The sequence below is a fragment of the Streptomyces sp. NPDC052107 genome, from assembly GCF_040680215.1.
Lineage (GTDB): Bacteria > Actinomycetota > Actinomycetes > Streptomycetales > Streptomycetaceae > Streptomyces.
Genome location: NZ_JBFAWG010000003.1, coordinates 277,646 through 330,893, shown reverse-complemented (window position 1 = coordinate 330,893; position 53,248 = coordinate 277,646). Strand labels below are relative to the sequence as shown.

Annotated in this window: 63 protein-coding genes (2 of these 63 cut by a window edge); 29 read left to right on the top strand and 34 right to left on the bottom strand. The window is 71.4% G+C overall.

What is annotated here, in order from left to right:
* Window positions 1-202 carry the 3' end of a phosphate ABC transporter ATP-binding protein PstB gene (gene pstB / locus AB0M27_RS05440; protein WP_069780064.1) on the top strand. Its footprint begins 575 nt before the window's first position, so 202 of the gene's 777 nt are visible here — the last part of the coding sequence; its start codon lies off the left edge, out of view; it ends in the stop codon at window positions 200-202.
* Between the two features lie 163 nt (window positions 203-365).
* Here the strand turns inward: pstB and AB0M27_RS05435 are convergent, their stop codons facing one another.
* Genes AB0M27_RS05435 through AB0M27_RS05420 form a run of 4 tightly spaced genes read right to left on the bottom strand, consistent with a single transcriptional unit; the run spans window position 366 to window position 2,668 of the window.
* The gene (locus AB0M27_RS05435; RefSeq protein ID WP_365718152.1) at window positions 366-743 is read right to left on the bottom strand and encodes a hypothetical protein; all 378 of its coding nucleotides are present in this window, start codon (window positions 741-743) and stop codon (window positions 366-368) included.
* Window positions 740-1,012, bottom strand: coding sequence for a hypothetical protein (locus tag AB0M27_RS05430; RefSeq protein ID WP_365718211.1), 273 nt, complete (start codon window positions 1,010-1,012; stop codon window positions 740-742). Before AB0M27_RS05430 ends, AB0M27_RS05435 begins: the two co-directional genes overlap by 4 nt.
* 29 nt (window positions 1,013-1,041) lie before the next feature.
* Complete coding sequence (locus AB0M27_RS05425; protein WP_365718150.1) at window positions 1,042-2,040, bottom strand: inorganic phosphate transporter; 999 nt, start codon at window positions 2,038-2,040, stop codon at window positions 1,042-1,044.
* Window positions 2,041-2,047: 7 nt separating this feature from the next.
* Window positions 2,048-2,668 carry a DUF47 family protein gene (locus tag AB0M27_RS05420; RefSeq protein WP_365718149.1) on the bottom strand — a complete coding sequence of 207 codons (621 nt, stop codon included), beginning with the start codon at window positions 2,666-2,668 and terminating at the stop codon, window positions 2,048-2,050.
* 230 nt (window positions 2,669-2,898) lie between these two features.
* On the opposite strand from AB0M27_RS05420, the gene AB0M27_RS05415 reads away from it, so the two are divergent.
* Window positions 2,899-3,264 carry a metal-sensitive transcriptional regulator gene (locus AB0M27_RS05415; RefSeq protein WP_365718147.1) on the top strand — a complete coding sequence of 122 codons (366 nt, stop codon included), beginning with the start codon at window positions 2,899-2,901 and terminating at the stop codon, window positions 3,262-3,264.
* 10 nt (window positions 3,265-3,274) lie between these two features.
* On the opposite strand, the gene AB0M27_RS05410 is transcribed toward AB0M27_RS05415, so the two are convergent.
* Complete coding sequence (locus tag AB0M27_RS05410; protein WP_365718213.1) at window positions 3,275-3,433, bottom strand: hypothetical protein; 159 nt, start codon at window positions 3,431-3,433, stop codon at window positions 3,275-3,277.
* Between the two features lie 101 nt (window positions 3,434-3,534).
* A complete protein-coding gene (locus AB0M27_RS05405) occupies window positions 3,535-4,383 on the bottom strand; it encodes a hypothetical protein (protein WP_365718145.1) in 849 nt (282 codons plus the stop codon).
* 144 nt (window positions 4,384-4,527) lie between these two features.
* On the opposite strand from AB0M27_RS05405, the gene AB0M27_RS05400 reads away from it, so the two are divergent.
* The gene (locus tag AB0M27_RS05400) at window positions 4,528-4,707 is read left to right on the top strand and encodes a hypothetical protein (RefSeq protein ID WP_365718143.1); all 180 of its coding nucleotides are present in this window, start codon (window positions 4,528-4,530) and stop codon (window positions 4,705-4,707) included.
* Here AB0M27_RS05400 and AB0M27_RS05395 read toward each other — a convergent pair.
* From AB0M27_RS05395 to mshD, 7 genes are all read right to left on the bottom strand, one after another.
* Window positions 4,689-5,096, bottom strand: a complete 408-nt coding sequence (locus AB0M27_RS05395) for an NUDIX hydrolase (RefSeq protein WP_365718141.1) — start codon at window positions 5,094-5,096, stop codon at window positions 4,689-4,691. The genes AB0M27_RS05400 and AB0M27_RS05395 overlap by 19 nt on opposite strands.
* A gap of 19 nt (window positions 5,097-5,115) precedes the next feature.
* Window positions 5,116-6,264 (bottom strand): CHAD domain-containing protein, encoded by a 1,149-nt coding sequence (locus tag AB0M27_RS05390; RefSeq protein ID WP_365718139.1) that lies wholly within the window; start codon window positions 6,262-6,264, stop codon window positions 5,116-5,118.
* On the bottom strand, window positions 6,245-8,476 hold the full coding sequence (locus AB0M27_RS05385; protein WP_365718137.1) for an RNA degradosome polyphosphate kinase: 2,232 nt from the start codon (window positions 8,474-8,476) through the stop codon (window positions 6,245-6,247). Before AB0M27_RS05385 ends, AB0M27_RS05390 begins: the two co-directional genes overlap by 20 nt.
* Window positions 8,477-8,840: 364 nt before the next feature.
* Window positions 8,841-9,836 (bottom strand): ABC transporter permease, encoded by a 996-nt coding sequence (locus AB0M27_RS05380; RefSeq protein WP_365718135.1) that lies wholly within the window; start codon window positions 9,834-9,836, stop codon window positions 8,841-8,843.
* Window positions 9,833-10,729 carry an ABC transporter ATP-binding protein gene (locus AB0M27_RS05375; protein ID WP_365718133.1) on the bottom strand — a complete coding sequence of 299 codons (897 nt, stop codon included), beginning with the start codon at window positions 10,727-10,729 and terminating at the stop codon, window positions 9,833-9,835. Before AB0M27_RS05375 ends, AB0M27_RS05380 begins: the two co-directional genes overlap by 4 nt.
* Entirely contained in the window at window positions 10,726-11,112 is a 387-nt protein-coding gene (locus tag AB0M27_RS05370) for a GntR family transcriptional regulator (RefSeq protein WP_365718131.1), read from the bottom strand. Before AB0M27_RS05370 ends, AB0M27_RS05375 begins: the two co-directional genes overlap by 4 nt.
* A gap of 92 nt (window positions 11,113-11,204) precedes the next feature.
* Complete coding sequence (gene mshD, locus AB0M27_RS05365; RefSeq protein ID WP_365718129.1) at window positions 11,205-12,131, bottom strand: mycothiol synthase; 927 nt, start codon at window positions 12,129-12,131, stop codon at window positions 11,205-11,207.
* A gap of 192 nt (window positions 12,132-12,323) precedes the next feature.
* Between mshD and AB0M27_RS05360 the strand changes: the two genes are divergently transcribed.
* Entirely contained in the window at window positions 12,324-12,446 is a 123-nt protein-coding gene (locus AB0M27_RS05360; protein ID WP_365718127.1) for a hypothetical protein, read from the top strand.
* Window positions 12,447-12,556: 110 nt separating this feature from the next.
* Window positions 12,557-14,344, top strand: a complete 1,788-nt coding sequence (locus AB0M27_RS05355) for an ABC transporter ATP-binding protein (protein ID WP_365718125.1) — start codon at window positions 12,557-12,559, stop codon at window positions 14,342-14,344.
* Between the two features lie 4 nt (window positions 14,345-14,348).
* Here the strand turns inward: AB0M27_RS05355 and AB0M27_RS05350 are convergent, their stop codons facing one another.
* From AB0M27_RS05350 to AB0M27_RS05340, 3 genes are all read right to left on the bottom strand, one after another.
* Window positions 14,349-15,062 carry a PH domain-containing protein gene (locus AB0M27_RS05350; RefSeq protein WP_365718123.1) on the bottom strand — a complete coding sequence of 238 codons (714 nt, stop codon included), beginning with the start codon at window positions 15,060-15,062 and terminating at the stop codon, window positions 14,349-14,351.
* Between the two features lie 116 nt (window positions 15,063-15,178).
* Window positions 15,179-15,619, bottom strand: coding sequence for a MarR family winged helix-turn-helix transcriptional regulator (locus AB0M27_RS05345; RefSeq protein WP_365718121.1), 441 nt, complete (start codon window positions 15,617-15,619; stop codon window positions 15,179-15,181).
* A complete protein-coding gene (locus AB0M27_RS05340; RefSeq protein WP_365718119.1) occupies window positions 15,616-16,506 on the bottom strand; it encodes an NmrA/HSCARG family protein in 891 nt (296 codons plus the stop codon). The genes AB0M27_RS05345 and AB0M27_RS05340 overlap by 4 nt, the downstream gene beginning before the upstream one ends.
* Window positions 16,507-16,625: 119 nt before the next feature.
* Between AB0M27_RS05340 and AB0M27_RS05335 the strand changes: the two genes are divergently transcribed.
* Complete coding sequence (locus AB0M27_RS05335) at window positions 16,626-17,114, top strand: MarR family transcriptional regulator (protein ID WP_365718117.1); 489 nt, start codon at window positions 16,626-16,628, stop codon at window positions 17,112-17,114.
* A 13-nt stretch (window positions 17,115-17,127) separates the two neighbouring features.
* Here AB0M27_RS05335 and AB0M27_RS05330 read toward each other — a convergent pair whose 3' ends face one another.
* From AB0M27_RS05330 to AB0M27_RS05305, 6 genes are all read right to left on the bottom strand, one after another.
* Complete coding sequence (locus tag AB0M27_RS05330; protein WP_365718115.1) at window positions 17,128-18,606, bottom strand: HAMP domain-containing sensor histidine kinase; 1,479 nt, start codon at window positions 18,604-18,606, stop codon at window positions 17,128-17,130.
* Complete coding sequence (locus tag AB0M27_RS05325; protein ID WP_365718113.1) at window positions 18,603-19,337, bottom strand: response regulator transcription factor; 735 nt, start codon at window positions 19,335-19,337, stop codon at window positions 18,603-18,605. Before AB0M27_RS05325 ends, AB0M27_RS05330 begins: the two co-directional genes overlap by 4 nt.
* Window positions 19,338-19,569: 232 nt before the next feature.
* Window positions 19,570-19,806: a hypothetical protein gene (locus AB0M27_RS05320; RefSeq protein WP_365718110.1), complete on the bottom strand. Its 237-nt coding sequence runs from the start codon at window positions 19,804-19,806 to the stop codon at window positions 19,570-19,572.
* Between the two features lie 36 nt (window positions 19,807-19,842).
* The gene (locus AB0M27_RS05315; protein WP_365718108.1) at window positions 19,843-20,841 is read right to left on the bottom strand and encodes a trypsin-like peptidase domain-containing protein; all 999 of its coding nucleotides are present in this window, start codon (window positions 20,839-20,841) and stop codon (window positions 19,843-19,845) included.
* Between the two features lie 106 nt (window positions 20,842-20,947).
* Entirely contained in the window at window positions 20,948-21,973 is a 1,026-nt protein-coding gene (locus AB0M27_RS05310) for a LacI family DNA-binding transcriptional regulator (RefSeq protein ID WP_365718106.1), read from the bottom strand.
* Window positions 21,974-22,070: 97 nt separating this feature from the next.
* Complete coding sequence (locus AB0M27_RS05305; protein WP_365718104.1) at window positions 22,071-22,859, bottom strand: response regulator transcription factor; 789 nt, start codon at window positions 22,857-22,859, stop codon at window positions 22,071-22,073.
* 204 nt (window positions 22,860-23,063) lie between these two features.
* Here AB0M27_RS05305 and AB0M27_RS05300 point away from each other — a divergent pair, with 204 nt between their 5' ends.
* The 3 genes from AB0M27_RS05300 to AB0M27_RS05290 are packed head-to-tail and all read left to right on the top strand — an operon-like array spanning window position 23,064 to window position 25,359.
* Window positions 23,064-23,900: an alpha/beta fold hydrolase gene (locus tag AB0M27_RS05300; protein WP_365718209.1), complete on the top strand. Its 837-nt coding sequence runs from the start codon at window positions 23,064-23,066 to the stop codon at window positions 23,898-23,900.
* Window positions 23,901-23,948: 48 nt separating this feature from the next.
* Window positions 23,949-24,203, top strand: a complete 255-nt coding sequence (locus AB0M27_RS05295) for a MoaD/ThiS family protein (RefSeq protein WP_153543445.1) — start codon at window positions 23,949-23,951, stop codon at window positions 24,201-24,203.
* A 4-nt stretch (window positions 24,204-24,207) separates the two neighbouring features.
* Entirely contained in the window at window positions 24,208-25,359 is a 1,152-nt protein-coding gene (locus tag AB0M27_RS05290; RefSeq protein WP_365718102.1) for a hypothetical protein, read from the top strand.
* A gap of 162 nt (window positions 25,360-25,521) precedes the next feature.
* Here AB0M27_RS05290 and AB0M27_RS05285 read toward each other — a convergent pair whose 3' ends face one another.
* The 5 genes from AB0M27_RS05285 to AB0M27_RS05265 form a co-directional block, all read right to left on the bottom strand.
* Window positions 25,522-26,205 (bottom strand): hypothetical protein, encoded by a 684-nt coding sequence (locus AB0M27_RS05285; protein ID WP_365718100.1) that lies wholly within the window; start codon window positions 26,203-26,205, stop codon window positions 25,522-25,524.
* Window positions 26,206-26,585: 380 nt separating this feature from the next.
* Complete coding sequence (locus AB0M27_RS05280; RefSeq protein WP_004000115.1) at window positions 26,586-26,876, bottom strand: DUF1416 domain-containing protein; 291 nt, start codon at window positions 26,874-26,876, stop codon at window positions 26,586-26,588.
* A gap of 57 nt (window positions 26,877-26,933) precedes the next feature.
* Window positions 26,934-27,779 (bottom strand): sulfurtransferase, encoded by an 846-nt coding sequence (locus tag AB0M27_RS05275; protein ID WP_365718098.1) that lies wholly within the window; start codon window positions 27,777-27,779, stop codon window positions 26,934-26,936.
* A 129-nt stretch (window positions 27,780-27,908) separates the two neighbouring features.
* Entirely contained in the window at window positions 27,909-27,989 is an 81-nt protein-coding gene (locus AB0M27_RS05270) for an Ms5788A family Cys-rich leader peptide (RefSeq protein ID WP_350751515.1), read from the bottom strand.
* A gap of 208 nt (window positions 27,990-28,197) precedes the next feature.
* On the bottom strand, window positions 28,198-28,935 hold the full coding sequence (locus AB0M27_RS05265) for a DUF2993 domain-containing protein (RefSeq protein ID WP_365718096.1): 738 nt from the start codon (window positions 28,933-28,935) through the stop codon (window positions 28,198-28,200).
* A 119-nt stretch (window positions 28,936-29,054) separates the two neighbouring features.
* Between AB0M27_RS05265 and AB0M27_RS05260 the strand changes: the two genes are divergently transcribed.
* A complete protein-coding gene (locus AB0M27_RS05260; protein WP_351805219.1) occupies window positions 29,055-29,315 on the top strand; it encodes a DUF3099 domain-containing protein in 261 nt (86 codons plus the stop codon).
* Window positions 29,316-29,325: 10 nt separating this feature from the next.
* Entirely contained in the window at window positions 29,326-29,796 is a 471-nt protein-coding gene (locus AB0M27_RS05255) for a VOC family protein (protein WP_365718094.1), read from the top strand.
* On the opposite strand, the gene AB0M27_RS05250 is transcribed toward AB0M27_RS05255, so the two are convergent.
* Window positions 29,699-30,061: a DsrE family protein gene (locus AB0M27_RS05250; protein WP_351805223.1), complete on the bottom strand. Its 363-nt coding sequence runs from the start codon at window positions 30,059-30,061 to the stop codon at window positions 29,699-29,701. The two genes, AB0M27_RS05255 and AB0M27_RS05250, sit on opposite strands and share 98 nt — an antisense overlap.
* A 78-nt stretch (window positions 30,062-30,139) precedes the next feature.
* Here AB0M27_RS05250 and AB0M27_RS05245 point away from each other — a divergent pair, with 78 nt between their 5' ends.
* From AB0M27_RS05245 to AB0M27_RS05230, 4 genes are all read left to right on the top strand, one after another.
* On the top strand, window positions 30,140-30,286 hold the full coding sequence (locus AB0M27_RS05245; protein ID WP_365718092.1) for a hypothetical protein: 147 nt from the start codon (window positions 30,140-30,142) through the stop codon (window positions 30,284-30,286).
* Between the two features lie 241 nt (window positions 30,287-30,527).
* Window positions 30,528-31,103: an FABP family protein gene (locus AB0M27_RS05240; protein WP_365718090.1), complete on the top strand. Its 576-nt coding sequence runs from the start codon at window positions 30,528-30,530 to the stop codon at window positions 31,101-31,103.
* 49 nt (window positions 31,104-31,152) lie between these two features.
* A complete protein-coding gene (locus AB0M27_RS05235; protein WP_351805227.1) occupies window positions 31,153-31,590 on the top strand; it encodes a Fur family transcriptional regulator in 438 nt (145 codons plus the stop codon).
* Window positions 31,591-31,599: 9 nt separating this feature from the next.
* Window positions 31,600-32,565, top strand: a complete 966-nt coding sequence (locus AB0M27_RS05230; protein WP_365718088.1) for a folate-binding protein — start codon at window positions 31,600-31,602, stop codon at window positions 32,563-32,565.
* 85 nt (window positions 32,566-32,650) lie between these two features.
* Here the strand turns inward: AB0M27_RS05230 and AB0M27_RS05225 are convergent, their stop codons facing one another.
* Both AB0M27_RS05225 and dtd read right to left on the bottom strand, forming a co-directional pair.
* Entirely contained in the window at window positions 32,651-33,412 is a 762-nt protein-coding gene (locus tag AB0M27_RS05225) for a maleylpyruvate isomerase N-terminal domain-containing protein (protein WP_365718086.1), read from the bottom strand.
* A 55-nt stretch (window positions 33,413-33,467) separates the two neighbouring features.
* On the bottom strand, window positions 33,468-33,893 hold the full coding sequence (gene dtd / locus AB0M27_RS05220) for a D-aminoacyl-tRNA deacylase (protein ID WP_365718084.1): 426 nt from the start codon (window positions 33,891-33,893) through the stop codon (window positions 33,468-33,470).
* Between the two features lie 160 nt (window positions 33,894-34,053).
* Here dtd and AB0M27_RS05215 point away from each other — a divergent pair, with 160 nt between their 5' ends.
* The 3 genes from AB0M27_RS05215 (at window position 34,054) to AB0M27_RS05205 (ending at window position 37,195) form a co-directional block, all read left to right on the top strand.
* Window positions 34,054-34,674 (top strand): aerial mycelium formation protein, encoded by a 621-nt coding sequence (locus AB0M27_RS05215; RefSeq protein ID WP_365718082.1) that lies wholly within the window; start codon window positions 34,054-34,056, stop codon window positions 34,672-34,674.
* A 63-nt stretch (window positions 34,675-34,737) separates the two neighbouring features.
* A complete protein-coding gene (locus AB0M27_RS05210) occupies window positions 34,738-35,976 on the top strand; it encodes a GNAT family N-acetyltransferase (RefSeq protein WP_365718080.1) in 1,239 nt (412 codons plus the stop codon).
* Window positions 35,977-36,280: 304 nt separating this feature from the next.
* Entirely contained in the window at window positions 36,281-37,195 is a 915-nt protein-coding gene (locus AB0M27_RS05205) for a GntR family transcriptional regulator (RefSeq protein WP_365718078.1), read from the top strand.
* A 7-nt stretch (window positions 37,196-37,202) separates the two neighbouring features.
* Here AB0M27_RS05205 and AB0M27_RS05200 read toward each other — a convergent pair whose 3' ends face one another.
* On the bottom strand, window positions 37,203-37,370 hold the full coding sequence (locus tag AB0M27_RS05200) for a hypothetical protein (protein WP_365718076.1): 168 nt from the start codon (window positions 37,368-37,370) through the stop codon (window positions 37,203-37,205).
* Between the two features lie 133 nt (window positions 37,371-37,503).
* On the opposite strand from AB0M27_RS05200, the gene AB0M27_RS05195 reads away from it, so the two are divergent.
* The 9 genes from AB0M27_RS05195 to AB0M27_RS05155 all read left to right on the top strand — a co-directional run bounded on the left by AB0M27_RS05195 (window position 37,504) and on the right by AB0M27_RS05155 (window position 47,555).
* Window positions 37,504-38,385 carry a GntR family transcriptional regulator gene (locus AB0M27_RS05195; protein ID WP_365718074.1) on the top strand — a complete coding sequence of 294 codons (882 nt, stop codon included), beginning with the start codon at window positions 37,504-37,506 and terminating at the stop codon, window positions 38,383-38,385.
* Window positions 38,385-39,134 carry an HAD-IA family hydrolase gene (locus AB0M27_RS05190; RefSeq protein WP_365718072.1) on the top strand — a complete coding sequence of 250 codons (750 nt, stop codon included), beginning with the start codon at window positions 38,385-38,387 and terminating at the stop codon, window positions 39,132-39,134. The genes AB0M27_RS05195 and AB0M27_RS05190 overlap by 1 nt, the downstream gene beginning before the upstream one ends.
* A gap of 339 nt (window positions 39,135-39,473) precedes the next feature.
* Window positions 39,474-40,427, top strand: a complete 954-nt coding sequence (locus AB0M27_RS05185; RefSeq protein WP_365718070.1) for a GntR family transcriptional regulator — start codon at window positions 39,474-39,476, stop codon at window positions 40,425-40,427.
* A 212-nt stretch (window positions 40,428-40,639) separates the two neighbouring features.
* Window positions 40,640-42,931: an aminoglycoside phosphotransferase family protein gene (locus tag AB0M27_RS05180; protein WP_365718068.1), complete on the top strand. Its 2,292-nt coding sequence runs from the start codon at window positions 40,640-40,642 to the stop codon at window positions 42,929-42,931.
* A gap of 9 nt (window positions 42,932-42,940) precedes the next feature.
* Window positions 42,941-43,555, top strand: coding sequence for a TetR family transcriptional regulator (locus tag AB0M27_RS05175; RefSeq protein ID WP_365718066.1), 615 nt, complete (start codon window positions 42,941-42,943; stop codon window positions 43,553-43,555).
* A 51-nt stretch (window positions 43,556-43,606) separates the two neighbouring features.
* On the top strand, window positions 43,607-45,637 hold the full coding sequence (locus AB0M27_RS05170) for an AAA family ATPase (RefSeq protein ID WP_365718064.1): 2,031 nt from the start codon (window positions 43,607-43,609) through the stop codon (window positions 45,635-45,637).
* Between the two features lie 41 nt (window positions 45,638-45,678).
* Window positions 45,679-46,302 carry an RraA family protein gene (locus AB0M27_RS05165; RefSeq protein ID WP_365718062.1) on the top strand — a complete coding sequence of 208 codons (624 nt, stop codon included), beginning with the start codon at window positions 45,679-45,681 and terminating at the stop codon, window positions 46,300-46,302.
* A gap of 12 nt (window positions 46,303-46,314) precedes the next feature.
* Window positions 46,315-46,908 (top strand): HAD domain-containing protein, encoded by a 594-nt coding sequence (locus AB0M27_RS05160; RefSeq protein ID WP_365718060.1) that lies wholly within the window; start codon window positions 46,315-46,317, stop codon window positions 46,906-46,908.
* A 107-nt stretch (window positions 46,909-47,015) separates the two neighbouring features.
* A complete protein-coding gene (locus tag AB0M27_RS05155) occupies window positions 47,016-47,555 on the top strand; it encodes a DUF6817 domain-containing protein (RefSeq protein WP_365718058.1) in 540 nt (179 codons plus the stop codon).
* 70 nt (window positions 47,556-47,625) lie between these two features.
* Here the strand turns inward: AB0M27_RS05155 and AB0M27_RS05150 are convergent, their stop codons facing one another.
* Window positions 47,626-49,995 (bottom strand): excinuclease ABC subunit UvrA, encoded by a 2,370-nt coding sequence (locus tag AB0M27_RS05150; protein WP_365718056.1) that lies wholly within the window; start codon window positions 49,993-49,995, stop codon window positions 47,626-47,628.
* A gap of 184 nt (window positions 49,996-50,179) precedes the next feature.
* Here AB0M27_RS05150 and AB0M27_RS05145 point away from each other — a divergent pair, with 184 nt between their 5' ends.
* Both AB0M27_RS05145 and AB0M27_RS05140 read left to right on the top strand, forming a co-directional pair.
* Complete coding sequence (locus AB0M27_RS05145; protein ID WP_365718054.1) at window positions 50,180-50,746, top strand: carboxymuconolactone decarboxylase family protein; 567 nt, start codon at window positions 50,180-50,182, stop codon at window positions 50,744-50,746.
* The gene (locus AB0M27_RS05140) at window positions 50,743-51,609 is read left to right on the top strand and encodes an RNA polymerase sigma-70 factor (protein WP_365718052.1); all 867 of its coding nucleotides are present in this window, start codon (window positions 50,743-50,745) and stop codon (window positions 51,607-51,609) included. Before AB0M27_RS05145 ends, AB0M27_RS05140 begins: the two co-directional genes overlap by 4 nt.
* Before the next feature lie 37 nt (window positions 51,610-51,646).
* Here the strand turns inward: AB0M27_RS05140 and AB0M27_RS05135 are convergent, their stop codons facing one another.
* The gene (locus tag AB0M27_RS05135; RefSeq protein WP_365718050.1) at window positions 51,647-52,528 is read right to left on the bottom strand and encodes a GNAT family N-acetyltransferase; all 882 of its coding nucleotides are present in this window, start codon (window positions 52,526-52,528) and stop codon (window positions 51,647-51,649) included.
* 607 nt (window positions 52,529-53,135) lie between these two features.
* Window positions 53,136-53,248, bottom strand: partial view of a hypothetical protein gene (locus tag AB0M27_RS05130; protein ID WP_365718048.1) — the final stretch only. The gene runs 463 nt beyond the window's last position; only the last 113 of its 576 coding nucleotides appear in the window; its start codon lies off the right edge, out of view; the stop codon is at window positions 53,136-53,138.

Below are 53,248 nucleotides of genomic sequence, written 5' to 3'. Positions count from 1 at the left end.
CGAGCTGAAGGAGCGCTTCACGATCGTCATCGTGACGCACAACATGCAGCAGGCGGCGCGTGTCTCGGACCGTACGGCGTTCTTCAACCTGGCGGCCGTGGGCCAGCCGGGCCGGCTGATCGAGATCGACGACACCGAGCGCATCTTCTCCAACCCGTCGGTACAGGCGACCGAGGACTACATCTCGGGCCGCTTCGGCTAAGCCGGTGCCGGCGTCGTAGACCCCTCGCGGTGCTGCATGGCGGTGCCACCGCGAGGACGCAGGAGGGCCCGCCCCTGGCTCCCGGGGGCGGGCCCATTGCGTTCGGCCCGGGCCGCTGTGGCCGCTCGGCCGTGGTGTGTCCGACGGCCGTCAGGACCGGCCTTTACGGATTGAGGTCCAGCACGCGCACCGGCTCGCCGATCCACCGGTCCGGCGTGGTGGTGGCGATGATCGCTCCGTCGGGACGGTCCGGGGTGGGCTGGGCAGCGCACTGACAGTGCGCCGCGGCCCAGGTGTTCCGCTGGTCCGGCGCCAGGGCCGCGGGCAGGTCCAGGTCCAGGACGGAGATGCCCGGCAGGGCGGCGAGATGCTCTGCCGTACCGGGACGGGCCCGGTCGGCTTCGACCAGTGCGCACGCCGGGGCGTACAGGTACCAGCCGGCCTCGTGGGCGCGGAGGATCAACCGGGAGACGAGGACGTCGCCCCGGCCGGCCGCGGCCATGGCGGTGTCGTCCAGGACGATGTGCAGCGCGTCGCTCACCGGGCCGCCGCCCTGGCCAGCCGGCGGTCCCGCTCGCTGTCGAGGTCCCGTTCCTCCGCGGGACCGGGTGCGTAGCCGGTCCACTCCGTCAAGGCGGCGCGGGCCTGATCGGCCCGCTCGGCGGGAGTGAGCAGGGTTTCGGCGAGCCGCGCCAGGTAGGCGCGCAGCGACATCCCTTCGGCTGCCGCTATGGCGGCGAGCCGGTCCCGGGCTTCCTCAGGGATACGAACGTTTGGCGTCGGCCATCGTCGGACTCCTCGGCACGCAATGGGTACGGGTACGTACCCTGCTGACCGCTTTACAGCACCGTCAGCTTCTCCACGCCGAAGGCAAGCGCGGCGACCACCCCTGCCGCCGGCATCGTGATGAACCAGCCCAGGACGATGTTCTTGGCCACGCCCCAGCGGACGGCGTTGACGCGCTTGGTCGCGCCCACGCCCATGATCGCCGAGGTGATGACGTGGGTCGTGGAGATCGGGGCCTTGAAGAGGAAGGCGGTGCCGAACATGATCGAGGCGCCGGTGGCCTCCGCCGCGAAGCCCTGCGGGGGGTCCAGCTCGATGATCTTGCGCCCCAGCGTGCGCATGATGCGCCACCCGCCCGCGTAGGTACCCAGGGACAGCATCACCGCCGAGACGATCTTCACCCAGACCGGGATCGGGTCGCCGAACGTCTCGTGGCCGGAAATCACCAGTGCCATGACGACGACACCCATCGTCTTCTGGGCGTCCTGGAGGCCGTGGCCGAGGGCCATGCCGGCCGCCGAGACCGTCTGCGCGATACGGAAGCCGCGCTTGGCCTTGTGCGGGTTGGCCCGGCGGAACAGCCACATGATCGCCAGCATGACGAGGTAGCCGACGATGAGACCGACCACGGGGGACAGGAACATCGGGATGATGATCTTGTCCAGCACTCCGTTCCAGTGGACCGCCGTGCCGCCCGCCAGGGCCGCGCCGACCAGGCCGCCGAACAGGGCGTGGGAGGACGAGGACGGCAGGCCGAAGTACCAGGTGATCAGGTTCCAGGTGATCGCGCCGAGCAGGGCCGCGAAGAGGATGCCCATCCCCGACGAGCCGGCAGGCGTCTCGATCAGGCCTTCGCTGACCGTCTTGGCGACCCCTGAGCCCAGGAAGGCACCGGCGAGGTTCATCACCGCGGCCATGGCGAGGGCCGCCCGGGGCGTGAGCGCTCGAGTCGACACCGACGTCGCGATCGCGTTCGCCGAGTCGTGGAAGCCGTTGGTGTAGGTGAAGAAGAGTGCGACCAGGATGGTCACGACGAGGGCGAAGGTGTCCATCGACGCCTCAGGACTCCTTGACGGCGATGGTCTCCACCGTGTTCGCCACGTGCTCGAACGCGTCCGCCGCCTCTTCCAGGACGTCCACGATCTGCTTGAGCTTGAGCACCTCGATCGCGTCGTACTTGCCGTTGAAGAGGTGAGCCAGCAGCTTGCGGTGGATCTGGTCCGCCTGGTTCTCCAGGCGGTTGACCTCGATCCAGTACTCGGTCAGGTTGTCCAGCGTGCGCAGGTTCGGCATCGCCTCGGCCGTCAGCTCGGCGGCCCGGGCCAGGACCTCGATCTGCTGCTCGACGCCCTTCGGCAGTTCCTCGATGTTGTAGAGGACGACCAGGTCGACGGCCTCCTCCATGAAGTCCATGATGTCGTCCAGGGACCCGGCGAGGGAGTAGATGTCCTCGCGGTCGAACGGCGTGATGAACGAGGAGTTCAGCTGGTGGAAGATCGCGTGCGTGGCGTCGTCACCCGCGTGTTCCGCGGCCCGCATACGCTCTGCGATCTCGGCTCGGGCAGGTGCGTCCGCCCCGAGCAGTTCCATCAGGAGTTTCGAGCCGGTGACGATGTTGTCCGCGGATGCGGCGAACATGTCATAGAAGCTCGTCTCCCTGGGGGTCAGACGAAAGCGCACGTGGGGTCCTCGGGGTGCTTCGGTTTCGGTCAGGCTGATGCTAGGCGCATCATCCGGCCACGGCTAATGGGCCGCATCCCAGTGTCGCCCATCGGGCAGTTTGATCAGCACGGGGGCGGACCAAGGGCTCCCTACCCCGCAAAGTTGGTTACCATATACCCAGTAGGGGTATGTATCCCCGATTGTGTCCACAGCTTGTCCCGCAGCTCGTCCCGAGATGGAGGCCCGCGATGACGACGACCGAGGCCGGCGCCACGGCTCCCTCCGAGACCCCGAGTGGGATCGTGAGTGAGACCGCGCACACTTCGCACGCCACGCACGGCTACCACAAGCAGAAGGACGAGCACCTCAAGCGGCTGCGCCGGATCGAGGGGCAGATCCGCGGTCTGCAGCGGATGGTCGACGAGGACACGTACTGCATCGACATACTGACCCAGGTCTCCGCCTCCACCAAGGCGCTGCAGTCGTTCGCACTGCAGCTGCTGGAGGAGCATCTGCGGCACTGCGTGGCCGACGCGGCCCTCAAGGGCGGGGACGAGATCGAAACCAAGGTGGACGAGGCGACGAAGGCGATCGGCCGCCTCCTGCGCTCCTGAGAGCCGGGCGCTAGTCCTCACGTTCCTCGGACACCCGCAGCACCTGGTCGATGCTCTCCAGGCTGAGCCGGTCCTCGGCCGCGGAGGCCGCGATGATCAGCTCTCCGCACAGTTCGATCTCGGCGAGGGCCACGTGGTCCTGCACCGCCGTACCCCCGACCGGAGCCACCCGCCTCACCTCTTCTCCGCCGTCACCGACTTCCTAGAGTAGGGAGGGCTCTACACGCCGCGCATGGCACGGACGGGCTACTTACGGGGTGGTGCCAGGGACTAGTCGCCGTCCTCGGCGATACGGCCCGCGTAGATGTCCGCCGGGCGCGGCAGCCGTACGTCGGCGGGGGCACCGAAGTCGTAGAGCAGCGTCGTCGAGGCGACCGCCACGGGGGTCTTCTGCTTGCCGTTGACGAAGCTGAAGCGCTGCCTGAGCTTGCGGATGCGGCCCTGGTCGTCGAGATAGGCGTCGAACGGAACCTCGGCCGTGGCGAACCCTTTCGCCGCCGCGGCCAGCGGCTCTCTGTCCTCGGCGGAGGCCTTCCGGGCCGCGCTGCCCAGATCCGCCGTGCCCCGGTAGTGGCGTACGGCGGTCCCGCCGACCTCGGTCCTGCCGACGTAGGTCGCCGTCCGCGTCCCGCGCAGCACCTCGGCCGCCGCGTACGGGTCGGTCGCGCCGCCGGTGACCAGGTTGCCGTCGGACAGCGTGGCGGTGGCCACCCGGACCCACTTGTCGGCGGGCACGCCCGCGCCCCGGTTCTTCATGAACAGGGCGCCGGGGGCGAGGAGTTCGGTGATCGGCTTGTGTTCGGGGGTGCCCGCCGGGTCCTCGGGCAGGACGACGGTGAGCCGGCCGAGCCGGTGCCGGTAGTCGTAGACGCCCTGGCCGCGGATGGTGACCCGGGTGCCGCCCGTGGCCATCTCCATGGAGGTGGTGGCCTTGGAACTGCCCGCCCCGCGCAGCGTGTCCACGGCCCGGTGCAGGACGGCGACCGCGTCGCCCCCGCCCTTGACGTCCTCGGCGGCGGCCCCGCTGCCGGAACAGCCCGTGGCACCCGCCCCGAGGCCGAGCATGATGCCGACCGCGACGACCGTCCTGCCCGCGGTCCTGTGCTGCCGCCGTTCCATCGCCTGCCTACCCCCAAGCCGGTACGTTCGTCACGGGCCCCCTGTCGTCCGGTTAACGACGGGTAGGGGGGCACCGTCACGCACCGTGGGGGGCGCGGAAGGTCATACGAACCCTTTAACCGCGGTGTCGGTAACGTTGTCAGGGTGGCGCGGCAGGAGGGACCGGAGGGCATCCGGCAGGGGCAGGGCCAGGAACACCTCACCTCGACGGCGGAACAGGGCCGTTTCTGCACGGCCCGCTGTACCTGCGGCTGGCGGGGTCCGGCCCGCCGGGCCCGCAGCCAGGCCCGTACGGACGCGGCGGCTCACGCGGCGGAGCGGTGAAGGGCGTCGATGAGTTCGCGGTCGCGGAGCTGGGTGAGGCGGCTGCGGGCCGCGGCGGGGGAGAGCCACAGGATGCGGTCCACCTCGGCGTTCGGGGTGAAGTGCCCGGAGACCGCCTCGGCCGCCCAGTAACGCACCTGCTTCGGGCGGCCGTTGGCCAGATACCGCACGGTCGGGAGTTCGGCGCCGGGCACGGCCGTGTACCCGGTCTCCTCCGCGACCTCCCGAAGGGCACCCGCGAGCGCGTCCTCGCCGCGCTTGAGCTTGCCCTTCGGATGCGACCAGTCGTCGTACTTCGGCCGGTGGACCAGACAGATCTCCAGGTCACCGGAGACCGGCGAGCGGCGCCACAGTACGCAGCCGGCCGCCCGCACCAGGGTGTCGCTCACACTGCCTCCTCGTGGGGACTCAGGGTGCGCTGACGGTCTGCTTCTGCCAGGCCTGCTGGAAGGCGAACCTGGCGGCCTCCACCTCGTGCCGCTGGTCGGCGTGGAGCACGCCGAGCGCGTACGCCGTCGCCGGGGCGATCCGGGGCGTACGGGCGGCCTGGGCCGCCGCCGCTGCCGCCTCCGAGGCGTCCCGGTGCCGGTTCAGGGCCTGCCCGGCCGCCAGCAGGCGCATGTCCACGGGCAGCCCCCCAGGCTCTCGGCTTCGTTCGAGCTGGGAGGTACCCCCACCGCCGCGCAGTGCCTCCTGGGCGTACCGGTGCAGCCGCAGCAGCAGCCGGACCTGGTGCCAGGGGCCGTCCTGGGGGTGCGGTGCCGGGTCCGGGGACAGCCCGTGCACCAGGGCCTCCGCGTTGTACGGGTGGCCCGCGACGACCAGCGGGAGCCCTGCGATGGCGTCTGTCAGCCGTTCCTCCGCGGCGGCTGCCAGGGGGCGCAGGCCGGTCGTGGGGGCGGTGGGAGTGAGGGGGACCTCGCTGGCGAGTACGGCGACCTTGTCCGCGACGGCGTGGAAGCGGCTCGATCCGAGTGCCTGCAGGGCCGTGGAGTGGGCCCGGGTCCGGGCCAGGGTCAGCTGGCGTTCGAGCAGGGCGCCCGCTTTCGCCGCGCCCACCGTGAGGTTGCCGCGTTCCGCTGTGAGGCTCGCCGGGCCACCGGAGTCGAGAGATGCCGTCGCGCCCAGCTCGACGGACGTCACCTGGCCCGGGAAGGCCGTCGCCCCGGACAGCCGGTGCAACGCCAGCAACAGTCGCTCCAGCCGGGCCTCGTACGCGTGCTCAAGGCCCAGCGTGCCCGAAAGCCACGCCAGTTCGGGGCGCATCTCCTCGGACCAGTCGGGGTCGAGGAGCGGGCGGAAGGTGTGCAGGCTGCCGCTGATGCGGCGGGCCGAACGGCGCAGTGCCCGCGCCGCGTCGACGGACTCCCCCGCGCCGCTCTCCGCCGCGCTCGCCTGAGCTCGCGCGGAGCCGCCCCCGTTCGCACCGCCGGTCTCACGGTGCAGGCGCAGGGCGCGGAGGAACTCCGTGGCCTGGGCGCGCAGATACGCCGCGAGGGCGTCCCCGGTCACCACCTCGGCCGTGGGGTCCGTCGGGTCAAGGTGTTGCTGTGCCACGCCGGCGCCTCCGGGCGTCTATGAGCATCTCCTGGACGTTGCGCAGGGGTTGGCCGTCCGCGTCGGTCGCGTGTCGCGTCCACTCGCCGTCCGGACCGAGGTGCCAGGAGGAGGTCGAATCGGACATGCCGGTGTCGAGCAGCCGGTTGAGGGCTGCCCGGTGGGCGGGGTCGACGACCCGCACCAGGGCCTCTATCCGGCGGTCGAGGTTGCGGTGCATCATGTCGGCGCTGCCGATCCACACCTCGGGCTCGCCGCCGTTGCCGAAGGCGAACACGCGGGAGTGCTCCAGGAAGCGGCCGAGGACCGAGCGGACCCGGATGTTCTCCGAGAGGCCCGTGACGCCGGGGCGGACCGCGCAGATGCCGCGCACCCACACGTCCACCGGCACACCCGCCTGGGAGGCGCGGTAGAGGGCGTCGATGACCGCCTCGTCGACGATCGAGTTGACCTTGAGCCGGATGAACGCCGGACGGCCCGCGCGGTGGTGCTGGACCTCCTTCTCTATCCGCGAGATCAGGCCGTCGCGCAGGGACTTGGGGGCCACCAGCAGGCGGCGGTAGGTCTCCCGGCGGGAGTAGCCCGACAGGCGGTTGAAGAGGTCGGAGAGGTCCGCCCCGACCTGCTGGTCGGCGGTGAGCAGGCCCAGGTCCTCGTACAGGCGCGCCGTCTTCGGGTGGTAGTTGCCCGTGCCGACGTGGCTGTAGCGGCGCAGGGTCTCGCCCTCCTGGCGGACCACCAGGGACAGCTTGCAGTGCGTCTTCAGGCCGACCAGGCCGTAGACGACGTGGCAGCCGGCCTCCTCCAGCTTGCGCGCCCACTTGATGTTGGCGTGCTCGTCGAAGCGGGCCTTGATCTCGACCAGGACGAGGACCTGCTTGCCGGACTCGGCGGCGTCGATGAGCGCGTCGACTATCGGGGAGTCGCCGGAGGTGCGGTACAAGGTCTGCTTGATCGCGAGGACGTCCGGGTCGGACGCCGCCTGCTCCAGGAAGGCCTGCACGGAGGTGGAGAAGCTGTCGTACGGGTGGTGCAGCAGCACGTCCCGGGTGCGCAGGGCGGCGAAGATGTCCGGCGCGGACGCCGACTCGACCTCGGCGAGGTCGCGGTGGGTGCCGGCGACGAACTTCGGGTACTTCAGCTCGGGCCGGTCGAGGCTGTGGATGCGGAAGAGGCCGGTGAGGTCGAGCGGACCCGGCAGCGGGTACACCTCCGCCTCGCTGATCTTCAGCTCGCGGACCAGCAGGTCCAGCACCTCGCGGTCGATGGACTCCTCGACCTCCAGGCGCACCGGCGGGCCGAAGCGGCGCCGCATGAGCTCCTTCTCCAGGGCCTGGAGAAGGTTCTCGGCGTCGTCCTCCTCGACCTCCAGGTCCTCGTTGCGGGTGAGCCGGAAGGTGTGGTGCTCCAGCACCTCCATGCCCGGGAACAGCTCCTCCAGGTGCGCGGCGATGACGTCCTCGATGGGGACGTACCGGCCGGGGCTGCTCTCCAGGAAGCGGGACAGCAGCGGCGGCACCTTCACGCGCGCGAAGTGCTTGTGCCCGCTGACCGGGTTGCGTACGACCACGGCCAGGTTCAGGGAGAGGCCGGAAATGTACGGGAAGGGGTGCGCGGGGTCGACGGCCAGCGGGGTGAGGACCGGGAAGATCTGGTGCCGGAACAGCGTGAACAGCCGGGCCTGTTCCTTGTCGGTCAGCTCGCTCCAGCGGACCAGGTGGATGCCCTCCTCCGCGAGCGCGGGGGCGACGTCCTCGTGGTAACAGGCGGCGTGCCGGGCCATGAGCTCGCGCGAGCGGGCCCAGATCATCTCCAGCACCTCGCGCGGCTGCAGCCCGGAGGCGGAGCGCGTCGCGACCCCGGTGGCGATACGGCGCTTCAGACCGGCCACCCGGACCATGAAGAACTCGTCCAGGTTGCTGGCGAAGATCGCGAGGAAGTTCGCACGTTCCAGCAGCGGCGTGTTCGGGTCCTCGGCGAGCTCCAGGACGCGCTCGTTGAAGGCGAGCCAGCTGCGCTCACGGTCGAGGAAGCGGCCCTGCGGGAGGAGGGTGTCCTCGGGCTTCGACTCTTCGTACGCGTCGAGATCCGCGTCGAGGTCGGGTTCGAGGTCGGAGACCGCTCCCTGCGCGACATGCGTGCGGTGCGCGGCTATGGAGCCCACGTCGGGCTGGATGCGCTGGACCTCTGCCTGGGTGTCTTGCTGGCTCATGACCCCATTCTTCCGCGCCACGGGCATTACGGGCGCGTCGGAACGTGCGGGCGGGAGCGTCACGGCCCCGTTCCCCGCGGGCCCCTCGGGGGGCGGCGAAGGCTCTGGCACGGCGGGCTTCATTCGCCGAGCGTCGCAAGTCTGGCTGAATCGATGGTTACGGAGACATGACGTGCGGGATAGCGCGGGGCGGCTCCCGGGGGTCTTGGTTGCGAAAGCGAGGCCGCCGGCGCGCATGAGCCTACGGCAGCTGCAGCGCCCCGTGAGGGCGCTGCAGCTGTGTTTGACATGCGGCTCGGCCGCGCGGGCGCGAGCGGCCCACCACGGACCCGCAGACACCCGCGCACCCCCAGGCCAACGGCGATCAGGCGCTGACGAGGAGTCCCTTCGCCTCCGTGGCCGTCCCGGCCGCCCGCAGCCCTCCGGTCTGCCGGCGCAGCACCAGGTAGGAGGCGGTCACCAGCAGGCCGGTGACCGCCAGGAACAGCGCGCTGGTGGTGAGCTGGAGGGGCCAGTAGTGAGAGTAGGGGTGATAGGTGTTGAAGTAGCCGACCGCGTACACGGAGGCGCGGTCGCACGCCCCGGAACCGCAGGACACATGCTCGCCGGTCCTGGTCACCAGGCCCTGGGCGACGATGAGGCCGTCACCGCGGTAGCCCTGGTGGAGGTTGCCGATCCTGGTGACCGCCGGCCACAGGTGGGGCAGCAGCTGCTGGGCCACGCCGGCGACGCCCACGGTGAACAGCGTGCCGACGACCAGCGCGGGCAGGGTACGGCGCAGCACCAGGCCGGCCAGGGTGCCGGCCGCCAGTCCGGCCAGGGCCAGCGCGGCGGTGGTGGGGCCGTTGGCGTGGAAGGTCGTCAGCTCGTACCAGCGCTTGGCGGAGTCGACCCGGCCCAGACCCGCCGACCAGGCGCGGTGGTGCAGCCAGAACAGCAGACAGGTGCCGGTGGCGATGAGGGCCGCCGGGACGGCCAGCCGGACGGTGAGCCAGCGGGCCGGGGAGATGCCCTGGGTCCAGGACAGCCGGGCGGTGCCGGTCTCCAGTTCCCGGCCGGTCAGGGCGGCGCCGGCCCAGGCGGCCACCAGGAAGGGCAGCGCGTTCAGGGCGTCGGTGGCGTAGTCGTAGTAGTCCTTGTAGCGCAGGATCGAGGCCTGGTCGTACGTGCATATGCCCATGCCGCAGGCGTCGAACTGCCGCCAGCCCGCGGCGGCCGCGTCGGCGAGCGGGCCGGCCAGGGCGAGCTGCACGGCGGTCAGGACGATCACCAGGCCGGCGAAGCCGTACAGCGCGGGGCGGTGCAGCCGCAGCAGCCAGCGGGCGGTGCGGGGACGCAGGACGGTCGGGTCGGTGGTCACGCGGCACTCTCCTCGGTGACGGCCGGAGCGGTGGTGAGGGCGGGGGCCTCGGGATTGCGCAAGTGGGCGAGGACCAGCTCCTCCAGCGTCGGCGCCGCGGCGCGCCAGCCGGCGGGAAGTGGTCCGGCCGGGCGGATCAGCGCGGTCAGCTGGCGGCCGGTGACCCGGGACTCGACCACGGCCTGCGCGTCGAGGCCGGCGGAGTCGGCGGCGCCGGTGACCCGGAGGTGGGCGGCGAGCAGGTCGTCGATCTCGCCGGACAGCCGGATCCGGCCGCCGCCGACGAGCAGCAGATGGTCGCAGGAGTCCTCCAGCTCGGCGACGACGTGGGAGGACATCACGATGGTGGTGCCGTACTGGGCGGCCTCGGCCATCAGGGTGCCCATCAGTTCGTGCCGGGCCAGCGGGTCGAGGTCGGCCATCGGCTCGTCCAGGAGCAGCAGTTCGGGCCGCTTGCCGAGGGCGAGGGCGAGCGCGACCCGGGTGCGCTGTCCTCCGGAGAGGGAGCGGATGCGGGCCCGGGGGTCCAGGTCGCCGCCCGCGACGACGTGCTCGGCGGCGGCAGCGTCCCAGTGCCCGGCGTTGAGGTCGGCGCCCATGCGCAGGATCTCGGCGATCGTGAGCTGCGCGTAGAGCGGCTTGTCCTGGGCGACGTAACCGACCCGCGGGCGGGCCGTGGCCGCACTGGTGCCGAGCACCCGCACCCGGCCCTCGGTGGGCGGGAGCAGCCCCGCGGCGAGGGCGAGCAGCGTCGACTTGCCGGCGCCGTTGGGCCCGACGACGGCGCACACCCGTCCGGCGGGCAGCCGGAAGGCACAGTCGCGCAGCGCCCAGCCTCCCCGGCGCCCGAAGCGCTTGCCGAGGCCGGTCGCCTCGATCGCCGTGTCGCTCATGAACGTTCTCCCTGGAAGTGAGTGTCGAGTACGGCGGTGAAGAGTGCGGCCACGTCGTCGCGCGCCAGCCCGGCGCCGCGGGCCCGCTCGGCCCATGCCTCCAGCTCGGTACGGAGGGAGGGGTCGACCGGGGTGGTGCCGAGCGCCCGCCGCACGAAGGTCCCGAGACCCCGGCGCGCCTCCACCAGTCCCTCGCGTTCAAGTTCCCGGTACGCCTTCAGGACGGTGTTGGGGTTGATCGCGGTGGCCTCCACGACCTCACGTGCGGTGGGCAGCCGGTCTCCCGGCTCGAGCAGGCCCATGCGCAGGGCCTGTCTGGTCTGCTGGACGATCTGGACGTAGGTGGCGACCCCGCTGTGCCGGTCGATGCGGTATTCGACCATGCGTTGAACCACCCTTTCACTAATTGAGTAGTGAAAGGGTGGTGCAAGGAAGGGGCGGCCGTCAAGCCGGCCGCCCCTTGTGCAGCTCTATGTCAGGTTTCCGTGCGGTACATCAGGTCCGTCTCGTACGTCGTGAAGCCCAGCCGCTCGTACACCGACACCGCCGCCTGGTTGTCCGCGTCGACGTAGAGCATCGCGGTCGGCAGCTGCTGGCCGGCCAGGTGGCGCAGGCCGATGGTGGTGAGGGCCTTGCCGAGGCCGCCGCCCTGTTCGCCGGGGCGGACCCCGAGGACGTAGACCTCGCCCAGCCCCTCCTCGGCGTGCGCCTTGGTCCAGTGGAAGCCGATCACCTCACCGCGCCGCTCGGCGAGGAAGAACCCGGCCGGGTCGAACCACGGCTCGGCCTTGCGGTCGTCGAGGTCCCGCTGGGCCAGCGAACCCTGCTCGGGGTGGTGGGCGAAGGCGGCCGCGTTGACCGCGAGCCAGGCCGCGTCGTCCTTGCCGGGCACGAAGGTGCGCACGCTCACGCCCTCCGGAAGCCTCGGGTCGGGCAGCTGCAGATCGGTCAACGGCCGCCGCATCTGCCGGAGTTCGCGGAACAGGGTCAGGCCGAGCACCTGGGCGAGGTGCCGGGCGGCGGGATGCCCGCCATGGGCCCACACCCGAAGCCGCTTGCCGGAGGCGGCGAGCAGTGCCGAGCCGAGCGCCCGGCCGTGCCCCTGCCCCCGGTGCACGGGACGTACGACGAGTTCGGCGGCCGGCGCCTCCACCGGATCGGTGTCCTCCAGCTGGGCGTAGCCGACGAGTTCACCGTCGACGCTCAGCAGCAGATGCGAAACGCCCTCGCGGGCCCCGCCGCGCAGTTGCAGCCGGCCCTGCTCGGACACCGGTTGCTGTCCGTCGACCGCGGCCGCCTCGGCGAGCAGGGCCCGCACGGCCTCGGCCTGGTCCGGGGTGAGCGCGGAATGGGTCTCGATGGAGCGGGCGGGGAAGGCCCGTACGGTGTCGTCGCTGCTCATGCGTAGAGGGTACGGCAGCCACCCCGTGAAACCTATGTGAATGGCGCCGTGGTTCCCGAAAATCCCTGTGAATTACTCACAGCGCTCTTTAATTGAGGTCTCACCGGAATTGGCTTTTTCCGGCCTCTGAATGCCGTAATGTTTTCGGTGTCGGAATTCACCGGCATGAATCACGGAAAACGGAGAATCGCTATGTCTTTCCACAAGCTCGCCCCGGTCAAGAAGCATCGCAAGCCCGCTCCGGAGCCGAAGAAGCCGGAGCCGAAGAAGCCCGGACACGCGCCAAAGCGCCGCCCGGTCGGGGACAAGGGCTGAGCCGGATCGTCGTGAGGCGGGGTCACCGGTTATCGCGTGGTCGGACCGGTGGCCCCGCCCCGGGCGGGTAATGCAGAGCGTGTGTCCACAGTTGTGGAAAGGAGTCGTCCATGCTCGGGGAAGCCCGGGAGGCCTTCCGCCGGTTCTGGCCGCTGACCCGCGGGGACCGCGCATGGCTCGGCGTGATCATCGCCTGCGTGGTCGTTTCCGCGCTCGCCGAGACCGCCGCGATCCTGCTGTTCGCCGAGCTGACCGACCACGCCCTCAAGGCCGGTTCGCTGTCCGCCTTCTGGGGGCCGGCCGGCGCCTGGCTCGGTGCGGCCGCGCTCGCCGCGCTGGTCGGCTATCTCGGCAATTCCCTGGCCACCTGGACCGCCGAGAGATTCGTGCTGCGATTGCGCGCGGCCGTCTTCCGCCACGTCCAGGACCTGCCGCCGCACTTCTTCCAGCAGCACCGGCAGGGCGACCTGGTCGAACGGCTCACCGGAGACGTCGAATCCATCGAGCACCTGGTGGTCTCCGGCGTCGTGGGAGCGGTCTCGGCCGCGTTCGCCGCCGTCTTCTACGCCACCGCCGCCTTCTGGCTGCGCTGGGACCTGGCGCTGGCCACCTTCGTTCTCGCGCCCTTCTTCCTGCTCGCCGCGCGCCACTTCTCCGGCCGTATCGAACAGGCTGCCCGCGACGGGCGGGTCGCCGACGGCGCGATCACCTCGGTGGTGGAGGAGTCGCTCGGCAATGTCGTCCTCACCCAGGCGTACAACAGACAGGGGGACGAGGAGAAGAGGCTCGACCGCGAGGCCCGCGCCTGGCTGCGGGCGAGCGTGCGCGGGACGCGGCTGGGCGAGATGTACGAGCAGTTCGTCGAGGTCGTCGAGACGCTGTGCGTGCTCGTGGTGATCGGATTGGGTGTCTGGGAGATCTCCGCCGGTCGTATGACCCTCGGTCAACTCCTCGCGTTCGCCGCCTTCCTCGGCTACCTCTACCCGCCCGTGCGCAACCTCGGCCGACTGGGTCTGACCGTCACCGCGGCCACCGCCGGCGCCCGCCGCATCGGCGAGATCCTGGACGCCGAGCCCGCCGTCACCGACCCCGCCGACCCGGTCCCGCCGTGGCCGGTACACGGCTGGGTCGGCTTCCACGATGTCTCCTTCCGCTACCCGGGCGCCCGCGGCGCCTCCCTCCGGAGCGTCGGATTCACCGCGCAACCGGGCGAGTTGGTGCTGATCACGGGCGCGAGCGGCGCCGGCAAGTCCACCCTGGCCAAGCTCCTCACCCGCTTCTACGACCCGGCGGCCGGCGTGATCACACTGGACGGCGTGCCGCTCACCGACCTCCCCCTGCACTTCCTGCGCGAGCAGGTCGCCCTGCTGCCGCAGCAGACCCTGATCCTCAACGGCACCATCCGCGAGAACATCGCCTGCGGCCGCCCCGGCGCCACCGGCACCGAGATCGAGCAGGCGGCACGGGACGCGGCGGCCCACGACTTCATCGCCGCGCTCCCCGACGGCTACGACACCCTGATCGCCCCCGGCACCGCCGCCCTCTCCGGCGGCCAGCTCCAGCGCATCGCCATCGCCCGCGCGATGCTCCGCGCGGCCCCGGTCCTCGTCCTGGACGAGCCGACGGCCGGCCTGGACGCGGTCGCCGCCCGCCAGGTCGTACAGCCCCTGCGCCGCCTGATGTCGGGTCGTACGACCATCATGATCACCCACGACCTGTCCCTCGCCCCCGACGCCGACCGCATCCTGGTCGTGGACCACGGCCGCCTGGTGGAGACGGGCACGCACGAGGAACTCCTCGCGCGGGGCGGCGCGTACGCCCGGCTCGCCGAGCCGCTGCCGGTGGTGGTGACGGCACCGGCGCCGACGGGCGACGACACGGTGATCCTGCGCTGGTGAAGCCCTAGCGCCGCAGCCGCAGGGCGCGGGCGGCGCAGTACGGGGCGAGCAGGAGCCCCAGCACGCCGAAGGCGGCCAGCGGTATGACCAGGAGCAGCAGGACGAGGTTGGCCGGTGTCCCGGCGATGTCCTGCGCCACCGCGACCACGATCATGAGGGCGAACACCACCACCGCGGCGACGCTCGCCCACTGCCATCCCCGTCTTCGCCCGGCCTGCCGCAGAATCCGTTCCTCGGTCTCGGCCCGCTGCCCGTAGGGCATCCCGCACCGCCAGGCGACCTCGCGCAGGGCCGCGACCTCGGCGTAGGGATCGTCCAGCTGCCACTCGTTGATCTGCGGGAGCAGGAAGCGGCGGCCTTCGGCGTCGTACAGGTAGGCCGGCCACCGGGGATGGGCGTGGAGGGGCTGGTTGCCGGTGTTCTCGATCCGGATGTCGTACACGGCGGACCAGGTCCAGGTGCGTGCCCGCAGGGGTCCCTGGCGGGTGATTCCCCGGGCTGTCACCACGGTGTGCGCCCGCCACTCCGACAGGGCGCCCCACACGCCGACCGCCACGAGAGCGGCGAGCGCGCCGGGGGCCCACCAGATCGGCAGGTCGTGGTGGGTGTGGATGGTCTGCAGCGCGGCGTTGCCCAGGAAGATGAGTGGCAGCAGCGCGGCCTGCAGGGGCCGTCTTCGCTGCCTTCGGTACACCCGTGCCGACCCGCCGTCGTCCATGGAGATCCCCTCCCCGGCGCACCGGAAGGGTGCGCGACCGAGGAGAGGCTAGACCTCTTGTCCGGGGCGGTGCGGACGGGGTGGGCGAAACGATCCGCGGCCACGCGCCGGGGCGTCTACGCGGGTGCCGCTGTCGCGGTACCGGGCGAGGCGGCGGTCTCGGCGTTGTGGGTCATGCGCTGCAGGACGTGGACGGTGGTGCGGTACTCGTCCGCCGATATCCCGGTCATGGACAGGTCGCGGAACGCCTGGACGCGCTCGGTGACAGCGGCCGGCCGGCGCCGGCCGTCGGGGGTGAGGGCCAGTCGGTGCGGGGCGGTGTGGGTCGCCCAGCCGCCGGTGAGTACGGCGTCGACCGAGGCCGTCAGCGTGAGAACGTCGGCGTGGGCGGCGAGTGCCGTCAGGACGGCGGAGTCCGTGGCCTCGGGCGTGGTGTCGCGGATGACGTTGAGGACCTGCCAGTCGAGGCGGGTGAGACCGAACTCCGACAGCGCCCCGTTCATCGCGCGGGTGAGAGCCTTGTCGGTGCGGTTGAGCCAGTGGCCGACGGGTTTCATGCGGGGGCTCCTTCGGTGCGGGGCGCGTTCAGCAGGGCGGGCCAGTCCTGCCCGGCCGCCCAGCCGGCGAAGGTGTGCCAGCCGACCTCGGGATACGCGCGGCGCAGGGCCGGGACGTCGACGTCGAGGCCGGTCGTCGTGAAGTAGGCGAACATGGCCGCCAGGTCGGTGGAGTGGGTGCGGACGATGTCGAGGCCGACCTCGTGGTGGGTGATCGGGCGGCCGGTGGCGGTGGTGAGGGCGGCCGCGATCTGCTCGGGGGCGCAGATGTCGGAGGCGATGTCGATACGGCGGCCCAGGAACGCGGCCCGGCGGATGAAGGTAAGTGCGGCGAACGCGCCGATGTCGGCGGCGGGGATGAGGGCGAAGGGCCGGTCGGCGGGCACGGGCCAGCCGAAGACGCCCTCGCGCAGTCCGGAGAGGGTCCAGCCGCCGGCGTAGTTGTCCATGAAGGCGGCCGGCGCGATCACCGTCCAGGGCACGCCGGAGGCGCACAGGTACCGCTCGATCCGGTGCTTGCTGTCGTAGTGCGGGACGCCGGTGCCCCGGTCGGCGTGGGCGGCGGAGGTGAGGACGACGTGGGCGAGGCGGGCGGCCGCAGCGGCGTCGACGAGGGCTCGGCCCTGGCGTACTTCGGTGTCGGTGTCGGTGCCGAAGGGAGTCGTGACCGCGAACAGCGCGTCCGCGCCGGTGAGGGCCGTGTCGAGGGAGGCGCGGTCGTCGAAGTCGGCGTGGTGGATCTCGGCGCCGAGGGTGTGCAGGGCCGTGGCGGCCGGTGCGTCGGGGGTGCGGGTCAGGGCGCGGACGTGGTGGCCGGCGGTGAGAAGGGCGCGGGCGGTGGCTCCGCCCTGGGCGCCGGTGGCGCCGGTGACGGCGACGGTGAGCATGGGTGTCCCCCGGTGGATAGGATGACTGACGCAGATTACTGCGTGACGCAATAGCTGCGCCACGCAGGAGAGTAGCCGAGCTTTGCTGCGTCGTGCAGTGTTTTTTGGAGGCGAGCCACGTGACGGACGCGACCGACCCGCGCCGGGCCCGGCTGTACGAGGAGTTGTCGGTGGAGTCGCGGCGCCATCTGGCGTCGTACGTGCTGTTCAACCAGGCCGTCGCCGACCATCTCGGCCTGCACCCCACCGATGTGCAGGCCCTGAGCCTGCTGACGGCCGAGCCCGAACCGCTCACGGTCCGGCAGATCGCCGACATGACCGGCCTCACCACGGGCTCGGCCACCCGGCTGGTGGACCGGCTGGAACGCGGCGGCTATGTGGCCCGCAGGCCGGATGCGCGGGACCGCCGACGGGTGCTGGTGACCCCGGTGCCGGAGCGCATCGCCCGGGTCACCGCGGTGTGGGACGAGCTCGGCCGTACCTGGCAGACGCTGCTCGACGACCACAGCGAGGACGAACTGCGGGCGATCATCCGCCACATGCGCCGCGCGAACGAACTGAGCCGCACCCAGATCCAGCGTCTGCGCGACCTGCCGAAGCCGGAGTGAGGCGACGGCTCGCTCAGCCGACCAGGGTCTCGGTCGTCTCCGGCGTCTCCGGCGGCGTCGGCGCCCCCGGCAGCTGAACCGTGGCCACCGTGCCGCCGCCCTGCGCACGGGACAGGGTGACCTCGCCGCCCGCCTGCTGGACCGTGCGGGCCACGATGGACAGGCCGAGGCCCGAGCCGGGCAGGGCGCGGGCGCTGGGGGAGCGCCAGAAGCGGTCGAAGACGTGTGGGAGTTCGTCCTCGGGGACGCCGGGGCCGTGGTCGCGGACGGTCAGGACGCCGTCGGCGAGCCGCACCTCGACCGTGCCGCCCTCGGGGCTGAACTTCACCGCGTTGTCGAGGACGTTGACGACCGCCCGCTCCAGCGCGGAGGGCTCCGCCCGGACGTACCAGGGCTCCAGGTCCGACGTGATCGTCAGCTCCGGGCCGCGCAGGCGGGCACGGCGCAGCGCCGCCTCGACCGTGTCCTGGAACGACACCACCTGGACCCGCTCGCCGCGCTGCCCCTCCGAACGGGACAGCTCCTGCAGGTCGCCGATCAGCGCGGACAGTTCGGTCATCTGCGCCTTCACCGAGGCGAGCAGCGCCTTGCGGTCCTCGGGCGGAAGCGGACGGCCCGTCTCCTCGCTGCGGGTGAGGAGCTCGATGTTCGTGCGCAACGACGTCAGGGGCGTGCGGAGTTCATGGCCGGCGTCGGCGATCAGCTGCTGCTGGAGGTCCCGGGAGCTGGCCAGGGAGGCGGTCATGGAGTTGAAGGACCGGGAGAGCCGGGCGACCTCGTCCTCGCTGTCGTCCTCCACGGGGATGCGGACCGTCAGGTCCTCCGTCCGGGCCACGTGCTCCACGGCCTCGGTGAGCTTGTCGACGGGACGCAGGCCCGCCCGGGCGACGGCGAGGCCCGCGGCGCCGGCGCCGATGACTCCTATGCCGGAGACGAGGAGGAGGATGAGCGCCAGTTCGTTGAGGGTCTCGTGGGTGCCCTTGAGGTTCGCGGCGACGATCAGACCGACGTTGGGGCCGGACTGGCCCGTCGTCCGGTCGGTGGTGGAGCCGAGCGGCCGGGTGACCACCCGGAGGTCGTTGCCCTTGCTGTCGGTGCCGTTGCGGAAGTACAGGTGCCGGATGTCCCCCGCCTTGATCTCGTCCTTGTCGGCCTGGGTGACCTTGATCTTGTCCGGGGAGTTGCCCACGAGACAGGTCGTGCCGGTGTCGGTGACGACCTGCGAGTACCTGTCCTGGAACTGGTACCCGGGGGACGTGCCCTGCGGAGTGTCGACACAGTTGTTGAGGGCGATGTAGGCCTGCTGGATCTGCCCGGGCCCGCCCATGGCCTTTTCCAGCTCGTCGTCGACCTGCTGGTACAGCCTCCCCTCGACGATGAACCAGCACGTCACCGAAACCGCCGCCACCGCGAACGCCACCGCCGCCGCGACCAGCATCGCCAGCCGGGCCCTGATCGGCAGGGACCGGTAGCGCCGTACCAACCTGCTCACTCGGCGCCGCCCTGCCGCAGGACGTATCCCACGCCCCGCACGGTGTGGACGAGGCGCGGCTCGCCGCCGGCCTCGGTCTTGCGGCGCAGGTACATGACGTAGACGTCGAGGGAGTTGGAGGAGGGCTCGAAGTCGAAGCCCCAGACCGCCTTCAGGATCTGCTCCCGGGTGAGGACCTGGCGCGGGTGCGCCATGAACATCTCCAGGAGGGTGAACTCCGTGCGGGTCAGCTCCACCTGCCGGCCGCCCCGCGTCACCTCACGGGTCGCGAGGTCCATGCGCAGGTCGCCGAAGGTCAGCGCCTCGTCCTCCTGGGCCTCGGCGGACACCGCGGCCGCGTACGAGCTGCGGCGCAGGAGGGCGCGGATACGGGCGAACAGCTCGTCCAGCTCGAAGGGCTTGACCAGGTAGTCGTCGGCGCCGGCGTCGAGGCCGGTCACCCGGTCGCCGACGGTGTCGCGGGCCGTGAGCATGAGGATCGGGGTGGTGTCCCCCGCCCCGCGGATGCGGCGGGCCGCGGTCAGGCCGTCCATGCGCGGCATCTGGATGTCCAGGACGACCAGGTCGGGCTTGTAGGCGGTCGCCTTCTCCAGCGCGTCCGCGCCGTCGACGGCCACCTCCGTGTCGTACCCGTCGAAGGCGAGGCTGCGCTGGAGCGCCTCGCGTACGGCCGGCTCGTCGTCGACGATCAGGATGCGCTGGGGGTCACGGTCGCCTTCGGCGGGGCTCATGGCTCGCGGTTCCTCGGGGTGCGGTGGTTGGGGTGTACGGGGCGTCGCTCTGCGTCTCGGTTTGCGTCTCGGCTGCCTTTCAGCCTGCCACGACCGGCGGGCCGGGATGCAGACCCGCCGGGGGTCGGCCCGGACGGCGGTCGCCTTGGGAGGCGGTCCGGGCCCGACCCGTGGGTCAGGCCCAAACCCGAGGGGGTGGGCCCACCCCCAGGGTGTCAGGCCCACCCCGGCGTCAGGCCCGCACCGCGGTCAACCGGTTCAGCGGAACCTTCCGACGGTGGGTGCGGACAGGACCGGTGCGCAGGCCCATCAGCTCCGGGAACGGTGTGACCACCTCGGGCGCGCGCGGAGCCGACTCCGGCTTGCGAGGTGCCGGGATGGGCACGTGCAGGTCCCGGGTGACCGTGAGCGCCAGGGCGAGGGCGGCGGGACCGTGGTCGGCGATCTGGTGCGAAACCTTGGTGATCATGACGTACTCCCTGCTGACTGGTGCAGTGCTGACGCGCTAGCTGTTGTTGCCCGCCCGCAGCTTGGCCAGGTCGGACTTGACGGTGTTGACGGGGATCGCGAAGCCGAGGCCGATGCTGCCCGCGTCCGAGGACGAGGAGGACTGCTGGCTCGACGAGTACATCGCGGAGTTGATGCCGATGACGTTGCCGCTCGCGTCTATCAGGGCGCCGCCGGAGTTGCCGGGGTTGAGGGAGGCGTCCGTCTGGATCGCTTTGTACGTGGTCGTGGACGAACCCGTGTCGCCGTTGAACTCCCGGCCGCCGAACTGGAACGGCCACTGTCCGTCGCCGCCCTGACCCTGACCCTGGTTCTCGTCGGTGGAGACGGTCACGTCCCGGTCGAGGGCGGAGACGATACCGCTGGTGACGGTGCCGGTCAGGCCCTCGGGGGAGCCGATCGCGACGACCGTGTCACCGACCTGGACGCCGGAGGAGTTGCCGAGGGAGGCGGGCCTCAGCCCGGAGGCGCCGCGCAGCTTGATCAGCGCGAGGTCCTTGGAGCTGTCGGTGCCGACGACATCGGCGGTGTAGCTCTTGCCGTCGCTGGTGCGCACCTTGATCGACTGCGCCCCGGAGACGACGTGGTTGTTGGTGACGATCTCGCCGTTCGACGTGATGATCACGCCGGAGCCGGTGGAGGAGCCGTTGCCGAGGGTCGCGTTTATCTCGACCACGCTCGGGCTTACCGCGGCGGCGATCGCGGCGACGTCACCGCGCTTGCCGGTCGGCACCACGTTCGTGGCCGTACCGGCGGAGGAGACCGTGTCCTTGCCGGTCAGCTCCTGGAAGCCGTACGCCGTGGCGCCTCCCACCGCCGCCGCGACGATCGCGACGGCCGCGAGGAGGGCCACCGGACCCCGGTTGCGCCGCTTCCTCGGCTCGGGTGCCACCGCCGTCACCGGCTCGTACGGCGGCGGGGGCGGCCACTCGGGGTTCACGGGAGCGGAGTAGCTGCTGCTGGGCTGCTGGGTGTCGGCACCCTGGCTCTCGGTCATGCCAAGAAGCCTCCCCTGTGACCATGAGAGCTTCCTGAGTGCTCGCTGAGAAGCCCGGCAGAACCTCGTTTGCCGGATATAAAGACCTGTCGGTGAGGCTCAGGCCTCAGGTCGAACAGCCGCAGCTCGTCCGCACCACCAGCCGGGACGGGAACGTCTTCAGCCGCTCCCGCCGCGAGCCCGGCACCCGCAGCCCGTCGTCCAGTACCAGGTCGACCGCCGCCCGGGCCATCGCCGAGCGGTCCGAGGCGACCGTGGTCAGCGGCGGGTCGGCGAGCGCCGCCTCCTTGATGTCGTCGAAACCGGCCACCGCCAGCTTGCCGGGCACGTCGATGCGCAGCTCGCGCGCGGCCCGCAGCAGGCCGATCGCCTGGTCGTCGGTGGAGCAGAAGATCGCCGGCGGCCGCTCGGGGCCGGAGAGGATGTCCAGGGCGACGCGGTAGGCGTCGTAGCGGTTGTACGGCGCCTCGAACAGCCGGCCCTCGGTGGACAGGCCCGCCTCGGCCATGGCCCGCCTCCAGCCCTCGACGTGGTCGGAGACCGGGTCGCCGACGGCCGGGGTCTCGGCCGTGCCGCCCATACAGGCGACGTACTCGTAGCCGTGCTCCAGCAGGTGGCGCACGGCGAGCTGGGCGCCACCGAGGTCGTCCGTGACCACGGCCACGTCGTCGATGGCCTCGGGGCGCTCGTGCAGCAGCACCACCCGGGCGTCCCAGGCGTCGATCTCGGCGGCGGCGAGGTCGTTCAGCGCGTGGGAGACGAGGATCAGGCCGGAGACGCGCATGCCGAGGAAGGCGCGCAGATAGTGGACCTCGCGTTCACCGATGTAATCGGTGTTGCCGACCAGGACCATCTTTCCGCGCTCGGAGGCGGCCTGCTCGACCGCGTGCGCCATCTCGCCGAAGAAGGGCTGGCGGGCGTCCGGGATGATCAGGCCTATGAGATCCGTGCGCCGGGAGGCCATCGCCTGGGCGACCCGGTCGGGGCGGTACCCCAGCTCCTTGATCGCGGCGAGGACACGCTCGCGCGTGGCCGGGGCGACCGGCCGGGGTCCGTTGTTGATGACATAACTGACGACGGCGGTGGAGGTTCCAGCCAGCCGTGCCACATCATCCCGAGTCACCTTGGCCACGCGCGGAGTCTACGCGGATTGACCCGTTCTGGGCAGGGCGTATCAGTGCTTGGATGTGCGGAAGCAATGCCCGGCCCGAACGGCTTTCATGCCTGCGCTAGGCCTCGGCGTGGATCCCGGAGCCGTCACGGACGGCGGATGTGTCCGTATCCTCCATCTTTGCCCGCTCCGCCCTGGCCTTGGTCTCCTCGCCGGCCCGGTCGCTCTTGTCGGCCTTCTCGGGCGTAACGAATCGATAACCGACGTTCCGGACGGTGCCGATCAGTGACTCGTGCTCCGGGCCGAGCTTGGCCCGCAGCCGCCGTACGTGGACGTCGACCGTCCGGGTGCCGCCGAAGTAGTCGTAGCCCCAGACCTCCTGCAGCAGCTGGGCGCGAGTGAAGACGCGGCCCGGGTGCTGGGCGAGGTATTTCAGCAGCTCGAACTCCTTGAAGGTCAGATCGAGGACCCGGCCCTTGAGCTTGGCGCTGTAGGTCGCCTCGTCCACGGAGAGGTCGCCGTTGCGGATCTCCATGGGGGAGTCGTCGTTGACGATCTGCTGGCGGCCCATGGCCAGCCGCAGTCGCGCCTCCACCTCCGCAGGGCCGGCGGTGTCGAGGAGCACGTCGTCGATGCCCCAGTCGGCGGTGACAGCGGCGAGACCGCCCTCGGTGACGACGAGGATCAGCGGACAGCCGGGGCCGGTGGAGCGCAGCAGCTGGCACAGGCTGCGCACCTGGGGCAGGTCGCGGCGGCCGTCGACGAGGATGACGTCGGCGCCGGGGGTGTCGACGAGGGCGGGGCCCTCCGCCGGGGCGACCCGCACGTTGTGCAGGAGCAGGCCGAGGGCCGGCAGTACCTCCGTCGACGGCTGAAGGGCGTTGGTCAGGAGCAGCAGAGAACTCATACGTCTGGTTCCTCCTCGGTCCCTGCGAGGACTGTGCGGACGGGCACTGCTCTGCGATCCCGAAGGCCCCGTACACCGGCGGTCGCCTGAGGTTTCCCGCTTCGTATACAACGCTTCCGAAAGCACAAAAGGACCCGGGGGCTGCGCTGCCCGAGTCCTCTGCCCAGCAGAATAGCCCACATGAGGAACCGTTCGGCAGGTCAAATGGCGCATTCCACCGTTCGTCCGAATCGCGAGACGCGCAGACAGGTGCCTATCCGGACGTTTCTGCGCACCGCCGACGGGATTCCGGTCGATTCCGTATACGATCCGGGCGCCGTCGTATACGAAAGCTCCGGATCCGATCCCGACACCGGCCGTTCGGCCTCCCGTGACCTCGTGTTCGTCGTCGCCCACGGGTTCACCGGGGGCGTGGACCGTCCGCACGTACGACGGGTGGCGGGCGTCCTGCGCGGTTACGGCGCGGTCGTCACCTTCTCCTTCCGCGGCCACGGGCGCTCCGGTGGCCGCTCCACGGTCGGCGACAGGGAGGTCCTGGACCTCGCCGCCGCCGTCGCGTGGGCGCGCGACCTCGGGCACGCGCGCGTGGCGACCGTCGGCTTCTCCATGGGCGGCTCGGTGGTCCTGCGGCACGCCGCCCTGGAGCCCGGCACGGTCGACGCGGTGGTCTCGGTCAGCGCCCCGGCCCGCTGGTACTACCGGGGCACGGCGCCCATGCGCCGCCTGCACTGGCTGGTCACCCGCCCCGAGGGCCGCCTGGTCGGCCGCTACGGCCTGCGCACCCGCATCCACCACCGCGAGTGGGAGCACGTCCCGCTCTCCCCGACGGAAGCGGTCCCGGGGATCGCCCCCACCCCGCTGCTGATCGTGCACGGCGACCGCGACGGCTACTTCCCCCTCGACCACCCCCGGATGCTCGCCGAGGCGGCCGGTGACCACGGCGAACTCTGGGTGGAGGCGGGCATGGGCCACGCGGAGCACGCGGCGGAGGACGCCCTGCTCGTCCGGATCGGAGAATGGGCGGCCATCAAGGCGGGCTAGCCTGACAGCACTCTTTAGTTTCTTTCAGGCTGTCGATTGAGGAATCAGATGCCCAAGGTCACGGTGCGCTACTGGGCCGCCGCGAAGGCCGCCGCCGGTGTCGCCGAGGAGCCGTACGACGCGGACACGCTCGCCGACGCGCTGGCCGCCGTGCGCGCGCGCCATCCCGGTGAACTCACACGCGTGCTGCAGCGATGCTCCTTCCTCGTCGACGGTGACCCCGTCGGGACCCGCGCGCATGAGACGGTACGGCTGGCCGAGGGCGGCACGGTCGAGGTGCTCCCGCCGTTCGCAGGAGGGTGAGGCGATGAGCGACCAGCCGTATCAGGGCCCCTATCAGGGCGGCCCGTACGAGGGCTACGACCCGTACCAGCAGCAACACCAGCAGCAGCCCGGCCAGCAGTCCTGGCCCGGCCACGACCACCAGTACGCGCAGCAGCCGGGCTACGACCCCCAGCTCACCCAGCAGTGGCAGGGCCAGACCTGGGACACGCAGGCGCACACCCCGGTGCAGATGCCCGCGTCGGCGGAGACGGCGTATCCGCCGCAGGCGCAGACGTACGAGGGGCAGTATCAGCAGCACCACCAGCAGTACGCGGCTGCCCCTCAACCGCAGCCGCACACCGCCCCGGCCACCGCGCCGGCCGCCGTGCCGGAGTCCGAGCCGGACTACGGCCCCGCCACGCTCGCCGGGAACGCCCGGATCACGGATGCCCAGCGGGCGCGCATCGAGGGCCGTTCGCCGATCATCGAGCCCGGTATGCAGCCCGCGCTGCTGACCGCGCTGCTGGGCCTGCTGATGGCCGCGGCGGCGCCGGTCGTCTCGCACGCGCTCCTCGCGCCGCTTGTGGTGCTCCAGGGCGTGACGGCGGCGGGCTGGTTCCGGCTGAACGGCATGTGGCCGGCCCGGCAGGGCATCGCGCTGGCGTTCCTGGGCGGGCTGACGGCCGACGCGGCGGTCCTGGCCGCCGGCCGCGACCACGCCCCCGCGGCCATCCTCGGCCCGCTCGGCATCTGGGTCCTGCTGGCCCTGGTCCTGCAGCTGCGCTCACACGCCTCGCCGGACGAGCGGATGTACGGCCTGATGGCGACGGTCGTCTCGTCGGCCCTGTCGGTACTGGCCACCGGATACCTGGGCGCCGACGCGCACGCGGTGTCCGTGGGCGCCGCGGCGGTGGCGGTGGCGATCCTGGCCCGGGCCCTGCCGCTGCCGACACCGGCATCGGTCGTGGTCTCGTTGCTGGCGGCGGCCGGCGCGGGGATCGCCGTGGGCGGGATGACCGGACTGGGCGCGAGGGGCGCGCTGCTGGGCGCGGCCGCGGGGGTGTGCGCACTGGTCGGTCATCGCGTGGCCAGTTACGACTACCCGTCGAGGTTCGTGCACTTCACGGCCGGGGTGGCGTTGCCGCTGTCGGCTGCCGCGCCCGTTGTGTGGGTGCTGGGAAGGGCGCTCGGTTAGAGCTGTTCCCCCTCGGTCACGTCCCGTCCACTGTCGGACGGGGGACATGCCGGAGCCCCGGCCCGATTCCGGCGGGCCGGGGCTCCATTTCATACAGCGGGCTGTGAGGTACCAGCGGGCTGTGGGTCAGCAGCGGGCTGTGGGTCAGCAGCGGGCTGTGGGTTACCGCCCGCCGCCGTCGCCGCCGTCGCCGCCGAAGCCGCCGTCGCCGCCGCCGAAGCCGCCGCCGAAGCCGCCGCCGAAGCCGCCGTCGCCGCCCCAGCCGCCGTCGCCCCAGCCGCCGCCCCAGCCGCCGCCCCAGCCGCCGCCCCAGGGGCAGACCACACGGAAGCTGCCAAGGACGCCGTCCTTGACGTGGATGCCCCTCGTGTGGTGGACGCGCACGCCGTCGCTCTGGCTGTGGGGTCCGACGGTGGCGACGGGAGCGCCGTTGTCGCAGACCGCGCCGCGGAACACCTCGACAACCGAGCGGCTGTCGTTGCGGATGTTCAGCGTCTTGGCGCCCAGGCCACTGATCACAGTGATGCAGTCACCCGGGTGGGCGGAGTAGGACCGCTCGTTGATCTCGATGCGGCCTCCGTCCCACCAGCCGCCGCCGCGGGGGCCGCCGCCGCCGCGGGGGCCGCCAGGGCCGCGGCCCTCGTTGCCCTTGCCGTTGTTGTTGCCGTTGTTGTTGCCCGCTCCGGCACCACCGAGAGGTGCGGCGGCGGCCGGCGCGACGGCCGGCCGGGCAGCCGGCGCCGCCTCCGGCGCGGAGGCGGCCGAGGCGTAGGTGACGCCGGTCGCCGCCAGGGCCGCGGCTGCCGCTGCGGCGGCAGTGAGAGCGGTGGAACGAGTGATCTTCATGGTGCTTCTCCAGTCTCTGAGACGCCGACTCATCGGCCGGTCGTCATGGAACGTATTCGCCGAGCTCCATGGCTGTCATGTCGGAAATAGCCGGAGACTGGGTTTTTGTGCACCAATTGGGGGAATTACGGCGCCTGTCTGCCGTTCGTCGTTCACCGAAGGGGCGTCAAGTCACCGCAGAAAAAGGCGAATTGATGCACCGCTAGACCTTTTGGATGATCTTATGACAAGTGCCTACCCCGACGGCAAGCGTGTCGTTACTGGCGCAAGGACGTGAGTCGCGCTAGCGCGCATGCCGAAGGGCCGCACCCCCACTGGCGTCCAACCCCAGGGGTGCGGCCCTTCGACCGTCACTGTGCTGCTGCTTCGCGCAGGCCCGTTCAGACCGCGATGGCGACCTCGGCCAGCGCGCCCTTCTCCGCCACGACGACCGTGCGGTCGGCCGTGGCGCCCGGCACGAGCGCCCGGACCGTCCAGGTGCCCTCGGCCGCGTAGAACCGGAACTGACCGGTCGCCGAGGTCGGAACCTCGGCCGTGAACTCGCCGGTCGAGTCCAGCAGACGGACGTAACCCGTCACCGGCTCGCCGTCGCGGGTCACCTGACCCTGGATCGTGGTCTCACCGGGCTTGATCGTCGAGGCGTCCGGGCCGCCGGCCTTCGCTCCGCACATGCTGTTTCTCCAGAGGGGTCTGACCGGGAGGTCGGTCGGGATGGATGAGGGGTGGGCTTACTTGCTCGCGCCGAGCTCGATCGGCACGCCGACGAGGGAGCCGTACTCGGTCCAGGAACCGTCGTAGTTCTTGACGTTCTCGACGCCGAGCAGCTCGTGCAGCACGAACCAGGTCAGGGCCGAGCGCTCACCGATGCGGCAGTAGGCGATCGTGTCCTTGGCGAGGTCCACGTTCTCCTCGGCGTAGAGGGCCTTCAGGTCCTCGTCCGACTTGAAGGTGCCGTCGTCGTTGGCGTTCTTCGACCACGGGATGTTCCTGGCGCTCGGGACGTGACCCGGACGCTGCGACTGCTCCTGCGGCAGGTGCGCCGGGGCGAGCAGCTTGCCGGAGAACTCGTCGGGCGACCGTACGTCGACCAGGTTGTGCGAGCCGATCGCGGCGACGACGTCGTCACGGAAGGCGCGGATCGAGGTGTCCTGCGGCTTGGCCGTGTACGCGGTCTTCGGGCGCTCGGGGACCTCGGTGCCGTCGACCAGCTCGCGGGCGTCCAGCTCCCACTTCTTGCGGCCGCCGTCGAGGAGCTTGACGTTCTCGTGGCCGTAGAGCTTGAAGTACCAATAGGCGTACGAGGCGAACCAGTTGTTGTTGCCGCCGTACAGGATCACCGTGTGGTCGTTGGCGATGCCCTTCTCCGACAGGAGCTTCTCGAAGCCCTCCTGGTCGATGAAGTCGCGGCGGACCGGGTCCTGCAGATCCTTGGTCCAGTCGATGCGGATCGCGTTCTTGATGTGGTTCTTGTCGTAGGCGGACGTGTCCTCGTCCACCTCGACGATGGCGATGGCCGGGTCGTCCAGGTGCTCCTGCAGCCAGTCGGCGTCGACCAGGACGTCGGTGCGGCTCATGCTCTTTCTCCTCCGGGGCAGTTGCGGCGGGGTGTGCGGGTACAGGGGTGCGCGCTCGTGATGGCCGGGCGGCGCACGGGTGCCCTTCCAGCAGGGCGGCGGTGAGATGCGGAAGTCGGGGACTTTCGCTCAGAAGGGGCGACAGAGCATGGCGGCAACGCGGCACAGGTCCACTGCCCGCCGCTTCGTGAGATCCGCCTGTCGCTTCATGGGCTCGATCGTAGGGACGTCCGGGTGGGCGTGTCACCGGTGTGTCATATGGCGAGACGCGATCGTCCGTATGGCGGGACAGGAAAGCGCCCGGTGGCCGCCTCACGACCTCCCGGGCGCACGCGCAGGTCTTCGCATCTGATTTACGGACGCCCTCGTCTCGCCAGTCGGACGATCCCGCTCTCCGGGCCGTCCGCCGGCGGTGGACCTACCCCGCCAGCCTGACGTCGGAACCCATCACCGTGATCTCCACGCCGTCCTTCGCGGCCTGCACCTTGTCCAGCTTGATGCCGCCGGGCAGCCGGTCGATTGCCTGCTGGAAGTCGGTGATCTCGCGGATACGGCCTTCGGCGATCGTGGCGGCACCGAGCTTGGGCAGCGAGTCGGCGTGCACCCGCACCTTGTCGTTCTCGACGGTCACGGAGCTGAGCACGGGCACGGTCTGCTTGATCCCCAGGGACGAGACGGTGCCCTCCACCATGACCTTGATCTTGCCGTTGCCGCCGTCGGACAGGCCGACGACCCGCGCGGTGACGCCGGGGGCCACCTCGGTGGGCTCGGACTTGGCGGTCTTCAGCAGCTCGGAGTAGGAGATCGTCGCGGTGCCGGTGGCGTTGGCCGCGGTGGCGGAGCTGTAGTCGCCGGAGAAGGAGACGCCCTTCATGTCGGCCTGAAGATCGTCGACCCGGATCGTCTTCCCGGCGGTCCCGGTCGCGGCCTCGTAGTCCTTGATCCCGACCTCGACGTCGTCGAGCGACCCGCCCGCGACCTGGGTGAGGAACGGGAACCCCTTGATGTTCACATCCGGTGTCGAGGCCAGGTTCTCCGTCGACTTCAGCTTGTCGGCGGCCTCCCCCTCGGCGAAGTGCACGGCCACCCGGTCCGCGATCACGAACAACCCACCCAGGATCACGACGAGGATCAGGATTATTCGCAGGGCGCGCATGTGGTGTTTCCCCCTGGACGAGAGCGGTCTTCGGCTACGTCACGGTAACCCCGCGGGCGCCGCCAGGGCGGCGATTGTGGATCAGTTGTGACAGGTACGACGCGGCCTACCCTGGTCTTATGTACGCGCGGCGGCGGCACATCTACTTCGCCATGATGGGGACTTGCATCGGGCTCTTCGTCCTGGCCTGGGGAGTCGTGCGCATCTGGTCGGTCCCGGCGGCCGTGGGAATGTGCGTCGTGGCCATGCTGATCCCCCCGGTAGCCGCGATGATCGCCAACCGGCGGGGCCCGGAGGACCGCTGGTGGGACGACCCGTCCGGCGACCCCCAGTCCGACGAGTGGTGGGACGAGCTGGACGGCAAGAAGGGGCCCCGGTAGGAAGACGTGCATGTCGCCCACGAGGCTGTCCACGGTGGTGCTCGACGCCTCGGACGCGCACATGCTGGCCGGTTTCTATCGTCGCCTGCTCGGATACGTGGTCCGCGCCGAGGAACCCGACTGGGTCCTCATCGGCCCGCCCGGCGGCGGCACGGGTCTGTCCTTCCAGACCGAACCCGGGTACGTCCCGCCGGCCTGGCCCACGCGCACACCCGGTGACCAGCAGATGATGCTGCACCTGGACATCGAGGTCGACGATCTCGAAGGTGAGACGGCGCGGGCCGTGGCGGAAGGGGCCGAGCTCGCCGCGTACCAGCCGCAGGACGACGTCCGCGTGCTGTTCGATCCCGCGGGGCATCCCTTCTGCCTCGGACCCGGGCGTCTCAGTAGACGAGGGCCTGCGTGTCCTCCGCCAGCGTCTCCTGCACGAACACCTGCGCCCCCGCGATCCGGACGCCCTCGATCACGTCCTTCTCGGTGATCTCGCGCCGGGCGGCGCACTGGGTGCACAGCGTGATGCGGCCGGCGGCCAGGACCGACTCGATCAGGTCCGGCAGCGGAGCCGCGTGCGGCAGCTCGAACTCGGCGGCCCGCCCCGGCAGCGCGAACCAGGACGACTCCCCGGTCAGCCACAGCGACACGTCGACACCGCTGGCCACGGCCACCGCCGCCACGGTGAACGCCTGCGAGCAGCGCTCCGGGGCGTCGGCCCCGGCCGTCACCTTGATCACGAGCTTCTTCGCCATGCCGGAAGCGTAAGCCCTCACGGGCGGCGTCAGCCGCCCCCTCGGCTGCGGCGCGGGCGCGGGACTGCCTCCAACGCGATGGACGAGTCGTACCCCACGGCCGCCGTCGACGGGAACGGCCTGGTGGAGGAGTTCGCCGAACAGAAGCCGTACGGCGCCGAGCAGGTGCGGCGGGCCTGCATCGTCTCCGGCGACGTCGTGGTCCTGCAGCAGCTGCTCGACTGAGACCACGGGTCGCTACGGACCACCTCGCAAAGAGAGCCGGGGCACGGCCGCGTAAGCTGGGCCCCGGCTCTGTCGTATGCCCGCACCCTCGCTCAAGGAGCACTCGTGGAGATCTTCTTCGAAACCCTGCTGGTCCTGGTCTGCGTCGGCGTGCTCGCCTTCGCCTACCTGACCGTGAAGAAGCTGTACCAGGGCCAGCGCTGACCCCACGTCCAGGAAAGATCCAGGAAAGCTTCCGCTCATGATCGAGATCCCGTCCGACCTGCACAAGGACCTGGTCCCGCTCGCCTTCCTGCTCGGCAACTGGGCCGGCGCGGGCGTGCACGACTTCCCCGGCTCGCAGAAGTGCAACTTCGGGCAGGAGGTCAGCTTCACCCACGACGGCCGGGACTTCCTGGAGTACCACTCCCACACCTGGGTGCTGGACAAGGACGGCAACAAGGTCCGCCCGCTGGAGTCGGAGTCCGGCTTCTGGCGGATCGACGCCGCCCGCAAGGTCGAGGTGACGATGACCCGCGACGACGGCGTCATCGAGATCTGGTACGGCGAGATGGCCGACAAGAAGCCGCAGATCGACCTGGTCACGGACACCCTGGCCCGCATCCCCGGCTCGCAGCCGTACAGCGGCGGAAAGCGCCTCTACGGCTACGTCAAGAGCGACCTGATGTGGGTCGGCGAGAAGCAGACCCCCGAGGTCGAGCTGCGCCCCTACATGTCGGCCCACCTGAAGAAGGTCGTCACCCCCGAGGACGTCGAGCGCTGGGCCAAGGCCCTCCCGGACGACCTCCCGGACGACGGGATCGCCTTCTTCAAGTAGGCCCGTCTTCCCCAAGTGGCCCGGTCCGAGTGGTCCTAGACTCTTTGGTGTGGTGAGCACCGACTGGAAGAGCGACCTCAGGCAGCGCGGCTACCGGCTGACGCCGCAGCGGCAGCTTGTCCTCGAAGCCGTGGACACCCTTGAGCACGCGACCCCCGACGACATCCTCGGCGAAGTGAGGAAGACGGCGTCGGGGGTCAACATTTCCACGGTCTACCGGACGCTGGAGCTGCTGGAGGAGCTCGGCCTGGTCAGCCACGCCCATCTGGGGCACGGTGCACCCACGTATCACCTCGCCGACCGGCATCACCATCTGCACCTCGTGTGCCGCGACTGCGAGAACGTGATCGAGGCGGACGTGGACGTGGCCGCCGAGTTCACCGCCAAGCTGCGGCAGCAGTTCGGATTCGACACCGACATGAAGCACTTCGCGATCTTCGGCCGGTGCAAGGACTGTTCGCTGAAGACTTCAACTACTACGTCGTAGGCTGACGGTATGAAGAGCCCTCTGCTGTCCCTGCCCGGCGCCGTCCCCGCCGAGGGTGTGGACGAAGGTGTCGCCGCCCACTACGGCGACCTGTTCCGCGAGCAGCGTGCCCTCGCCGACGGCACCGGTTTCGTCGACCTGTCCCATCGCGGTGTCGTCACCGTCAGCGGTGAGGACCGGCTGAGCTGGCTGCACCTGCTGCTCACCCAGCACGTCAGCGAGCTGCCGGCCGGTGAGGCCACCGAGGCGCTGATCCTCTCCGCGCACGGGCACATCGAGCACGCGCTGTACCTGGTGGACGACGGCAGCACCGTCTGGGCGCATGTCGAGCCCGGTACCCGGGACGCGCTGATCGCCTACCTGGAGTCGATGAAGTTCTTCTACCGCGTGGAGGTCGCCGACCGGACGGCCGACTTCGCGGTCGTCCACCTGCCCGCCGGGTCCATCGCCGAGGCACCGGAGGGCGTCGTCGTACGCGAGACGGCGTACGGCCGTGATCTGTTTCTGCCGCGCGAGGACCTGGAGTCCTTCGCGGCCGCGCACGGGCCCGCCGCCGGCCTCCTCGCCCACGAGGCGCTGCGCGTCGAGCAGCACCGGCCCCGGCTCGGCTTCGAGACCGACCACCGGACCATCCCGCACGAGCTGGGCTGGATCGGCACGGCCGTGCACTTGCAGAAGGGCTGCTACCGGGGCCAGGAGACGGTCGCCCGCGTCCAGAACCTGGGCAAGCCGCCGCGCCGCCTGGTCTTCCTCCACCTGGACGGCAGCGAGGTCCATCTGCCGGTGCCGGGCACGGAGATCCGGCTCGCCGACGAGGGTCCGGAGGGCCGCAAGATCGGCTTCGTGACGACGTCGGCACGGCACCACGAGCTGGGGCCGGTGGCGCTGGCGCTGGTGAAGCGGAACGTGCCGGTGGACGCGCGGCTGATCGCCGGGGAGACGGCGGCGGCGCAAGAGGTTGTGGTCGAGCCGTAGTCGCGCTGCTGCGGGAGCGTGGGGGCTGTGTCGCGCAGTTCCCTGTGCCCCTTCGGGACGCTGCGCCTTGGCGGGTCAGTAGCCGCTAAGGAGAGTTCGTACACCCCGCAGCGCCTCCGGGCCGGCCTCGCTGTGCCAGCGAGGCCGGATCGGCCGGGCGCCGCCCCCACAGCAGCAGGACGCGGGTGGCCGCGTCGCTCTCGATCGTGGCGGGGCCCTCGGGGGCGGCGAACCGGATGCTGCTGCCGTCCGCGTCGGCGGCCACCACGATGTCGTCCGCACCCGGGGTGCGCAGGCGGCCCTCGAACCGTCCGCCGGGTCCCAGATCCAGGCCGGTGCTGCCGCGTGCGAGCAACGGCCGGCCGGCCGACACCACGCTGTGCTCGGTCATCCACGGCTCGTCGAGCGCCTGCACCGCGGTCCGGTCGTCGCCGGTCAGGTCCCAGCGGTGCAGGATCGGCTCCTCACGCATGTGCTCCGCGAAGAAGGGGACCGTCACCGTCCGGCCGGTCCACCGCACCTCCGTGTCCGGCGACAGGTCCTGAGCGGCGGCCGCGGCCACCTCGGTGAGCCGTTCGCAGCGGTTCAGGAACGTCGCCCACAGTTCGGAGTCGGACAGCCGCCGGAAGGGTTCTTCGCGGGCGAAACCCCTGGTCTCCACCGGCGATCCGTCGAGGAACGCCTGGAGCACCCGGGCCAGCTCCTCGGCATTGCCCGTCTGGTGGATCAGGACGTCCCGTACCGTCCACGCCTCGCACCACGTGCCGTCGTGGGGCCTGCGTGCCTGCACGGCGTGGACGAAGGGCGCCGGCTCCGGCAGGGTGCCATCGACCTTGGTGGGAATCACGCGCCATGGGTATCCCGGCCGGGCCGTCCGGCAAACCAGCCGTCCCGGTGCCGCCTCAGACCTCGATCAGCACCGTGAAGGGTCCGTCGTTCGTCAGCGACACCCGCATCCGCGCGCCGAACCGTCCCGTCGCCACCGTCGCGCCCAGTGCCCGCAGCCGGGACACCACCTCGTCCACCAGCGGCTCGGCGACATCGCCGGGAGCGGCGGCGTTCCAGGTGGGCCGGCGGCCCTTGCGCGCGTCGCCGTAGAGCGTGAACTGGCTGATGACCAGCAGCGGGGCGTCGACGTCGCTGCACGACTTCTCGTCCTGCAGCATGCGGATCGACCAGAGCTTGCGGGCCAGCTGCGCCGCCTTCTCCTTGGTGTCCTCATGGGTCACCCCGACCAGGACGCACAGCCCCTCGCCCTCGATCGCGCCGACCGTCTCTCCGTCCACGACGACGCTCGCGCCGTCCACTCTCTGCACCACCGCACGCATGCGGACCATCATGCCGGGTGCCCGGTACGCGGTCACAGGGGGTCCAATATGGATCTCTTACCGCCCATCTGGGGCCGTTCGGGGGCACTCGGTCACATAGCGGCCAGTTGGGGTGGCACGATGCTTGCACACGCCGGTCGAGGGGACGGTCAGAAGCAACATGAGCACACCGAGTACCAGCGGGCGGCTGGAGGCACAGGGGACGTACCGGCCGCCCGCCCAGCGCGCCGACACTCCGCCCACCCCGGCGGTCCCGACGGGCCCCACGCTGCCCGTGGAGCCGCCCGAGCCCGAACTGGCCCAGCTGAGCCTGCCGGAGCTGCGCGTGCTGCGCCGCGACGCCCAGCGCGACGAGGCCGATCTCAGCTATGTGCGGCGGCTGCTGCAGGGGCGGATCGACATCCTGCGCGCGGAGCTGTGCCGGCGCGGCCGCGCGTCCGTGCCGGCGCCCGCGGACGGCTCCGTGGTCGACCGGCTCCCGGAGATCCTCAAGGACGCCCCGGCCCGGCACCGCTCCTCGGCCCGCCATGTCACGCTCGGCACCCCGCACAACGAGGAGTACCGGCAGCTGGCCGCCGACATGCTCGCCGAGGTCGAGCTGTCGGACCTGCAGGCGCGGACCGACCTGGAACTGACCGCCGCGATGGGCCGGCTGGTGCGCTACGAGCAGGAGGTCTCACGGCGCCGCCAGCGGTTGCAGCGGACGGCCGACGACTGCAGTGGGGAGATCGCCCGGCGGTATCGGGTGGGTGAGGCGCAGGTTGACGATCTGCTGACGTGAGGGCGGTGGGCGCCTGCGGAAAACGTGACGACAGGTGGCCGCCGGTCCGCCTACCGTGGCTCCATGAGCGACGTCCGGATAGTCACCGAGGCCGACTTCGAGGACTGGCAGCGCGCGCTGGCCACCGGTTTCCTGCAGCCGCCCGCACTGGCGCCCGGGGAACTCGACGCCCGGCGCCTGCAGTTCGTCCCGGGCCGGCTGCTCGGTGCCTTCGACGGCGGCCGGTGCGTCGCCACCTTCCGGTCCTTCGCGCAGGAGCTCACCGCGGTGGGCGGCGGACTGGTCCCGGCGGACGCGATCAGCAACGTCACCGTCAGCCCCACCCACCGCCGCCGTGGCCTGCTCACCCGCATGATGAACCAGGACCTCGCGGCGGCGAAGGAACGCGGCGACGTGGTCGCCACGCTGATCGCCGCCGAGTACCCGATCTACGGCCGCTACGGCTTCGGCCCCGCCACCTGGTCGACCCAGTGGACCGTCGAGGTGCCCCGGGCCGGCCTCGATCCGCGCTGGTCGGGCCCGGACGACGGGGGCCGTATCGACCTGGTGGACGGGGCGGAGGTCCGCAAGCTCGGCCCGGAGCTCTACGAGCGGTTCCGGCGCGCCCAGCCCGGCGCGGTCAGCCGGGACGAGCTGTGGTGGCAGGCGCACACCGGGGCCGTCCGCTTCCGCGCCGACTGGACCGAGCCGTTCCACGCCGTCCACCGCGCGGCCGACGGCGAGGTCCGGGGCCTGGTGACGTACAAGTCGGACGACACCTGGAACGGCAAGCAGCCGGACCAGACCGCCTCCGTGCTCAAGCTCACCGCCACCACCCCGGCGGCCGAGCGCGCCCTGTGGCACTACCTGTGTTCCATCGACTGGATCACGAAGGTCAAGAGCGGCTTCCGCGGCCCCGACGACCTGCTGCCGTGCTACCTCCCCGATCCGCGCGCCGCCCGGATCACCGGGCACGCGGACTGGCTGTGGGTGCGGATCCTGGACGTCGTACGGGCCCTGGAGGCACGGACGTACGACGGGACGGGCACGCTGGTGCTGGAGGTCGTGGACGACGCCGGTCTGGCCGGGGGCCGGTTCCGGCTGGAGGCCTCGCCCGAGGGGGCGTCCTGTGTGCCGGCGGGCACCGAGGGCGCCGATCTCACGCTGGGCGTCGGCGAGTTGGCCTCGGTGTGGCTCGGCGGTGAGTCGGTGCTGCGGCTCGCGGCGCTCGGCCGGGTGCGGGAAGAACGAGAGGGCGCCGCCCGGAAGGCCGACGCCCTGTTCCGCTCGTCCGGGGCACCGTGGTGCCCGGACATCTTCTGACCGCTCCCTTCTCCCGGCGGCCTTCGACTGTGCATCCGTAGCGAGCTGTTCAGTTGTGGCTGTGCTGGCGATGTTCAGTTGTGGCTGTGCGCTGTCGTGTTCAGTTGTGACTGTGCGCTTCGGTGGCCGTCCCCTGCCCGGGCTCCCGGCTCCCCTCCGGAAGGGAGCCCGGTCGGCCAACCACTGGGAAGCTTGACCATGTCATGCAAGTTGGCAGCCAACTTCACCGTACTTATGTCCGCTAGGAAGCGGCTCATAACCAGCTATCGGCGAACTGCCGGAAGTTGGCGGGAAGTTGTAGTGTTTGTCCGTGGACCCGGAGCACGCCTCCGCCAGTGGACGGACGAGGTCACAGCGGCCCCACACGTCCCATCGCGACATCGCCGACGAACTGCGCAGCCGGATCAGGACCGGTGTGCTGCAGCCGGGTCAGCGCATGCCCACGCAGGCGGAGCTGGCCGTCGAGTTCGGCGTCGAACGCAGGGCCGTGCGCCAGGCCTTGCGCATCCTGCAGTCGGAGCATCTGCTCACCAACGTTTCCAAAGGCAGCCCGGCCACCGTGGCGGCCGTGCCGGGGCCGGCCCGGCTGCCGGCCGGACCGACGGCGCCGCCCCAGCCCACCATGGTCGGCCTCGCCCCCCGGATAGAGGAGGCCTTCGCCGCCCCCCACGTGCGGATCGACGCGCTCTGCCTGACCGCGGTCTCGCTCACGCTGGCCATCGGTGAGCCGCTGCGGCAGATCCACGCGGGACGGCTGAAACCGGCCAAGATCGACGTCCGGGTGCTGATGCCCAGCCGTGACATCGACCTCGCCTTCCCGGCCCCGGTGGCCGCCGACGACCACGGTCTGCTGCACCGTCGCTGGCTGGCCCAGCGCAACGCCCAGGGCATGGTGCTCAGGCAGAACCTGCTGGCCCTGCTCACCACGCACGGCATCGACGTCCGGGTCTCCTTCCGCGCGCTGCCGTTCACCCCGCCGGTCAAGCTGTATCTGCTCAACGGCTCCGAGGCGCTGTTCGCGTACTACACGCTCAAGCGCCGGGAGCGGGAGATCGAGCACGAGCATCTGGAGCTGTACGACGCCGACGGCACGCGCTCGATGCTGTTCGCCTTCGAGCGACGTGCCGGGGAGCGGGACGCCGCGTTCGTGGAGCAGTCGCGGCTATGGTTCGACGCGCTGTGGGAGACGATCAGTTCGGAGCTTCTGCTCAGTTCCTAGGCGGGACCTACAGCGCCGGGCCCGCGAGGAGCACGGCGAGCAGGACGGCGCCGGCGGACAGGGCCTTGTGGCTCTTGGTCTCGATGCCGACGGAGATCAGGAGCAGGCCGACGGCGCCGGCGAGACCGAACCTGCACTGGACGAGTTGCTCGACGAGGAGAGCGAGGGCGGGCACGGCGGTTCCCCCTTCAGAAGATTGACCAACTCGGAAAAGTTGGTAACCAACTCCATCTAAGTTGTCCCCACTTGGTCCGAGTTCATAAACAACTTCTCGGCAACTCCCCATAGATGGATCAAAGTTGTAGCGTTTGGTCGTGACTCAGGAGCATGTGGCAGTGAACGGCAGCAGGAGACTCACGCCCCAGAAGATCGCCGACACCCTGCGCGAGCGGATCCGCACCGGCGGACTGCAGCCCGGCGAACGGCTGCCCACCCAGGCCGAGCTGGCCGGGGAGTTCGGCGTCGAGCGCGGTGCCGTACGCCAGGCGCTGCGGGTGCTCCAGGAGGACGGGCTGCTCGCCGACGTCAGCAAGGGCAGCCCGCCGCGGGTCGCCGAGCCGCGGACCGCACGGGGGGAGCCGCAGCCGACCATGGTGGCGCTCGCGCCCCGGCTGACCGAGGCGTTCTCGGCGCCGCATGTGCGCATCGACGCCGTCTGCCTGACCGCGCAGAGCCTGATCCCCGCGCTCGGCGAGCCGCTTCGCCTGGTCCATGAGGGCCGGCTGCACCCCGAGCGGATCGATGCCCGCATCCTGCTGCCGTCCCGCGACATCAACCTCGCCTTCCCGGTCTCGGTCGACGCCGGCAGTGAGGAGGACGACGCCGTCCACCAGCGCTGGCTGGCCATGCGCAACGCCCAGGGCCAGGTGCTGCAGTACAACCTCCAGGCGCTGCGCGGCACCCACGACATCGACGTCCATGTCACCTTCCGGGCACTGCCGTTCACCCCGCCGGTCAAGCTGTACCTGCTCAACGGGGTGGAGGCGCTGTTCGCGCACTACATGATCACGCGGCGCGAGGAGCCCACCGACAGCGGCATGCTGGAGATGTACGACACCCTCGGCTCGGAGTCCCTGCTGTTCTCCTTCGAGCAGCGGGCCGGACAGCGGGACGCGGCGTTCGTGGAGCAATCGCAGAAGTGGTTCGACGCCCTCTGGGAAACCATCACCACGGACCTGACACTCTCCTAGTGACTTCTGATGCGACGCAGACTGAGACGACGCAGACCGAACAGACCGCGTACGAGACCGATCGGCTCCGGGATCTGATCGAAGGTGCCCGGGTGGTCCTGTGGGACTTCGACGGACCGATCTGCCGTCTGTTCGCGCTCCACAGAGCGGAACGGGTGGCGGGCGAGCTGGTGGACTGGCTGGCCGGGCGCGGGCTGCACAATCTGCTCAGCGACTCCGAGCGCGACTCGCTGGACCCGCATGTGGTGCTGCGCGCCGTGGACCGCCGGCGCCCCGGCAGCGACCTCGTGGCCGAGCTGGAGGAACGTCTCACCCAGGAGGAGCTGCGCGCCGCCGGCTCCGCACTGCCCACCCCCTACGCCGACCCCCTGATACGCACCTGGACCGCGGTCGGCTCCCGCCTCGCCATCACCACCAACAACTCCCCCCGAGTGGTCCGCGCCTATCTGCGGGACCGCGGGCTCACCGACTGCTTCGCCCATCACATCTACGGCCGCACGACCGACCTGCATCTGCTCAAGCCCGACCCGCACTGCCTCAACCGGGCGCTGGCCGCGATGGGTGCCGCCCCCTCGGCGGCCCTGATGATCGGCGACTCGACCTCCGACCTCGACGCCGCGAACGACGCCGGCGTGCCGTTTCTCGGCTACGCGCGTAACGAACGGAAGGGGAAGCTTTTGCGGGAGGCCGGAGCCGGGTGCGTGGTCGCGTCGCTGGAGCCGTTGCTGCGCCTGCTGCGCGGCTGGTGACGGCGGGCCGCGGGGCGTCCGGAATCCCGGCCCGCGGCCGGCGCCGCACCCGCTTGCGGACCCAGGCCGTCAGCGACACCGCCAGACCCGCGCCCCACAGGACGAGCTGACCCACGTCGTCGATCTGCACATCGAACCCGAGCACATGGATCGTCACGGCTTCCACCCCCTCGGGCCCCCGGCAACCGGTCAACCCCTCAAGTCGACCTGTTGACTGGCGAAGTTGACTGCTTGTGGCAGCATGCCCGGGCAACTAGATCCAGTAACCGGACAGTTGACTTGACTGGTTGCCTGACCGCCGGGAGTTTGCCGCCGGTGCGCGGGAGGTACGTACCGCGTGTGACGGTGGAGCGGAACGACGAGGCGGGCGAGGCCGGGGGCCACGAGTTTCTCCGGGTCGCGGAGGAGCTGCGGGCGCGGATGGCCGACGGCTTCTACCCCGTGGACAGCTATCTGCCCTCCCAGACCACGCTCGCCAAGGAGTTCGGGATCTCCCGGGACACCGTGCAGCGGGCACTGCACGTGCTGCGCGGCGAGAAGTGGATCGAGTCGCGGCAGGGCAAGGGCTCGCGGGTGCTGAGAAACCGGCACGTCCAGTCCTCGGCGCCCCGGGCGAGCAGGTCCCGGCGCCAGCTCACTCTCGAACTGCTGATCGCCGAGGCGTTCGAGCAGCCCGAAGTCACCCTGGACATCTACACGTTGACGTCCGAGACGCTGAGCGCCTACCTCCACATGCAGGCCGGACGGATCCGCGCCGGGTACATCGCGCCCCGGCGTATCGCGCTGCGCCTGATTCTTCCGTCCGCGGTCGACGCCCTGCCCTACCCGCGGGGGGTGCGCGACGGGAAGGACGACGAACGGCTGCGGACCCGGCTGCGCGGCATCGCCGAGACGTACACCGCCTCGCTGCACAAGGTCCTCACCGAACTGAGCACCGAGAAGCTCGTCCCGTCGGTGGAGTACGAGTTCCGGCACGCCCCCGTCGCACCCACGTTCAAGCTCTACGTCATCAACGGCACCGAGGTGCTGCACGGTCCGTACATACCGATCGTCCGGCCGGTGATGCTCGACACCGGCGAGGAGGTCGAGGCGGTGGACGTCCTCGGACTCGGCGCCACTCTCACCCACCACGTCCGTGACAGCCGTACGGACTCTCCGGGGGCGACCTTCGCGGACAGCATGACCAAGTGGTTCGAGGCCATGTGGGAGCTGCTGACGGACGAGGCCGCCGGTGTCGGCGGCACGGGTGAAGCCCAAGGCGATGAGGCCCGGACAGGGGCGGGGATGGGATAGCATCCGCCCTACCGTCTGAGCGACCGCTCGGGTTTTCGCGTAGGGAACGGCGACGGGCCGGCCCCGGCGACTTGGCGCGGAGTGAGTGGCGGACCACCCGCCTGGCTGCTCGTCCGCCCTGCAGGTTGTGTTGTTCGTCGTCCGGGGAGTTAGCGTTTCCCCACCTGTCTCGTCCCCCTCCAGCGCAGCGCGATCGAACCCCGGAGCGGCCAGTGGGCGCACCACCCGTCCCCCGCGACACGGCCGGGGTGCGTACCGGTCGGGCCCGGCCCGACGCCGTCTGCCGGGCGTTCGTGGCGGAGGCCGCCGCGCGGGGGCGCACCAGCGGCGGTTTCCACAACCAGAACTACGTGCTGCCGCTGACCGAGCCCATGGCCCGGCTGCTCGGCCGGAAGGCGGGCACCCTGGTGACCGTGCGGCTGCCGCGCGCGGGCGCCCTGCCCGTGGTCATCCGGACCTGGCGGAGCGAGGCGGGGATCCTGCGGGCCATCAAGGGCGTGCTGCCCGACGTACCCGAGTGCCTGCTCGAAGGGGACGGCTTCGCCATCCACAGCTATGTGGAAGGCGTACCGCTCTCCAGCGTCTGCCGGGCCGGCAAACCGGTCGACGGCCTGCTGGTCGGGGCGCTGGCGGACCTGCTCGCCCGGACGGCCCAGGTGCGCAAGCCCGCGCTGCCGCCCCTGCCGTCCCTGTGGCCCCGGAACCACACCGACAGCCAGGGCTTCCTGCAGACCCTGGCCCACCTGGCCGACCTGCAGATCCGCAAGCCGAACTGGCGCCGTTTCGGCGGCCTGTTCGCCGCTCTCGGCATCCCCGAGGACGCCCTGGCCCGGCTGGCCGAACGCGTCCCCGCGATGTCCCGCCGCCCCTACGGCCTGCTCCACGCCGATCTGCACCGCGACAACGTGATCATGTCGTACGGCGGTGACGCGCCCCTGATCTGGGTCGACTGGGAGCTCGCCACCTACGGCGACCCGCTGCACGACCTCGCCGTCCACCTGGTGCGGATGCACTATCCGGACCACCAGTGGGACGAGGTCGTCGAGGCCTGGGCACACGCGATGGGCCGGGTGCGGCCGGCGGCGGTCAACGGCGTGACCCGGGACCTGCGGCACTACGTGGCCTTCGAACGGGCGCAGTCGGTGTACCCCGACGTGATGCGGGCCGCGAAGTCGCTGGAGGAGTCCTTCGACCAGAAGAGCCTGGACGAGGCGACGGCATGGGTGCACCGGGCCGTGCAGGCGGCGGCGGAGCCGCTGCGGCTGGGCCGCGTGCCGGGGCGGGAGGAGATCGAGCGGATCCTGTTCCGCTGGCGGGCGTCCGTACGGCCCGGTGCCGTGACGGGGTCCGGTGCCGCGGCGCCGGCCGGCGGCGGGCCGTGGCGGGGTCCCGTCGCCCGGGCGATCGACTGGAAGCCGGACCGGCGCGTTCCGGAACACCCCGACTTCCCGCACTCCGCCGTCGCCGACGCCCTGCTCCTGGAGGGCGCGGCCCCGGCCCACCGGGTGTTCAAGGGCACCGCGCACCTCAACACGGTGCTCAAGGTCCCCGGCACCCCGTTCCCGGTCGTCGTACGCCGCAAGGTCGCGCACGTCACCCGGCGCGAACGCAGCTTCCTGAGCGAGCATGCCGTGCTCCAGGCCATCGAGCGGTCCGGGGCGGCGGTGGCCGCGCCCCGGGTGCTGGCGCTGGGGGAGAGCCACTCCAAGAGCATGTCCGCCATCCGGACCTACTCCGGGGACCTCTTCGCCATCCACACCTACGAGGGCCCGCCCGACGTGGGCCGCCGGCCCGAGCACCCGGTGCACGGGCTGCTCCCGCACGAGGCGGACCGCCTGGTCGACCAGCTGGCCGCACTGACCGAGGTCGACTACACCCTGGTGGACCCGCTGGCCGGCCGGCCCGGCTTCTACGCCTGGCTCAGCGACCAGCTGGTGGCGCTGGTGGCCCGGCTGCCCAAGGAGTCGCAGCAGCTGGCCCGTTTCCTCGGTCTGCCCGACGCGGCCCGGCTGCGAGAGATCCTCGCCCGGCACGAGGTCACCGACCGGGCCGCCGCCCTGCTGCACGGCGACCTCAATCCCTGGAACCTGGTGCGCCGCGGTGACGGCCTGGCGCTGACCCTCATCGACTGGGAGCTGGCGGTGGTCGGCGACCCGCTGTACGAGCTGGTCCGGCACATGCACCTCACCCCGACCCGGCCGGAGATCCGCGACCGGATGTTCCGCCGCTGGGAGAGCCGGCTGCCGGACCGGTTCACCAGGAACTGGCAGGAGGACTGGCGGGTGTACCGGTGGATCGAGATCGTCCGTTCCGCCTACGTCGACCTCGACCGTCTGGTCACCGGCGCGAGCCTGGACGCCCCCAACGTCCGCCGCGCGGTGGACTCGTACGCGATGACCCTGGCGGCGGCCACCGCCTCCCTGGGGCTGTCGTCGCGGCGCCGGACCAACCCCTACCTCACCCGCGCCCTGGCCTGGCCCACCCGCCCGGGCGGCGCTGCGTAGGCTCGCCCCATGGGTGAGATGGGCCTGCGTGAGCGCAAGCGGCAGCGGATGTACCAGGACGTGTCGGACACCGCCGTACGGCTGTTCCTGGAGCGGGGCTTCGACGCGGTGTCCGTCGCCGAGGTCGCGGCGGCGGCCGGGATCTCCAAGCCGACGCTCTTCCGGTACTTCCCGGCCAAGGAGGACCTGGTCCTGCACCGGATCGCGGACCACGAGACGGAGGCCGCGCGGGTGGTCGCCGGGGCGGCGGACCCGGTGGACGCGCTGCGCCGGCACTTCCTCGCCGGTCTCGAGCGGCGCGACCCGGTCACCGGGCTGAACGACCACCCCCAGGTGCTCGCCTTCCACACCCTGCTCTACGGCACCCCGGCCCTGGTGGCGCGGGCGCACTCGCATCTGGAGCGGTCCGAGGCGGCGCTCGCGGAGGCGCTCGGGGGCGGGCTGGACGCACGGCTGGCCGCCGGGCAGATCGTCGCCGTGCAGCGCATCCTCGCCCAGGAGAACTGGCGGCGGGTCGCGGCGGGGGAGCGGATCGAGGAGGTGGCGCCGGACGCCGTAGGGGCGGCCGAGCGGGCGTTCCGGCGGCTGGGGGAGGGGCTGCCGGAGCTGAAACGTGAAGAGTGATACCCGGTTAAAAATGTAACTCGGTAACGTTATGGCGGTACGCTGGTCGCCATGACGTCACTCGACCCCGCCCTCACGGACACCCTGCACACCGAGCGCGCCTACCACGACAGCTGCCGTGCCGCACTCGCCGCCATGGTCGAGGGCGCCGCCGAGCAGGTCGTCATCGGCGAGGACGTCTCCGCCTCCGGAGCCGACGCCGAAGTCCTCGGCCACCAGTTGCGCAGCCAGGCCAAGGCGCTGCGCGAACTGCCGCCCGGCCCGCTGTTCTTCGGCCGCCTGGACTTCGCCGACAGCGACCCCGAGCACGGCGGGCAGAACTACCACCTCGGCCGGCTCCGGATCACCGAGGACCCGGCCGCCCCGCCCCTCGTGGTCGACTGGCGGGCCCCCGTCTCCCGCGCCTTCTACCAGGCGAGCGCCCGCGACCCGCGAGGCGTCGAGGTGCGGCGACGGTTCGGCTGGGCGCCGGGCAGCCGGGGCGCGTCCGCCGACCTCACCGGCCTGGAGGACGAGCACCTCGGCCGGGGCGAGTCCCGGGCCAGCGACATCGTGGCCCGCGAGATCGAGCGGCCGCGCGTCGGACCCATGCGGGACATCGCCGCCACCATCCAGCCCGAACAGGACGAGCTGGTCCGCACCGCCCTCACCCACTCGGTGTGCGTCCAGGGCGCGCCCGGCACCGGCAAGACGGCGGTGGGCCTGCACCGGGCGGCCTACCTGCTGTACACCCATCCCAAGCGGCTCCAGCGTGCCGGACTGCTGATCCTCGGCCCCAACCGCACGTTCCTGCACTACATCGCCGAGGTGCTGCCCTCGCTCGGCGAGACCGGCGTAGGCCAGTCGACGCTCCTTGAGGAGATCGCCCGGCATCCGGTCACCGGCACCGACCCGGCGGACACGGCCGCGCTCAAGCACGACCCCCGGATGGCCGAGGTGCTGCGCCGGGCCCTGTACGGGCGCGTCACCACCGACGGCGTGACCGACCTGGCCGTGAAGGACGGCTCCAGCTGGTGGCGGGTACCCGCCGGTGAACTGGCCGCCATCGCCGAGGCGGTGCGCACCGAGGAGCCGCCGTACGCCATCGGCCGCGAGCGGGTGCGCACCCGGGCGGTACGGCGGCTGCGCGAACGGGCCGAGCGGCGCGCCGGGGTCCTGCCCGCCTCCTGGGAGCGCCGCGTCGAACGGGCCCGGCCGCTCACCGAGCACCTCGACCTGGTCTGGCCGAAGGTCCGCCCCGAGGAGGTGCTGGCCCAACTCCTCACCGATCCGGCCGAGTTGGCGCGGGCCGCCGACGGCCTGCTGGATGCCGAGGAGCAGGCGGCGCTGGTGTGGCCGCGCCCGCCGCGCTCGCACAAGTCGGCCCGCTGGTCGGCCGCCGACCTGGTCCTGCTGGACGAGCTCTCCGGGCTGATCGAGCACCCGGAGGGCTACGGCCACATCGTCGTCGACGAGGCGCAGGACCTCTCGCCCATGGAGTGCCGGGCGATCGCCCGCCGCGCGGCCTTCGGCTCGCTGACCGTCCTCGGCGACCTCGCCCAGGGCACCACGGCGTGGGCCGCCCGCGACTGGTCCGTCCAACTGCGCCACCTCGGCCGCCCGGACGCGGCCGTGGTCCCCCTGACCACCGGTTTCCGGGTGCCGGCGGCCGTCGTGGACCTGGCCAACCGCCTGCTGCCCCGCCTGGACGTGTCGGTGCCACCGGCCAACTCCCTCCGCGCGGACGGAGAGTTGAGACTGCGCTCGACCGACGACGTGCCGGGCACGACCGTGACCGCGGTGCGCGAGGCGCTGGCCCACGAGGGCTCGGTGGGCGTCGTGGCGGCCGACGCGGACGTGGACGCCGTACGGGCAGCCCTCACGGCGGCGGGCCTGGACCCGGCCGGCCCGGACGCGCTCGGCGCCCGCCTGACCCTGGTCCCCGCGAGCATGGTCAAGGGCCTGGAGTACGACCATGTGGTGGCCGTGGAACCGGCGGCGGTGGCGGAGGCGGAGGAGCGCGGCGCGCATCGCCTGTACGTCGTGCTGACGAGGGCGGTCTCCCGCCTGGACGTGGTCCACGCCCGTGCGCTCCCCTTCTGAACAGGGGATGGCGTGTTCTGACAGGGGATAGCGTGCGGGCCATGACCGAGACAGAAGCGTTCAGCGAAGTCCCCACCACAAATCTCGCCGACCTCCTCGGCCGCGAGCAGGTCATGGACATCGGCATACGGCCGCTGTGGCAGCCGGTCCCTCGGGTGGCCGGACCGGCGTTCACCGTCAGCTGCCCGCCCGGCGACAACCTCATGCTGCACGCGGCCATCCACCGCGCCGAGCCCGGCTCGGTCGTCGTGGTCGAGTCCGGCGACCTCGGCTACGCGCTGGCCGGCGGCAACGTGTGCGCGGTGGCCCAGCGCCGTGGCGTGGCCGCGTTCGTCGCCGATGGGCTGATCCGCGACCTGGGCGACGTCCGGGATCTGGCCTTCCCCGTCTTCGCCCGCGGCATCATCCCGATCCCCGGTGCCAAGAAGGCCGTACGCCCGCTGAACCGGCCCGTGCGCTGCGGGGGCGTACGGATCGAGTCCGGGGACGTGATCGTGGCCGACGAGGAGGGCGTGGTCGCCGTGCCGGCATCCCGCGCGGAGGAGGTCCTTCGGGCCGCGCAGGCCAAGCTCGCCAAGGAGTCCGAGGAGACCTTGGACGACTGGGAGAAGGCCCACCGGGCGCGGATCGACGAGATCCTCGCCGCGCGGGGCTTCCAGGGGTGATCCTGGACGGTGATGCTGCTCTTCCTCGACGTCGACGGCCCGCTCATCCCCTTCGGGGCGGGCCCCTACCGGCTGTACGACGGCCCCTCGGCCGCCGTCGGTGAGCACCCGCTGCTGAACCGGGTCGATCCGGCGCTGGGCCACCGGCTGGCCGCGCTCGGCTGCGAGCTGGTGTGGGCCACGACCTGGATGGACGAGGCCAACACCTGCCTTGCGCCCCTGCTGGGCCTGCCGCGACTCCCGGTCGTCCCGTGGCCGGACGCGCCCGAGCCCCCCGGCCGGCTGCACTGGAAGACCCGGCCCCTGGTCGCCTGGGCGGCGGGCCGCCCCTTCATCTGGCTGGACGACGAGATCACCGCCCCCGACCGCACCTGGACTGCCGTCCACCACCCCGGACCGGCCCTGCTGCACCGGGTCGACCACCGGCACGGACTGACGGAGGCGGACTTCGGGGCGGTGGAGGAGTGGTTGGCGGGGGTTGGTTGCCGAACCCGGGTTGCGGGAGCGCCCCGAAGGGGCGCGGGAAACTGCCCGAGCGACCGCCGACCCGGCCGACGTGAGGGAGTTGCGGTGCGCGGCGAGTGCCCCAGGCCGGCGAGCGGGTGAAGCGAAGGCTTGGACCGGCGGAGGAAAACCGAGGATTGACCGGCTTGCGCCGGCCGCCGGATGATCGGCAGGGCGATGTTCTTCGGGCCCACGGACGGAGGAGACCCGTGCCGGATTCCCCGACCACCGCGGTCGCGTTCCTGCGCGACCTGGGAGCCGCCGATCTCGCGCATCCGGGCGGCACCCTCCTCGCGCATCTCCAGCGCGTGGAGCGACAGCTCGCCGAGTGGGGCGCACGCCCGGCCCTGCGGCTGGCCGGCCTGTGCCACGCCTGCTACGGCACCGACGGCTTTCCCGAGGCCCTGCTGCCGCCCGGCCGGCGGGCCGAGCTGGCGGCCGTCATCGGTACCGAGGCCGAGGTCCTCGTGTACCTGTACGGCTCCTGCGACCGTACGGCCACCTATCCGGCGCTCGCCGAGGACGACGGGGTCTTCCAGGACCGGTTCACCGGTCGCGCCCATGTCCCCGAGGCCGGCCCGCGCCGGGACTTCGCTGAGCTGACCGCCGCCAACGAACTCGACCTGGCCCGCCTGGACCCCGCCTTCCGCGGCCGCTGGGGGCCGGACCTCCTCGGTCTCTTCACCCGTGTCCGGCCCCTGCTGAGCCCATCGGCCTGGTCGGCGTGCGAGACGGTGCTGGCCGGCTAGCCCGGCCGGCCAGGAAGTCCCCGGCGTCCGCCGCGAGGCTCAACGGCGCTTCACCGCCCGGCCCACCCCCTCACGCGCCGACATACTCCGCCAAGTGCTCGCCGGTGAGGGTGGCGCGGGTCTTCACCAGGTCCGCCGGGGTGCCCTCGAAGACCACGCGGCCTCCGTCGTGACCGGCGCCGGGGCCGAGGTCGACGATCCAGTCGGCGTGGGCCATGACCGCCTGGTGGTGTTCCACGACGATCACCGACTTGCCGGAGTCGACCAGGCGGTCCAGGAGGGCGAGGAGCTGTTCCACGTCGGCCAGGTGGAGGCCCGTCGTCGGCTCGTCCAGGATGTAGATCCCGCCCTTGTCGGCCATGTGCGTGGCCAGCTTCAGGCGCTGGCGTTCACCGCCGGAGAGGGTGGTGAGCGGCTGGCCGAGGGTGAGGTAGCCGAGGCCCACGTCGGACATGCGCTCCAGGATCTTGTGCGCGGACGGCGTGCGCGCCTCGCCCGTGGCGAAGAACTCGTCCGCCTCGGTCACCGACATCGCCAGCACCTCCGCGATGTCCCGCCCGCCGAAGGTGTACTCCAGGACCGAGGCCTGGAAGCGTTTGCCCTCGCACTCCTCGCACGTCGTGGCGACACCGGCCATCATCGCCAGGTCGGTGTAGACGACACCGGCGCCGTTGCAGGTGGGGCAGGCGCCCTCGGAGTTGGCGCTGAACAGCGCCGGCTTCACGCCGTTGGCCTTGGCGAAGGCCTTGCGGATCGGCTCCAGCAGCCCGGTGTAGGTCGCCGGGTTGCTGCGGCGCGAGCCGCGGATCGGGGTCTGGTCGACGGACACGACGTCCGCGCCCGACGGCATCGACCCGTGCACCAGCGAGCTCTTGCCGGACCCGGCCACGCCGGTGACGACGCAGAGGACGCCCAGCGGGACGTCGACGTCCACGTTCCGCAGGTTGTGCGTCGTCGCGCCCCTGATCTCCAACGCCCCCGTCGGCTTGCGCACGGTGTCCTTGACCGCCGCCCGGTCGTCCAGGTGCCGGCCGGTCAGGGTGCCGCTGGCCCGCAGGCCCGCCACGGTGCCCTCGAAGCAGACGGTGCCGCCCGCCGTACCGGCGCCGGGGCCGAGGTCGACGACATGGTCGGCGATCGCGATCGCCTCCGGCTTGTGCTCCACGACCAGCACGGTGTTGCCCTTGTCGCGCAGCCGCAGCAGCAGTTCGTTCATCCGCTGGATGTCGTGCGGGTGCAGGCCGATGGTGGGCTCGTCGAAGACGTACGTCACGTCGGTGAGGGAGGAGCCGAGGTGGCGGATCATCTTCACGCGCTGGGCCTCGCCGCCCGACAGCGTGCCCGCGGGCCGGTCGAGCGAGAGATAGCCGAGGCCGATCTCCACGAACGAGTCGAGGGAGTGCCGCAGGGAGGCCAGCAGCGGTGCCACCGTCGGCTCGTCGAGCCCCCGTACCCACGCGGCCAGGTCGCTGATCTGCATCGCGCACGCGTCGGCGATGCTCACGCCGTCGATCTTCGAGGACCGGGCCGCCGCGGTGAGCCGGGTGCCCTCGCACTCGGGGCAGACGGTGAAGGTGACCGCACGCTCCACGAAAGCCCGGATGTGCGGCTGCATGCCCTCCTTGTCCTTGGCGAGCATCGACTTCTGGATCCGCGGGATCAGACCCTCGTAGGTCATGTTGATGCCCGCGATCTTCATCCGGGTCGGCTCGCGGTGGAGGAAGTCGTGCAGCTCCCGCTTGGTGAACTTGCGGATCGGCTTGTCCGGGTCGTACAGGCCGGACTCGGTGTAGAGGCGGTAGTTCCAGCCGCCCGTCTTGTAGCCGGGGACGGTGAGCGCGCCCTCGTTGAGGGAGAGGGAGTCGTCGAAGAGCTGGGTGAGGTCGAGGTCGGTGACCGTGCCCCGGCCCTCGCAGCGCGGGCACATGCCGCCGGTGATGCTGAAACTGCGCCGCTCCTTCACCTGCTGTCCGCCGCGCTCCACGGTGACCGCGCCGGCACCGCTGATGGAGGCGACGTTGAAGGAGTACGCCTTGGGTGAGCCGATGTGCGGCCTGCCGAGCCGGCTGAACAGGATGCGCAGCATGGCGTTGGCGTCGGTGGCGGTGCCGACGGTGGAGCGGGGGTCGGCGCCCATCCGCTGCTGGTCGACGATGATCGCGGTGGTGAGCCCGTCGAGGACGTCGACCTCGGGGCGCGCGAGCGTCGGCATGAAGCCCTGTACGAACGCGCTGTAGGTCTCGTTGATCAGCCGCTGCGACTCCGCGGCGATCGTGTCGAACACCAGCGAGCTCTTGCCGGAGCCGGACACACCGGTGAACACGGTCAGCCGGCGCTTGGGGAGCTCCACGCTGACGTCCTTGAGGTTGTTCTCCCGGGCGCCGTGCACACGGATCAGGTCGTGGCTGTCGGCTGCGTGCGGTGCGGTGGCGTCGTCCATGGCGGTCACGGTAGCGGGGCCGGGCCGCCCGGCGCTTCTCGAATCCTGACGACAATCCCGACGGCCCGACGAGCCGGATGTCACGCCCGGGAGCCCGGCGGTGTCTTCATGGCGAACCGGTCGGCACATGGGTCGTACGACCGGTCGGCACATGAGTCGCATTGAGTCGTATGAGGAGGACACCATGACGCTCCGCGTCCCGAAGGCCGAGCTCGGCCCCGAGATCACCGAAGTCCTGATCGAGCAGTTCGGCACCGTGCTGGAACCCCTCCAGGCCACGTGGCACAACCCCAAGGTCGCCGAGGCGGGCCAGGAGATGGGGGCCCGGGTGAACGCGTGGGACGGGGCCGACGAGAACCTGAAGTCGTTCGCGCACATGGCCGTCGCCGCACTGGTCGGCTGCAGCTGGTGCCTCGACATCAACTACTTCCAGGCGCAGAACAAGAACCTGGACCTGACCAAGGCCAGCCAGGTGCCGCGCTGGCGGGAGTCGGACGTCTTCACCCCGCTGGAGCGGGACGTGATGGAGTACGCCGAGGCGATGTCGGCCACGCCGCCGACCGTCACCGACGAGCTGTCCGCGCGCCTGCTCGACCGGCTCGGCGCGGCGGCGCTGGTCGAGATCACCGCGTCGATCGCCTTCGCCAACTTCGCGACCAGGAACAACACGGCTCTCGGGGTCAGGTCCCAGGGCTTCTCGGACGCCTGCGAGATTCCCCTGGCCGCCCGTCCGGAGAAGCCGGTTTCATGACCGAGGATCCCTTCGTCACCCACCGCAGCCTGCTCTTCACGGTCGCCTACGAGATGCTCGGCTCGGCGGCCGACGCGGAGGACGTGCTGCAGGAGTCCTGGCTGCGGTGGGCCGGCGTCGAGCAGGACGGCGTGCGCGACCCGCGGGCGTACCTGGTCCGGATCGTCACCGGGCAGGCGCTCAACCGGCTGCGCACCCTGTCCCGCAGCCGCGAGGAGTACGTCGGCGAGTGGCTGCCGGAACCCCTGCTGACCAGCCCCGACGTTGCCGAGGACGTCGAACTCGCGGAGAGCGTGTCGATCGCGATGCTGACGGTCCTCGAAACCCTCGGGCCGACCGAGCGCGCGGTGTTCGTGCTGCGCGAGGTCTTCGAGCTGCCGTACCGGGAGATCGGCGAGGCGGTCGGGAAGACGGCGGCCGCGGTACGGCAGATCGCGCGGCGTGCCCGCGAGCACGTGGCGGCCCGGCGGCCGCGCGTGCGGGTGAGCCGCTCCGAGCAGCAGGCCGTGGTGGAACGGTTCCTGGCCGCACTGCGCACCGGGGAGCTGGGGGAGCTGCTGGAGATCCTGGCGCCGGACGTGGTCATGGTCACCGACGGGGGCGGGGTGGTGGCCGCCGCCGTACGGCCGTTCCACGGGGCCGGCGTGGTCGCGGACCTGTTCGCGCGCGCACACCGGCGGGTGGAGACCCTGGAGACGACGGCGGTGTGGCTCAACGGCGCCCCGGCCGGCCGTATCGACCTCGACGGCGAGCCGACCGCGGTGAGCCTCACGGTGGAGGACGGCCGGATCACCCGGATCCACGTGGTCCGCAACCCGCACAAGCTGACCCGCCTGAACGAGCCGGCCGAACTCGCCCGGTAGCTGTCCCTTGTCCGGCGCGATCCCCCGTCGTCAGTCCTCAACCGGCTTCCGGTGCGGCGCGCGAGAAGTCGTACACCGCCCAGTCGGTGAGCGTGCGATAGCCGAGGCGCTGGTAGAGGGCGTTGCTGGTGGGGTTGGACAGGTCCGCGAACAGCACGACGTCCCGCGCGCCCGCGGCCAGCGCGGCCCGGCTCACCTCCGCCGTCACGGCTCCCGCGTAGCCGCGACCGCGCAGGTGGGCCGGGGTGTAGACGATGTCCACCTGGATCTGGCCGCCGATCACCGGGTTCATGCCCGCGATGGAGACGGGGGTGCCGTCCGGGGTCTCCCAGAGCGTGTAGCGCTTGTCGGCGAAGCGGGTGCCGGCCCACGTGCCGGCGTCGATGGAGACGTCTTCTCCGACGGCCTTGGCGAACTCGCCGCACCAGAACATGACTTGCTCAAGGTCCTGCTCGCCCAGGACGCGGCCCCGGCCCGCCGGCAGTGGCTCCGGTGGGGTGAGCGTGCCGAGGCGGTACAGACGCCGCCGCGTGTCGCGGAGTTCCGGCGTCGCGCCGGTGTGCCGCTGCCAGGCCTCGGCGAAGGCGGTGGCCGTGCTGTGGTCCGCGCTGACGGAGGGGACGGAGTGCCCGAGGGCGGCCAGGCGGGCGGCGAGGGAGTCGGCCTGCTCGGGCGTGAGCGGGGAGAGGCCGAAACCACGGGGCGTAAGGCGGTAGAAGGTGGCGTGGACCTCGTCTGCTCGCTCCAGCACGCCGAAGACGGGGGCTTCGGTGCCGAACGCCTCCGCTCCACGCGCTCTCACTCTCTCGGCCCAGGTCAGCTGCATGACGTGCGGGCCGGGCCGAGAGCGCAGAAAGTCCCCGGCCCGGACGAGGAAGTCGTCGACGTCTTCGGTGAGGTACCAGTCATCCGGTCGCATGCTTCATGCTTCCCCGTGCTGTTGAAGCGCACAACGGTTTTCCGCCAGGGCGAGGAAGCAGACGGTGGGCCTCGGGACCGGGCCGGGTCCGCAGCTATACCGGGACCGGACACTCGCCCGGCATCGACCCGTTTGCCTCTGGGACTGAGCACGGTGGGTGTCGCAGTGATTCCCAGGCTGTCGGCGGGCCGGGGGCAGCCCTCCTGCGCCGTCGTCGTATCGGCCCGGCCCGTTGTGGTCCCACACGGTGTACGTGGACGGATCTGCTGGTCCCGGTCTCACGGGATGCCGGGCGGGACGGCCTGGACCTGTCCGAGGGCTGGGCGGACCGGTGGACTGCGACGGGGAAGTACGCCGGGGACGAGGTGACGGGTCCGGTTCGGCACCTGGGGGAGGTTCCGGTGGCGAGTCGTGGCCCGATGCGGGGTTTCACCTGGCGGCGGGAGCAGAGGCACCGGCCCGGCCTGAGTCCGCTGCCGGCCACCGGGCGGCTCCACGGTTTGAGAGCCTGGAAGAGGCCCAGCTGCTGGTCGCCATGGAACACGCCCAACAGGACACTGGTGCCGAGCCCGCCCCCGGACCAGGCGGGCTCGGTCGCTGGTTGCCTCTATGACCGTTCGAGTACCTGACGAAGCGAGAGGAAGGTTCTCATGCGGTCGGGCCGTGGTGTCTCGGAAACCGGCCGCAGATACCACCGGGCCTTCGGAGCTCCCTCGTGCC

Excerpts from the sequence above, each read along its gene's own strand:
- AB0M27_RS05425 (WP_365718150.1), bottom strand. The coding sequence starts at position 2,040 with ATGGACACCTTCGCCCTCGTCGTGACCATCCTGGTCGCACTCTTCTTC.
- AB0M27_RS05415 (WP_365718147.1), top strand. The coding sequence starts at position 2,899 with ATGACGACGACCGAGGCCGGCGCCACGGCTCCCTCCGAGACCCCGAGT.
- AB0M27_RS05405 (WP_365718145.1), bottom strand. The coding sequence starts at position 4,383 with ATGGAACGGCGGCAGCACAGGACCGCGGGCAGGACGGTCGTCGCGGTC.
- AB0M27_RS05385 (WP_365718137.1), bottom strand. The coding sequence starts at position 8,476 with ATGAGCCAGCAAGACACCCAGGCAGAGGTCCAGCGCATCCAGCCCGAC.
- AB0M27_RS05375 (WP_365718133.1), bottom strand. The coding sequence starts at position 10,729 with ATGAGCGACACGGCGATCGAGGCGACCGGCCTCGGCAAGCGCTTCGGG.
- AB0M27_RS05370 (WP_365718131.1), bottom strand. The coding sequence starts at position 11,112 with ATGGTCGAATACCGCATCGACCGGCACAGCGGGGTCGCCACCTACGTC.
- mshD (WP_365718129.1), bottom strand. The coding sequence starts at position 12,131 with ATGAGCAGCGACGACACCGTACGGGCCTTCCCCGCCCGCTCCATCGAG.
- AB0M27_RS05360 (WP_365718127.1), top strand. The coding sequence starts at position 12,324 with ATGTCTTTCCACAAGCTCGCCCCGGTCAAGAAGCATCGCAAGCCCGCT.
- AB0M27_RS05355 (WP_365718125.1), top strand. The coding sequence starts at position 12,557 with ATGCTCGGGGAAGCCCGGGAGGCCTTCCGCCGGTTCTGGCCGCTGACC.
- AB0M27_RS05350 (WP_365718123.1), bottom strand. The coding sequence starts at position 15,062 with ATGGACGACGGCGGGTCGGCACGGGTGTACCGAAGGCAGCGAAGACGG.
- AB0M27_RS05345 (WP_365718121.1), bottom strand. The coding sequence starts at position 15,619 with ATGAAACCCGTCGGCCACTGGCTCAACCGCACCGACAAGGCTCTCACC.
- AB0M27_RS05340 (WP_365718119.1), bottom strand. The coding sequence starts at position 16,506 with ATGCTCACCGTCGCCGTCACCGGCGCCACCGGCGCCCAGGGCGGAGCC.
- AB0M27_RS05325 (WP_365718113.1), bottom strand. The coding sequence starts at position 19,337 with ATGAGCCCCGCCGAAGGCGACCGTGACCCCCAGCGCATCCTGATCGTC.
- AB0M27_RS05320 (WP_365718110.1), bottom strand. The coding sequence starts at position 19,806 with ATGATCACCAAGGTTTCGCACCAGATCGCCGACCACGGTCCCGCCGCC.
- AB0M27_RS05315 (WP_365718108.1), bottom strand. The coding sequence starts at position 20,841 with ATGACCGAGAGCCAGGGTGCCGACACCCAGCAGCCCAGCAGCAGCTAC.
- AB0M27_RS05305 (WP_365718104.1), bottom strand. The coding sequence starts at position 22,859 with ATGAGTTCTCTGCTGCTCCTGACCAACGCCCTTCAGCCGTCGACGGAG.
- AB0M27_RS05300 (WP_365718209.1), top strand. The coding sequence starts at position 23,064 with ATGGCGCATTCCACCGTTCGTCCGAATCGCGAGACGCGCAGACAGGTG.
- AB0M27_RS05295 (WP_153543445.1), top strand. The coding sequence starts at position 23,949 with ATGCCCAAGGTCACGGTGCGCTACTGGGCCGCCGCGAAGGCCGCCGCC.
- AB0M27_RS05290 (WP_365718102.1), top strand. The coding sequence starts at position 24,208 with ATGAGCGACCAGCCGTATCAGGGCCCCTATCAGGGCGGCCCGTACGAG.
- AB0M27_RS05285 (WP_365718100.1), bottom strand. The coding sequence starts at position 26,205 with ATGAAGATCACTCGTTCCACCGCTCTCACTGCCGCCGCAGCGGCAGCC.
- AB0M27_RS05280 (WP_004000115.1), bottom strand. The coding sequence starts at position 26,876 with ATGTGCGGAGCGAAGGCCGGCGGCCCGGACGCCTCGACGATCAAGCCC.
- AB0M27_RS05275 (WP_365718098.1), bottom strand. The coding sequence starts at position 27,779 with ATGAGCCGCACCGACGTCCTGGTCGACGCCGACTGGCTGCAGGAGCAC.
- AB0M27_RS05270 (WP_350751515.1), bottom strand. The coding sequence starts at position 27,989 with ATGAAGCGACAGGCGGATCTCACGAAGCGGCGGGCAGTGGACCTGTGC.
- AB0M27_RS05265 (WP_365718096.1), bottom strand. The coding sequence starts at position 28,935 with ATGCGCGCCCTGCGAATAATCCTGATCCTCGTCGTGATCCTGGGTGGG.
- AB0M27_RS05260 (WP_351805219.1), top strand. The coding sequence starts at position 29,055 with ATGTACGCGCGGCGGCGGCACATCTACTTCGCCATGATGGGGACTTGC.
- AB0M27_RS05255 (WP_365718094.1), top strand. The coding sequence starts at position 29,326 with ATGTCGCCCACGAGGCTGTCCACGGTGGTGCTCGACGCCTCGGACGCG.
- AB0M27_RS05250 (WP_351805223.1), bottom strand. The coding sequence starts at position 30,061 with ATGGCGAAGAAGCTCGTGATCAAGGTGACGGCCGGGGCCGACGCCCCG.
- AB0M27_RS05245 (WP_365718092.1), top strand. The coding sequence starts at position 30,140 with ATGGACGAGTCGTACCCCACGGCCGCCGTCGACGGGAACGGCCTGGTG.
- AB0M27_RS05240 (WP_365718090.1), top strand. The coding sequence starts at position 30,528 with ATGATCGAGATCCCGTCCGACCTGCACAAGGACCTGGTCCCGCTCGCC.
- AB0M27_RS05230 (WP_365718088.1), top strand. The coding sequence starts at position 31,600 with ATGAAGAGCCCTCTGCTGTCCCTGCCCGGCGCCGTCCCCGCCGAGGGT.
- dtd (WP_365718084.1), bottom strand. The coding sequence starts at position 33,893 with ATGCGTGCGGTGGTGCAGAGAGTGGACGGCGCGAGCGTCGTCGTGGAC.
- AB0M27_RS05215 (WP_365718082.1), top strand. The coding sequence starts at position 34,054 with ATGAGCACACCGAGTACCAGCGGGCGGCTGGAGGCACAGGGGACGTAC.
- AB0M27_RS05210 (WP_365718080.1), top strand. The coding sequence starts at position 34,738 with ATGAGCGACGTCCGGATAGTCACCGAGGCCGACTTCGAGGACTGGCAG.
- AB0M27_RS05175 (WP_365718066.1), top strand. The coding sequence starts at position 42,941 with ATGGGTGAGATGGGCCTGCGTGAGCGCAAGCGGCAGCGGATGTACCAG.
- AB0M27_RS05170 (WP_365718064.1), top strand. The coding sequence starts at position 43,607 with ATGACGTCACTCGACCCCGCCCTCACGGACACCCTGCACACCGAGCGC.
- AB0M27_RS05165 (WP_365718062.1), top strand. The coding sequence starts at position 45,679 with ATGACCGAGACAGAAGCGTTCAGCGAAGTCCCCACCACAAATCTCGCC.
- AB0M27_RS05160 (WP_365718060.1), top strand. The coding sequence starts at position 46,315 with ATGCTGCTCTTCCTCGACGTCGACGGCCCGCTCATCCCCTTCGGGGCG.
- AB0M27_RS05150 (WP_365718056.1), bottom strand. The coding sequence starts at position 49,995 with ATGGACGACGCCACCGCACCGCACGCAGCCGACAGCCACGACCTGATC.
- AB0M27_RS05145 (WP_365718054.1), top strand. The coding sequence starts at position 50,180 with ATGACGCTCCGCGTCCCGAAGGCCGAGCTCGGCCCCGAGATCACCGAA.
- AB0M27_RS05140 (WP_365718052.1), top strand. The coding sequence starts at position 50,743 with ATGACCGAGGATCCCTTCGTCACCCACCGCAGCCTGCTCTTCACGGTC.
- AB0M27_RS05135 (WP_365718050.1), bottom strand. The coding sequence starts at position 52,528 with ATGCGACCGGATGACTGGTACCTCACCGAAGACGTCGACGACTTCCTC.